The organism is Paraburkholderia sp. USG1 (assembly GCF_031570135.1).
Classification (GTDB): domain Bacteria; phylum Pseudomonadota; class Gammaproteobacteria; order Burkholderiales; family Burkholderiaceae; genus Paraburkholderia; species Paraburkholderia dioscoreae.
In genome coordinates this window covers 115076-172746 of record NZ_JAMWXW010000017.1, presented here as the reverse complement: position 1 = coordinate 172746, position 57671 = coordinate 115076, and the positions used below count along the sequence as shown (strand labels likewise).

Sequence of the window (57671 nt, the reverse complement as noted above, 5' to 3'; positions counted from 1 at the left end):
CCCGCCCTGCTCGCCGCGACGGGGATACTCGAGCCGCTGATTGATTATTTCCTGCATAGAAGCCACGATCGCAGTCTGGAATGGATGCGCAAGGTGACGCGATCGGTGCGGCTCTTTCTTGAGTACATCCAACTCAACCCCGCCGAACGCGACCCTCATCGACTGTTTCAGAATTTCGCGAAGCGCCTGTATACAGGAACGTTCAATCGCGAAACAGGAATCGACGCCACGGGCCTTTGCTGGCCGCCTCGCTCGCCGCACGACGCGGCACGCATCATCATCCATTTGAGCGACTTCTTCAATTGGTTGGGCGAAGTTCGTCCTGAAGCAGCCAGCGTCAATCCTCGGTACGTCGGCAGCACGTTCGATCGACAGATCGATGAAGCCGCTTACCAGTATCGTAGAAGCAAGGCCTTCCTTGGGCATACGTGGGCGTCGAATGCCACCGCGCGCGCCACAGGATATTGGCTTCGCTACCGGAGAATCCCGAAGGTCGCGCGAGGTGAGCCGCCAGCTTTTCCAGAACGTCACTTTGAAGCGTTGCTCTTCAAAGGCTTTCGCAACGGCGATCGTTACGACTATCGTGGCATCTTGATCACGCTACTGCTCCATGGCGCGGGATTTCGAGAGTCGGAGCCTTTTCACCTTTACGTTCAGGACGTATTTCCAGATCCACAGGACCCGCGTCAAGCCAAGGTCCTCATCCACCATCCGCACTACGGGGCCGCGCCTGCTGACTGGTGCGACGAGCGAGGACGACCACGTAAATCGAACCGAGCAGAATACCTCGGCCAGCGCTTCGGCCTTGTGCCGCGTACAGACTTGATGGACCGTCGGCATGCTGGCTGGAAAGGCGGCATGCACGACGGTCCGTACTACAAGCAGGCGTACTGGTTCGTGCCGGAGTACGGCGAGTGGTTTCTGGAACTTTGGCATCGCTATCTGAAGCAGCTTGCGCATTTCGATCGGGATCATCCGTTCGCTTTCGTGAACCTGCGGCGCGCACCCTATGGTGCGATATACACCCTCACGCAGTACAACAAGGCTCACGCGGCCGCGTGCAAACGCATTGGCCTCGAAGTTGGCAAGGCGCTTGGCACAACTCCGCACGGGCACCGACACGCCTACGGCCAGCGTTTGAAGCACGCGGGAATCGACAAGCCGATGATTCGCCGCTTCATGCATCACGCATCGATCGAGAGCCAGGAGATCTACACACAAGCAAGCTTTAGCGAAGCCCGAGAAGCACTTCAGCAAGCGGCGCACCGGCTGGATGGACTTCTTACGACGCCTCTGTCCGATTTGGTCCGTTCATCTGACTAGCCACATCTCCACGTGACCGAGCAAACACATGTACAAGACCTCTCCAACTAAACCCAAGGGGCGTCGCAAGGCGGCAAGGACCGAGCGCAGCATGCGACGCGATTCGGATGCAACCCTGACCTGGGTGGTGGAGTTCTATCCAGAACTTGCAGCCTGGAGAGGCTTCGCCTTGGAGTGGCTCGGTGGGGAAACGCATGGTCTACACCAAAGGCTGCAGGCCCTATCGACTTTCTTCGAGCGCTACCTCATTCTGCAGAGCCTGCCGCTGGACCCGAGTGTATTCCTGGCGCAAACGACACAGGTTCCAGAATTTCACCGAACGGCGTGTCCTGACTCTCCTTGGGGCATCAGCGCGAACAATCTTATCCACGCTTTTCTGCAGTTTGTGTTGCTTCGGCATTTCAGTCAGATTGGTAAAAACGATAACGCCGTATTAATGCAGGGCTATCACAACCCGGTACGTCGTATGTCGAAAGCGGGGTTGCCGAAGCGCGGCGAGAGCGTTTATTCACCACTGCCTTATGGCTACATCGACCAACTTCGGCAGATGCTGGCGGCGGGACCCCATTTTCGCGATTGGCAATGGGCACATGGTGCGCTCGGGAGCAAGATCGGCCATATGGGTGCGAGCGCGCCTGATTGGCTCGACGTGACTGAAGACGAGATTGATCGCGACGATCCGGATTGCGTCTGGCGCATACGTAAGCTGAGTCGAAACTATCGCGGTGGTCAAGTGTTGCAGATGTGGAGTCCAGTCCGATGGGTTGCACTGCTTGTGAAGCTTATCTTGCCCTTACGAACTAGCCAGGTCCGCGTACTTGACTCCGGAGAGGCAGACACCTGGCGCTATGCGGCAGGACGTTGGGAGCGAAACAGCAGCGAGATAGCAGAAGGAAGCGAATCTCGGCCGCTACAGCAGGGTGTGTTCCGGCGCGACTATGATCGCAACAACAACGAGAACGCACTGGCGATCCTCTATATCAACACGAACAAGACCGCCGACGTCTCTAAGTCAGGGCCAGAGAAGGGCTATTTACTGCCATGGACGCACGGCGGGGCGCTTCACCAGAATGTTTTCTACTGGATCGAGAAGCTGCGCAACTGGCAAGAGAAGTACAACCCCATCTCGCGTCGGACCTCATGGGCAGAACTTGATCGTCGACATATCATTGCCAAGACTGATTTTCAGTTGGCGCGCTATCCTGACGCGTGCTTTCTCTTCCGATTGCCAGAATATCCAACGGCACGAATGCGTAACTTTCCGCTTCAGGATCAGGCGCTCAATTCGTGCTGGTTCTATTTGCTGAAGGCATTCGAATCACGGCTCGCCGGGCGTTCCGAAACTCACCACAACGGAACACCGATTCGGCTGCTGCCGCCCCAGTCCAAGAAGAGAACGTTGTTCCCACTTCACAGTTTGCGAGTCTCCCTTGTCACTGCACTGGCCTTGGAAGGACAGGTGCCGTTCCCTGTGCTGCAGAAGCTTGTCGGTCATAGCCGGTTGGTCATGACCTTGTACTACACCAAGCCTGGAGCCACCCATATTCGCGACGTCCTCCTCGATGCGAAGGCTCGCCTGGATGCAAATAAGAATGCGAGCATTCAGAACTTTCTGCTCGATACCGCACACGACGAACTTGTCCGAAGTGCGATCTGCAATAGTGTGAGCAGTGTTTCAGATGCAATCCCTGAGCATCCAGCGGCAAGAAACGCGTTGGGCTGGATGCCAATGCACCACGGCCTTTGCCTCGCTGGAGGAAACGCCAGCGATTCGATGGAGAATCGTTCGATTGGCGGATGCCACAACGGAGGTCCGATGGTTTTGCCGGGGACTGCCGTTGGCAACGCAAAGCACGCTCCCGTTCCGGGAGGGAATCGCAACTGCGTTCGATGCCGCTGGTTCGTGACGGAGCCTCACTACCTTCCATCGCTCGCCGCGCACTTCAACACGATCGCCTACCATTTCGACGAGGCCCGCAATGCTTGCCTCGCGAATGAACGCGTGCTTCTTGACCTAAAGAAGCAGAAGGCTGACGCTGAAGACGCTGGCGAGGTCTTCCTTCATCTCGATGCCTTTCGGCAAGCTGAGCGCGTGTGGGAAGGATCGATGAAGCGATTTAACGACTTCGCGGAGGATCTCACCGCTTGTTGGCGGCTCATTGAGCGCTGCAAGGCTGCGCTCGACCGGGCCGTCGAAGACTCTACTCAACTAGTGGCGGTGGGCACCGCGAGCGATGTGCACATCGCGTTCGAAGAGACCGAATCGGAATTGCTTCAGCTCGCTGGAGTTTGCGACGATGTCGAGCTCTATCCGGATCTCGATGCAGGCAAGGCAGTATTCCGTCGTAGTCAGTTGCTCGATGCCGTGCTTTATCGCGATCACCTTGCGCCCGTCTTCATGACGCTGGGCGAAGAAGAACAACTCCGCGTTGGCAACGCATTCATGCGCCGTCTCGCGCGGCAGATGAACCCCGCTAATCCAGTGCTGGGAACGCGGCAGGTCATCAACCTGATGGACGCCGGCCGGAGTCTCAGCGAGCGATTTGGCATTGATTTCGCCACGTTTCTGCCGGAATGCAATGCCACCGGCATGCTCAAGCGCAAGCCTCAACGAATCGACGAGTCGCAAGCATGAACAGCGCGACATTCGACCACCCGAACGTGCTTCTCGGCACGCTGCTCGCCAAGGGTGGTCGTGCCCATCGGCTTGCTAGGCTAAAAGCGCTGCACGAGATTTGTCGCAGGCATCAGGAATCAGGCTCGCGCGATTTTTCTCTCTCAACCATTGGTCGCCTGGCCGAGGCGGAAGGCGTCCTAAAGGGACGCGTCCTCTACAACATGCAATCGGCAGACTACCGCGAGCTGATTTCGGCCTGGGCGACGTATGCCGGGCCACCGACACTTCGACCATCGAAACCGCTGGCAAGCCACGAATACCTCATGCGTATTCACGACCCCGCGATCCGCTCCATCATGCAAGCAATCATCGGGGAACGAGACAAGCTCCGGGCCGAGGTCAACCTTCTGAAATCCAACGCGCAAGTCGTCGTGGATCGACGCCCAATCGGTGTGCGCGCGTCAGGAGACGCCATCGCGTTGCCAACAACGACAAACGGCCACAACGCGCAGCTCACTCCTTCAGAACGTGAAGCGCTGGGGAAGGCGGTCTCTGCCGACTACCTCGAAAGACATGGCTTACACGAAGGCAGCCATGGCGAGATCGTGAACGAACACGGTCGGACAGTGTTCGATGTCGGCTTCGCGCGTGCAATACGAAAGATCCTCGGAGCCTGAACAGCCGATAACCGAAACGATGTATTTCGATGTATGCATACATCGAAACGGAGAGTCCTTGGCGACCCCACCGCAGAACGCTTTCACGCTTTTCGCCCTCAAACTATGTACTCCACGGGTATAGGTCCAAATCGCTGGGTGAATCGACTCGACGTGTTGGGGCAAGGCGGCCATATTGCAAAAATACTGTATGGATGTACAGTATCGTATATCAAAAACCTGCTTCGTGAAACGTCCCTTTTTGATTACGACGGAAGACGATGATGGATATGCCTGTGCGCAAGCATCCGATGCCGGAGATAGCGGCGTTCGTGGCCGAATTGCGTCGCGCGTTTGGGGATGCGACTATTGATGAAGCGGTCGCGCGCGGCAAGGCGGGCGAGCCGACGTTTTTCGCGAGCGAGAACGGTCTGACGGTAGGCACCAGGTCGGATGCGACAGTCAGGAGCTGGCGAGTCGACGGCAGCGTGCTCAACCGGCACTTCTGCCGTGGGTGCGCCGGGTCATGCATCGGGACCGACATACGATGCAGTCAACGCAGGTGATTGAGCGGGCAACCGCATCAACCAGTGGAGATGACGCATGTGCTACTCGGCTCAAATCTGGGCGGACTACCGCCGGTACGTACGGACCTTCGGTGCGCACATGGACATCGCCGAGTTCGCACGTCTCTATTTCCTGCAGGCCGAAGGGAGCGGCGCCAAGACACCGAAAGCGCTCGACGATGCTTTCCTCGACCCGCAGACGGATGGCGAACGCGAGATACGTCAACTCATCGAAAAGACGCGCGCGGAACAGAGGACGAAACTGGAGCAAGACCTCTTCAAGCAGCGAACGAGATTTACGGAAGCCGAGCGCAAGCTGGAGTCGAAGGTGACGAAGGCCGCGACCGAAAGTAGACGCATCGCTACCGACAAAATTGAGGCTGCGCTACGCCGCATCGAAGACATCAATCGCAGCGAATCAAAGCCGCGCGACTCGCGCATCTTCCCCGGCTACTACGCGCCGGTGCTGGTGATGGAAAACGGCGAGTACGTGCTCCGGCCGATGCGATACCAGTGCCGCATTGCGGGCACGCCGGCAAGCTTCGATGTGAAATATCCCGGCACATACAATGCCCGCAAAAATTCATTGGGAGGTTTCTGGAAATCGTGCTTCGGACAGACGCACGGTGTGTTGCTCGTCGAGGTCTTTTACGAGAACGTGAAGAAGGCGAAGATGGAAGGCACGGTGCTGGAATCACATGACAAGGACGAGAACGTCGTCCTCGAGTTTCGCCCAAGCAATAGACAGTTGATGCACGTGGCCTGCCTATGGTCGCGATGGACGAAACCGGGCGAGCCAGACCTTCTGTCGTTTGCTGCCATAACGGATGACCCGCCGCCGGAAGTTGAAGCGGCCGGCCATGACCGGTGCATCATCCCTATCAAGCCCGAGAACATCGAGGCGTGGTTGAATCCGGAAGCAACAAGCTTGGACGCGATGTACGCCATCCTCGATGACAAGGACCGGCCTTATTACGAGCACAAGTTCGCGGCATGAGGCGCTGGAGCTTGCGCGTTGATGTGGAGGGTCTTTCCGATTTGGGGGGAGGTTGGCCAAAATTTCGATTCATGAGCTAACATCGAATTCGGTTTATGTACTACGGTGAGGTTCTCTTTGGGCAGTGACTATCGTTTACACACATTGGGGTGGAAGGCATTCCAGGACCTGTGCCTCGCTGTTGCACAAGAATGCCTTCAACGGCCGGTTCAGCGATTTCTGCCATCTCATGACGGCGGACGGGACGGAGCCTTTGTGGGTACCATGCATAGCGGGAACAGTGCTGGGTCGTCCACAATTCAATGCAAATTCACGTCGCTCCCAAACAGTAATCTGACCTTGTCACAGCTCTCAGACGAGTTAGGGAAAATTCCTGCTTTGGCAGCGCAGAACTTGGTTGAAGACTACGTGTTGATGACCAACCATCCGGTCTCCGGGGTGGCGAGTGCGCAAATCGAAAAGGCGTTCATCGAAGCGGGAGCGAAGCGATGCCGTATCTTGGGCGCTGATTGGGTGGTCAGCCAGATTGATGAGTCTGCTCGCTTGCGAATGCTTGTCCCTCGATTGTATGGAGTCGGCGACTTGAGCAATATTCTTGATGAGCGCGCGTACGAGCAAGCAAAGATGATTCTGAGTTCGATGGGAGACGACATTCGCAAGCTTGTCGTCACAGATGCTCATCGGAAGAGTGTTCTCGCCATAAACCAACATGGGCTTGTTTTATTGCTGGGGCAGCCAGCCGCAGGCAAGTCGACAATTGGCGCAAGTCTGGCAGTCGGTGCGGCCGATATTTGGGGATGCCTTACGGTCAAGCCGACATCGCCGATGGAATTGCGCGAGAGAATCAACCCTCACGAAAAACAGTTCTTCTGGGTGGATGATGCTTGGGGTTCCACTCAATATCAGAAGGCCGTAACTGATACATGGAACCAAGTGCTTCCGCACATCGCAGCTGCCATCAAGAACGGAAGCAAGTTTCTGTTCACGTCACGGACCTATATCTGGCAGGCTGCGCTCCGCGACCTCAAGACAGGTGCGCTTCCACTCCTAACAAAAAGCAACGTCACCATCCAGGTCGAGAAGCTGACATCAAACGAAAAAGCTCAGATACTGTACAACCATCTTAAGTTTGGGGACCAGCCACAATCCTTCAGAACTCAGGTTAAACCATATTTGCCGGACGTGGTTGCTAGCGACTTTTTTTTGCCGGAATCCGCAAGACGTCTCGGTAGCCAGCTTTTGACTTCGCATCTGGCAAAAACTAGAGCTGGGTTGGTGAACTTCTTTGTCAATCCCTCGGACTTCCTCCAAGAGACAATACGAACTCTTACGGCGGACAGCCAAGCCGCGCTCGCGCTTTTGTTCATCAGCGGCGGTCGGGTCGCATCACCTATCCTCGATTGTCCTGAAGTAGCATTGGCGACGAAAGCGTTTGGTGTCACCTCCGCATCACTTAGAACAGCTGTTATAGACCTCGGTGAGACGCTCTCACTTCATGTACAGGACCAAACTGGACCCTACTGGAAGTTCAAGCACCCGACCATATCGGAGGCATTTGCCCGATATGTCGCGGACAATCCAGAACTTGTAGAACTCTACTTACGTGGAGCTGCGCCAAGTTTGCTAGTGAACGAAGTGGTGTGTCCGGGAATTCAACTGCAAGGTTCGTTTGTCGTTGTCCCGTCCACGTTTTACGGACTTCTAGCCGAACGGATGACTGCATGTACTGCGTCGTCGCTGACAGCGTTTCTTTCAACGCGCGCGAACGCTGACTTTGCTGCCATTCTACTCAAGCTCCGTCCCGAACTTCTTGAGTGCGATATTTACTTTCACTGGCGCGTATCTGAGTACCCGTCAGCGGACTTCATGGCTCGAATGCAGAAATTCGGACTGCTTCCTGAGCAAAAGCGTAAGGAGGTCGCGCAAGCGTTCGCGGAAGCAATCCTTGAACGAGCCGATGCAAGCGTACTGGAGGACGATGAACTGATGACCGTGTTCACGGAAGATGAGCGGGTTCAAATCTTCGATGCAATCGAGGACAAAATCCTGAACAACTTGGCTGCACACGTTGATAGAACACGTGAGCAATGGGAGCGCAGCACCGACCCTGATTCTCATTTCGAAGAGCTGTCGATGGACGTGCGCGACTTTGCGCGGCGTTTCGCGCCTAATCGCGAACTGGAAATAACATCACAGCTTAAAGGCCTCGTCCAGTCCGCAGTTTTTGATATGCAAGAAGACTATTCTGGTTCCGCGAGTTCAAATGCGCCTGTCGGAAGTGGGATGGCTTCTGACGGACCGTCGGCCGCGATATTCAGGGATGTCGATGATTAGGCCGTGAAGCGAGGCTCCAGCCAGTGCCCGTGCGGTAATCCAGCGATGACGTGTCGGCCGGAGCATTGCAAAGCGCCGCTTCCCCTTCCTACGTTAGTACAAGCTCGGCAGCAACACCGTAGTAGTGCCGCCCGCGGGGGCCCCGCCGGCGTGGCTGTGGACTGGCAGCGTAATCGTGCGCCATCTGGGTCCCTGCAAGCAGCGCGTCGGCGACTCCCGAGATGTGTAGCGTTTCAGCGCCCAACGCCGGACGGATTTCCGGTCGTGCTCGGCCAGTCACCGCCGGGGGAGCCACTCCCAGACCTGCTGCCGCTCCTCGTAGATATGGCCCCACTGGACGAACCTTTTGAGGCGCCGTTCAAATTGCCGCGCGCATTACGTTGGTTGCCGCCTGTTCTGACCGGGTTGTCCGGACGATGGACTCGATCGACGAATCGGCCACGAAAATGTCCGAGATCATCGGCGTCATCGAAGGGATCGCCTTTCTGACCAACATTCTTGCGCTGAACGCGGCAGTCGAGGCCGCGCGTGCTGGCGAACAGGGACGTGGTTTCGCCGTGGTGACCGGAGAGGTACGCACGCTCGCGCAACGTTCGGCGACCTCGGCGAGAGAAATCCGGACGCTGATCGAGGATTCGGCGGGCAAGGTCGACGCCGGCACGAAGCTCGTGGGCGAGGCCGGCGAAACGATGCACCGGGTCGTCGACAGCATCCGGCGCGTCGCTGGCATCATGGCGGAGATGACGGCAGCAACGCAGGATCAGGCGCAGGGCATCGAGCAGGTCCATCATGCAATCGCGCAGATGGATCAGGTGACGCAGCAGAACGCGGAGCTCGTTGGACAGGCAGCAGGCGCGGCGGCTTCGCTGCACGAGTCGGCAGGAAGCCTGCGGCAGGCGGTGCAGGTGTTTGTGCTCGCTGGCGATTCCGGATCCTGATCTGGCGCATCGACGGTTGAGGAACTCGCGGCGGCGCCAGGAAGTCGCACTCGCTGGCATTACGGTATTCCGGCCGCCGAGTGCCGGGGCAGGGAGATCTGCCCCCAGCCACCCCAACTGCCCAACTGCGTCCGCTGCGTTTTTCTTTATGGGCGGCGCAATCGGCTCCATGGCTGGAGCATGGTGCTTCGTTCGTGGGAATGGGAGCTGGCGTCCCGGACAGGTGCTGCACTGCCCGCCGCGTCGCTGGTTATGTATGTGGCGCAGCGGTGAGCGCTGGAATTCAAGGCCCGGTCAGGATGGAGCAGGTGCGACCCCGGGGCGTCGTCCGGAAAAGGCTGCGGCCTACGATGCGACCTCACCCGCTGCACTTTGCTGGTAGTTGTGGATCCCGACCTTGCGGATCAGGTCGATCTGGGTTTCAAGCCAGTCGATGTGCTCTTCCGTGCCATCAAGGATCTTCACGAAGATCTCACGCGAAACGAAGTCCCTTACCGACTCGCAGTACGCAATCGCTTCCTTGCACGTCGCCTGTGATATCTGCTCGAGCTTCAGGTCGGCCTGCAGGATTTCTTCCGTGGTCTCACCGATGAGCAGCTTGTGCAGATCCTGCAGGTTCGGCAGACCGTCGAGCATGAACACCCGCTGGATGAGCCAGTCCGCGTGGCGCATTTCCCCGATCGACTCGTCGTACTCGTGCTTGCCGAGGCTATTGAGGCCCCAGTGCCTGTACATGCGCGCGTGCAGGAAATACTGGTTGATGGCCGTCAGCTCATTCTTGAGCTGGGCATTCAGATATTCGATGACTTTCGGATCGCCTTTCATCTTGATTCTCCGGGTTGGAGCGAACGATACGCAATGGAGAATAAAAAATCCAGTTTTCAGAAAATTTTGATAATGAAAATCCCTATCATTCTCATGACATGAGTAAATCATCGCGTGCCGTCGCCAGCATGCCGCTCGCGTACAGCGTCGAGCGAGAAGGGTTAGCCGGCCAGGGACGGGAATGACTGCGGGGATAGTGGACGCAGCAGTGTATGGCGCAGATCCTTGTGTGCGCGTCGGACTATGGTCCGATTAACTGATCGCACTGACAAGCGATGATAGTGGAGGTTTATTGCCTGCCTCCGGGCAGGGCAGATCGTCTTTCTGAAGAGGAGTGCAGCATGATTTCGAGCCGGAACGAAGTGACCGAAATGATCGTTGCCGCGAAAGTGGCCAAAGGCATCAAGTGGGCTGATGTGGCAGCCAGGGTGGGCCTCAGCAAGGAGTGGACGACCGCGGCCTGTCTCGGACAGATGACGCTGGACGAGAAACAGGCCAGCGTCATCGGGGAAATCTTTGAACTGCCGGACGACGCGCTCCGGTGGCTGCAGGCGGTGCCGTACAAGGGGTCGCTTCCGACAGCCGTCCCGACTGATCCGCTGATCTATCGCTGGTACGAAATCGTCAACGTTTATGGTTCGACCATCAAGGAGCTCATCCACGAGGAATTCGGCGACGGCATCATGAGTGCGATCGACTTCTCGATGGACATCGAGCGGGAACAGGATCCGAAGGGCGATCGCGTGCGGGTTGTCCTCTCAGGAAAGTTCCTTCCCTACAAGACCTACTAGGACTCTGTGCCGGGCGTGTCCGGTCTCTCCCGCTTGTTGCTTCCGATCAGTCGGTCCAGTCGTTCGCTTGCGCGCACGATCGCCTGCAGGCGTGTCTCACGCAGTTGCCGGTCGTGTTCGTTAACAATGCGGGACAACAGATCGATAAGCGCAGGCGGAAAGTTCCAGTCGCCGCGGTCCTCGCCGTTATCGAGTGCGGTGGAGAGCATCTGTTCCGCTTCGTCCAGCAGGCCGAGGTCGAGGAGGCCGTGGCCCTCCTCGGTCAGATAGCGGGTCAGCAGAATGGTCGTGAAAAGCCGACGTGCCAGACCGGCGTCTGCATAGCCAGCTCGCACGGCTTCGAGCGCCGTCCGATGCTGCAGGATCACCCTGTCGGCGTCGGCGCGTGGCATGGGCAGGAAAAGCGCCTTGGCACGGCGCGCCTGGGTGGCCCCAAATGGTTTGCGTGACATGATATTTATTGCTGCGTGAATCAGTAGCGTCTCTTTCGAGTTTGCCCGGGTCGTAGTTATGATAAGCAGTAACGTCTGCCGGCGGGTGACGGATGAACGTCGGTATGACGTTTCGCATGCGATGTGGTTCATGGCACATACCGTTGACCTCGATACAAGGCTCAAAACGCTGTTTCTCCCCGGTAACGGATCATGCGATCTTCCGATCAGACAGGTGTTCCACTTTTCGTGAGCGCGACCCACTTTTATCCGGGTGCGATAGTGCGGGGCGAATTGCGGATTGACGTCGGGGAACAACCCGTGGTGATCGAGATGTCGGACGGTGCAGGAACCACGGGAGTAGCGAGTCAGAACATTCCGGGTGAGGCAATACTTGTTGTTGAAGCCTGGCGGACAATGAAGGGAACATCGATTCCCAGGAAAACCTGGCATATCCGGAAGCAGGCCGGTCCTGTAGAGGTATGGAAGGTCATGTCCCGCGCATAAGCCGGCTTGCCTACGTTGCGTGGCAGGGTGCTCGACCGATCTGCCTGGATTGATAGCCGTCCACTTCGGGCAACCAGATGCCGCCTTCCAGCTTGTACCGTTGACGTACGTTCATTTCGCACTGCGGCGAAAGTACCCGTCCGGTCACCAGCGCGTTCGCCCATCCTGCTTCTGCTGGGCGGTAGTCTCAGTCAAGCCGGCGAGCGGCGGCGGCGTGCTCGCCGGCCAGGGCGCGATTTTGCGAATTGTCTGACGATGCTGGCCGCGTCATGCGCCAGTCGTGCGTCGAGACGGGCAGCCAGTGCGTCGAGAAAGAAGGGCAGATCGTTGGCGTCATGCTCCCGGATGAAATCGTTGGCGGTTTCCAGGACATCAGGCTGGGCATGCCACGCGGACATCTTCCGGAGTTTGCTGGCAGTGTCGGCTTTCCGGAGTAATCGTAGCTTTCAGGCCGTAATATTTGCGCTGTCGCCGCCCGTCACCGCGACGCTTGTTCCTGACACGAGGGCGGCGGCGTCCGACGCGAGGAACACGACGGCGGGTGCGATACTCTCCGGCGGCAGCCAGGGCAGGCCAAGCGGCAGTTTGGCGGCAAATCCCTCTGCAGCCGCCGTTTCATCCTTGGCCGGGTCGTACGACGGCGCGTTGCCGCCCACCTGAATCATCTGCGCGTAACGATCTTCGTGCCGGGTGAGCGCCGTGTCGATCAGGCCGGGCACGAGCGCGTTAACCGTGATCCCGTGTTTGCCAAGCTCCAGTGCCGCGGACTTCATCAGACCGAGAATGCCCCACTTCGAGGCCGAGTAGGCGGCGCCGTTCAACGTGCCGTGCTGTCCCTGCGTCGAGGACGTGACGATGATGCGGCCGCCACCACGCTTGACCAGCAGCGGCGTAAAGGCACGGATCGCGTTGGCCGTGCCGTTGAGGTTGCAGTCGATCTGGTCGTACCAGTCGGCGTCGTCCATCTCCAGCAGTGGCTTGAACGCCTGGATGCCGGCATTTGCAAAGAGGATGTCGAGACCGCCCCAGGCGGCACGCACTTCCTCGGCCGCGCGCCGCAATGCGCCGATATCGCGCTGGTCGGCCACGATCGGGCGCCAGCGGCGGCCCACAGAAGTTACCATACGCCCCGTCTCGGCAAGGTCGGCGCGGGTCGCAGGCGCAAAGGTGTCGATGGATGAAACCGCGGAGCAAATGTCGAGGCCGGCCACATCGGCCCCCGCCTCCGCCAGAGCGACTGCGGCGGCGCGACCTATGCCGCGTGCGGCACCCGTCACCACGGCGATCTTGCCCTTGAGGGCATCCGAAGAGAAAGTTGGCATCACTCAGTCCTTGTCATGGTCTGGTTTGATGGGCCTGGCGCACTCAACATCACCGTAGCCCGTCGCGGCGCGCCTGCCCGTGCACATCACGGTTCCCAGTAACGCTCCCGGCTAAACATATCGGAATAAAAGTCGAGAAACGCCCGCACCTTGGAAGATACCGTTTTCTTGCGCGGATACACCCCCCATATCGCAGGCGGGCTACTCGTTGCCTGGCCCTGCCAGTCCGGCAGCAGCCGCACCAGCAGTCCGGTGCGCAGCGGTTCCCCGATCGCCCATAGCGGAAGCAACGCGGCGCCGCTGCCGGCGATCGCGAGGTCGAGGATCGCCTCGATGTTGTTCGCGCGCAGGCGACCGCGCAGTTTGACTTCGACGGCTTCTTCCTGCCCGTCGGCCCCGGATTGACGTGCGAGAAACCAGGAGTCGTCACCAGCGATCGCGAAGCGTATGGCCGGATGTGTGGAAAGCTCGGCCGGCGACGACGGCACGCCGTGAAGGCGCACGTGGTCAGGGCTCGCGCAGACCACGCTTGTATGGTTCGCCAGTCGGCGCGCCATGAGTTGCGAGTCGGGAAGCACGCCGACGCGGATCGCTACGTCGACCCCGGTCGCAACGAAATTCACGATCTCGTCGGTGATGACGACGTCCACGTCGATATGCGGATACCGCCTCATGAATTCCGGAATGTGGGCGACCACATGGCGTCGCCCAAACGCAGTGGGCATCGTCACGCGCAGCAGGCCCTGCGGGGACGCATTGAGCGACGAGGTTGCCACGCACGCCTCGTCGAGCATCCGGATGGCGGCCGCGCCCTGTTCGCGGAACACGTGTCCGCCCTCAGTCAATGCGAGTCCGCGCGTGGAGCGGTTGAAGAGCGCGATACCGAGATCGCGCTCCAGTTCGGCAATATGTCGCGAGACCGTTGAGGTCTTGACCTGGAGCTGGTCTGCGGCCTTGTTGAAGCTTCCAAGATCCGCGGCATAGAGGAATGCGCGCAGGGCGGCGAAGTAATCCATAAGCGGGAGTTCGGCGTCAGCTATTCTGTGTCCTGCATCTGCCACCCCACCCGATCCGCCCATGCAAAGCGATTGAATGTCATTGGCGGCGCGCAACGGTTGGTGCGTGCGTCTGCGCACGCACTTTCGCAACTTCGTCTGCATTGACGTCCGGCGCGTGGTTGCCCCAGCTCGTCCGGATAAACGTGACGACGTTGGCGACCTCGGCGTCGGTCAGGCGGTCGCCAAAGGGCGGCATCGTGAACTGCGTCGGCACGCGCGAAGTCCCGACCTCGGTGTTGCCGTTGAGCACGATGTTGATCAGCGACGTCGGATCTTTCGCGTTGACGACCGGATTGCCGGCGAGCGCGGGGAACGTGTCGCGGTAGCCCTTGCCTGACGATAGATGGCATGCCGCGCAGCTGTTCAGGTAATCGATTGCGCCACGCGCGCTCACGTCGCCCTTCGCGAGCGCGGCGCCGGCCGCGGCCGCATACGCGTAGTGCCCGGCCGGATGATTCCCCGGCAGCGACTTCAGGTACGTGGCGACCGCAAGCAGGTCGGTGTCGTTCAGAAACTGCGAGCTGTGCTGGACAACATCACGCATGCCACCGAACGCGGCCGTCTCTGGGTTGCGTCCGGTGCGCAGAAATTCGACGATATCGGCCTGGCTCCACCGGCCCAGCCCGGTCAGGTCGTCCCCGCGTAGACTGTTCGCAACGTAATGGTCGATAACGCCGCCGGACAGATAGTCGGAGCCATCCGCGTCCCCGAGTGCCTTCTCCTGCAGACCGACACCCCGCGGCGTGTGACAGCTGCCGCAGTGCATGAGCCCTTCGACGAGATAGCGCCCGCGCTCCAGCAGTGCCGCATCGTGCGCGGCCCCTGCAGCCGTCGCGCTGTCGATGTCCGTATGTGCGGCAGGCTGCACCTTCGGCGCGAAGGCCCAGCGCCAGTACGTAAGCGGCCAGCGCATGGACAGCGGCCACGGAATGCCGGACGCGCGGTTCGGCGAGTCGACGGGAGCGACGCCGTGCATGAAGTACGCGTAAAGCGCGCGCACGTCGTCGTCGCTGACGTGGGCGTACGATGGATAGGGCATGGCCGGATACATCGGGCTGCCGTCCCTGCGGATCCCGCGACGCACCGCGCGCTCGAAATCGCTTGGCGTGTAGTTGCCGATGCCGGTCGCCGGGTCCGGAGTGATGTTGGTGGTGTAGAGCGTGCCGATGGGCGTGGTAATCGGCAGGCCGCCAACAAAGGCCTTGCCGTCTTTGGCGACATGGCAGGCGGCGCAGTCGCCGAGAACGGCCAGGTAGGCGCCGCGGCGGATGAGCGCAGTGTCGTTCGCGTCGATCGGCGCTTCCGCTTCGAGTGCCGCGTCGTGAGCCCTACCGCCGCGGCCGCCGAATAGCGCCGCGACGATCCATGCGCACGCAACGATCACCACGGCGAGCGCGACGAGACCGGCGATGATGGTCCCCGGCCGGAGCGTAGTCTTCATGGCTGCGCTCCTCACGCCTGCACGAGCGCGCCGGGACGCTTGAGATACTGTGTCCGTATCGCGTCCGCGGCGAAGTAGGCGAGCGCGCCAACCAGGCCCGTGGGGTTGTATCCGATGCCTTGCGGAAACGCCGAGGCGCCCATCACGAACAGGTTCGGCACGTCCCAGCTCTGCAGATAGCGGTTCAGCGCGCTCGACTGCGGGTCGGCACCCGTGATGACGCCGCCGGCTGTGTGCGTGGTCTGATATTCGCGCACGTTGAAGTGGTCGCCGGGCTTGCGCATCAGCGTCGAATGCGACTTCGGATTCATCTTCGCGACGATCTCGAGCGCGCGGTCCGTGACGAAGCGGGTCATGCGGTACTCGTTGTCATGCCAGTCGAACGTCATGCGCAGCATCGGCAGACCGAGCGAATCGCGGTAGGTGGGGTCGAGGTCGAGATACGCATCGCGATACGCCATGACTGAGCCGTGCGCGACGACGTTTGTCGTATGGAGGTAATGGTCCTTGGCCGCGCGCTTCCATTGCGCGCCCCAGGCCGGTGTGCCGTGCGGCACGGCGAGCTGCTGGATCGGCCTGCCGCCCGTCTGTCCGCCGATGATGTACCCGCCGCCGAGGAAGCCATGCGGGCCGTGGTCGAAGTGGTCCGAGTTGAATTCGTCGACGATTTGCGAGCCGCCGGAGCCGGCTGCGATGAACGGATTGATCGGCACATCCTTGTCGTAGAAGACGGACGTCGAGCTCATCATCTGGTAGGCGAAGTTCTTGCCGATCACGCCCTTTCCGGTCACCGGATCATAGGGTCTGCCGATGCCTGAGAGCAGCATCAGCCGCACGTTGTTGATCTGGAACGATGACAGGATCACGAGGTCGGCTGGCTGGAATACCTCGTTGCCGGCGCCATCGATATAGGTGACGCCAGTGGCACGCTTGCCCGTCGAATCGACGTTGATCTTCACGACATGGCTCTGGGTACGCAGCTCGAAATTTGGCTTGCGCATCAGTGCAGGGAGGATCGTGGTTTGCGGCGCCCCCTTCGAGTAGAGAAAGCAGCCAAAGCGTTCGCAAAAGCCGCACAGGTTGCACGGTCCGAGGCGAACGCCGTAGAAGTTCGTGTAGGGCTCGGAACAGTTCGCGCTGGGCTGCGGGAACGGATGATAGCCAAGCTCGCGCGCGGCACTGGCGAACAGCTTCGCTGCGTACTGATCGGCAACGGGGGGCGTCGGGTAGGCACGCGAGCGCGGCCCCTCGAACGGATTGCCGCCCGACAGGACCTTGCCCCGCAGGTTACCGGCCTGACCCGATGTGCCGTTCAGATATTCGAAACGGTCGAAATACGGCTCCAGCTCATTCCAGGTGACGTCGTAGTCCTGGATCGTCATGTCGGCTGGCAGGAACCCGGCACCATAGCGCTCGACGTTGTGCGAGCGGAACTTCATGTCCTCAGGCGACGGCCGGTAGAGTTGCCCGTTCCAGTGGACACCAGCGCCCCCGACGTTGTCGGGCAGCAGGAACGCATTGTATTGCCGGTAGGGGACGGCCGTGTCGCCGACCTGGTGGCGCACCGTCACGGTTTCAAGCGACAGCCGGCGGAACAGCTCGCCGCGGATCCCGTATTTCAGTTCATCGACGGCCTTGGGATAGGTGTAGTCAGGTGACGTATCGCGATTGTGTCCGCGCTCGAGCGCGACCACCTCAAGGCCCTCGCTGGCCAGCTCCATGGAGAGGATCGAGCCGGTCCAGCCGAGCCCGATCACGACGACGTCAACGGGTTTCATGGATTTTGTCATGCAGTGTTTCCCAGCTTTTTTTCAGCCTGCGCCTTTCAGCCCGGTTTTTTAGCCTTTCTCGCCCAGGATCGACACCGGCGGCAACGGATAGACCGTGTCGTATTGGGTGGCCCAGTCCATGAAGTCGGCGCGCGCGCCCGGAAATCCGATCATCTTCCAGGCACCCATGCCGCGATTGCCGCCGTACATCGGATCGGCGAAATAGCCTTCCTTCGTGTTCGCGAGCAGCTGGATGAAGAACTCGTTCGTTTTCATGTCAGGCAGCACGATCTCGCCTTTTTCGAGCTGCCCCAGCACGCGCTCCTGAGTGGCCGCGTCCAGCTTCGCGAAGCTCTGGCCATGCTCGCGCCTGCACCACCCGTCGATGCCGGCAATCGCCACGCGATACATGTCACGCGGCGAATATTTCATCTGGTAGCCGAGCGTAAAGTCCGAGTCCGGGTGAAAAGGTCCCTGCAGATACCAGCGCGCGCCGTGCCCGTAGTCGGTATCCATCTGCCGGTCGATGAACTCGGGCACGTGCAGATCCAGTGCGCCGGGGCCATCGTCATTCGAGGGGATCAGGCGGTCCACCGCTGCCTGAATGAAAGCCCATTCCGCAGCGGTGAAATAGCGAGGTTCGTAGGCGGGAGCAGCCGGATTTTCGGCCGCCGAGGCGTCGGCGACAGGAACGGTGGGGGAAGCCTTGAGAAGCACGACCGACGAGGCGGCCGTGAGCGAACTCTTGATGAAACCGCGGCGCGAAAATACCGTGCCTTCTTTTTTCATGTGGCATCTCCGTCTACAGACGGCTCGGGTGTTCAATACGGCTTGCTGAGGCTGGGAGCGCTGATTGCGATCCGCCCCGCCTTGTATTGTGTGGGAACCCATACACCCGTATCGAGTGGCCGCCTATAGCGATTAAAGGTTCGAGGATAGGGGCTCGGCTATTGGAGTGGAACACCCACATAAGGAATTCAGTTTTGCAGAAATGGGACCCCCCACTTCGTTGTGCACGATCGCAAATCAGAATTGCGACAAGGGGTTTGCCAGGCATAGACGAAGCTGCCATGATCTCCGCCGCCATCTATGGCTGTGGAATTGTTTCGAAAATTCGGCTTACGTAGCGGTGTTCACGCTGCAGCGTCGACATATGGGCGAGGAACGCAACGCGAGTCTGCAACGAGGGAAAGATCGATGAACTACTATGCAGCGGTCCGGGCTTTTCTCACGACATCAGAAGCAGGAAGTTTCAGCGTGGCGGCGAAGAGGCTTTCGGTCAAGGCGTCCACCGTGTCACATTACGTTTCAGACCTTGAGGAAAAACTTGGTGGGCCGCTCTTCAGCCGCTCGACACGCGGAGTGATTCTGACGGAGCGGGGTGCAAAATTCAGAGGATTCGCGCAACGAGCAGTTAATGCGCTCGATGAAGCGCTGGCCACTGCGTCCTCCTTCAGAAGTGAACACGTCGACGTAAAGCGTCCCATTCCGCGTAGACGGAAACGCAAAGTGTGCTGAATTGTGTCCGGGCGTTCGAGTTCGTCCAGCGGATCGCAAAAGCGCCATGCATACTCAGATATTGCCCGAGCAAAGCCTTGAATGTCTGGGGCACCTTGATCGCTGAATTGGTACGACAGTGGCGACAGGCGGAAAAGAGCCGCGGTGTCGTCGTACTGACTTTAAAGACATGCAGCGCGGTAACTGTATATGTCCGCTCCGGACGACGCAAGGATAACGGCAGTTGCTCTGGCAACCATTGGTTATCACTTGCGGAAGCTTAAAAACACTCCGCAGAATCTAACCAAGCTCGTCGATCACTCAGTGGCGACGCGAGGATAAATTTCATCTCAAGGGCATGAGCCTATCTGTCGATATCAGGAGCAAATAATGTTCTTTATATCTGGACTCCGAAGCGCGGGAAGCGCTTATTCAACCCAACGAAGGCATTAGCGTGCAGGCTCTCAAAAACTTGAAGGTGGTCACCCAGCTGATCCTGGGATTTTCTTTTGTTATCGTTTTGCTGGTTGGATTGGGCGCGTTTTCTCTATTAGAGTTGCGTGGTGAAAACGCCCGCGTCGTGGAATTGCGTGACAACTGGTTGCCAAGCGTGCGCAGCAGTCTGCAGATGCAGGCCGGGCTTCGCGAGATCCGCATCAATGAATACCGAGTGGCCGCTGCGGCGACGGCCGCCGATGCCGCGGCGCTGGAACCACTCATCGAGTCAGCGCTGGCGGACTATCGTCACGCCGAAACCGAATACCAGAATCTCATGACCGAGCCGGAGGAGAGAGCCGCATACGCTGACATCCAGACGCTTATGCCGCAGTATCTGGAGGTCGACCAGCAGGTCAGGGCACTGGCGAAAGCAGGCAAGCCAGTGGAAGCGTTGGCTCTCGTGAGCGGTCAGTCAGCCACTATTCGCAAATCCATCGAGAAAGACATCAAGACAATCGTCGAGGTCAACGTGACGGGTGCGGCCCGCGAGGGGGAACTGGCCAGTAAGGCATATTCGCACGCGATCGCGCTGGTGATCGGAGTGAACGTCGGGGCGGCGGTCATTGCGCTGGGTGTGGCGCTGATGATTGCGCGAGTCCTGGCAAAACAGCTTGGTGGCGAACCCCGCGAGGCGGTGGCGCTCGCTGGAGATATCGCGGCCGGCAATCTACGTGTCATGGTGCGCCTGTAGACAGGGGATCATTCCAGCCTGATGCACTCGCTCGGCGCAATGAAAGACCAGTTGACGAGCATCGTGGAGGGCATCAAGGCTTCCAGTGAGTCGATCTCCGTCGCTGCCGGCCAGATTGCGCAAGGCAATACTGACTTGTCCCAGCGCACCGAAGAGCAGGCGGCGTCACTCGAGGAAACAGCGTCGAGCATGGAAGAGCTGACCAGCACAGTCCGTCAGAATGCGGACAATGCCAGGCAGGCCACTACACTGGCCGTCACCGCGTCGACCATCGCGCAGCGCGGCGGGGAGGTGGTCGGCCGCGTGGTGGAGACGATGAACGGGATCTCCGACAGTTCCGCCAAAGTCGCCGATATCATTGGCGTGATCGAAGGCATCGCATTCCAGACGAATATCCTCGCGCTTAACGCAGCAGTCGAGGCAGCTCGCGCTGGCGAACAGGGGCGAGGGTTTGCCGTCGTGGCCGGCGAGGTACGCACGCTTGCCCAGCGCAGTGCAGCAGCAGCCAGGGAAATCAAGGATCTGATCGGCGAGTCGGTGACTCGCGTCGATACCGGCTCGAAACTCGTTGAGGAAGCCGGGAGCACCATCAACGAAATCGTCCAGGCGGTGAAGCGCGTGACCGACATCATGAGCGAAATCGCGGCGGCTTCGGAAGAACAGAGCGCCGGTATCGGGCAGGTTAATACGGCGGTTACCCAGATGGACGAGGTGACCCAGCAGAATGCCGCCCTGGTCGAAGAAGCGTCGGCAGCAGCGCAGTCGATGGCCCAGCAGGCCCAGGCGCTACGTCAGGCGGTGGCCGTCTTCAGGATCGCCGATACGCGGCCAGCCGGGTCACGCATAGTCGCCCCAGCGAGTGATCCGCGTCTGTCGTCGCAGACCGTTCGCATGCCTTCCCCTGCAACGTCAACCAGGACGACGCCATTCGCGACCGCCGGCGGAGACACCATGATCGCGACGACCTCCCGTGCCGTGGATTGGCAGGAATTCTGATCAAGTCTGGGAACTGGACGCTGCCGCAGCGAGGCGCTGGGCAAGATGGTTGCACCGCGAGCGCCGACACGGCGTTCCTGTCTGCGTCGAGGCTGGGGTGCCGCTTCAGATTTTGGACGCGCCGGGCCGGTGCCGCAAAACCTATCAACCGGTTTTCCTGTTTGCACCAGAACAAGTCGAAGTGGGCTTTCGGACCTCTTTACGCGGGCGTCAGCGTGACGCAGCCTGAGCAAACGCACGACGCGCGACAGACCTTGCACCTGCTTGTTTAGCGTCGCGAAGGCTGCGGTCGACTGCTCCCCATGGGCGCGAGCCCTCTCAGCGGTGGATCCCGGTCGAGATTCGTCGGAAAGGAAAAGCCTTTGGCACAGGCGGCAATGACTGCATCGACCTCAGCTGCATTCAGCCTTCCGCTTCACAGGTAGTCCAAGAGTACCGGATAGACGGCCTTGCACAGCAGACGAACTTTCACACACTGTTGCCGTTCGTTGCGTCGTTCTCCATCGCGATCACTTGTGCTTCACATTCGCAGCCTCTTTTCGCTTTTAGTGTAAAGGGTTTCAAGAGATCGGTACCCCACAGGCGGCTTTTGATCGCGTGGTATCGTCGCATTTCCAGTTGAACGACGAAGCCAATGATCACAATTGACCCCCGCACTGTCATATTGCTGACGTCTGTCATGTCAGCAATCATGTCATCCGTGTTGTTTTCGGTGTATCGGGATTTACATTCGAATATCAACGGTATTGGCCGGTGGGCATTGGGGTCTCTGATACTTGCCGTAACGGCGGTCCTGTTCGGATTACGTGAGGTGATACCTGACTGGCTGTCAGTGATCGTGGCAAATGCCGGTCTGCTGTGTGGTGTCGGTTTGTGGCTAGTCGGCACCCAGTTGTTTTACGGACGCAAGCCCTCCTGGGCCAGCGTGAGTGCGGCAACGATCCTGACAATGGCGTGCGTCAGCTGGTGGCTGCTTGTGGAACCCGCCTATACGCTCAGGCTCACGTCGATCACAGGCTGTTTGCTGGGTCTCTATGGTGTTCAGCTCCTGCTCGTAGTTCGCTACGGCGTGAGGCATTCCAGTACATATTTTCTGGCATTCGTGCTGCTGCTTCAGATTGTCGTGCTGCTGATTCGCGGCGTGACCAGCCTGTTACCCACTCTCGTCCAGAGCAACTTCCTTTCGCCGGATCTGATTCAGGCCATTTATTTCGCAACCTACAGTTTCGTGACTTTGCTGCTCGCGCTGGGGTTTGTCATGGTGGCAACTCACAGATTGAATATGGAATTGAAGTGGTATGCAACCCGGGATCCACTCACCGGCGTTTTTAACCGACGTGCATTCGCCGAGATTTACCAACGCGAATATCAGGTGGCACAGCGAACGGGCGGCACATTAGCATTGTTGATTGTGGATCTGGATCACTTCAAGGCAATCAACGATAAATATGGTCATGACGTTGGCGACAAGGTGCTGGTTGATTTTTGCCGGCGCGCAAATGCCGTCCTGGTCAACGGTACTTCCATGGCCCGTCTGGGTGGGGAGGAGTTCGCGGTCCTGCTTCGCGGGGTGAGTCTGGAAGATGCGTCTGCCCAGGCTGAAAGAATTCGCTTGTCCCTGTTGCAGGATGGAGATAACGAACTACCTGGCTATACATGCAGTGTGGGTGTTGCTACTACAGCGAAAGACGGGAGTGCGCTGGAGCAATTGCTTCGGGTGGCCGACGACGCGTTATATCATGCCAAGCGCGAAGGGCGAAACCGCGTGGAATCCATGAAGACTTCGTTTGAGATCAGATCAGCACCGGAATGAACGGGATCTGCCCGGCTGCCGTCGATTGACAGTTGCCAGTCCGACGACAACGGGGTGCTGCGCGCGTCGCCGTTTGTCGTATCGCCCGGATGCACATTGCGTTTGCCGGGAAACACGAGCGTTCCCTTCGATTCCCGATTGTGCGACCCATGAAAAAACCCGACCCGGAAAGGTCGTCTTGGGCCATCCGTTCCAGCTATCCGTTCAGGTTGTTCCGGAAAATGCACCGTACTTCCGGCCCGGTGCAGGCGAGTGCATCAAGACAGCAATGTATGAAATGCCTTCGTCAGGCCAGAGAACGTTGCGCTGTATTTCTCATATGGCCTGTTTTTGCAAGTAGGGCGAGCACCGCCCTCGCCACCGCGATCTCGAATGTCAACGTATCCGACCTGATTGGTAACGCGGCAGACGGGCTGTTTATCGACGATGGATCAAGCTCATATCCGCGGGCTGGTTACCGCATTTCATCTTTCCGTCACGGGGCTACCTCGCTCTTAACCACGGAGATCACGCAGTCGCGTGCTCACAAAAAAATCTCGAGGATTCCCCTCATCGCGCCCGATGCCGCGTTACCGATCAGGTGGAAGTTAAAGGTTTTGCGATAGCGGCTCCTGTCTAAAATCTCCGGGCAAGATTTAACGGCGTGCTCAGGCTGGCTGCAGTCGTGTCCCGATGTCCCAGATGAAGCCACATAGTTCGCGCGCGATTGCCGCACACGTCTTGTTCTGGTGAAGACCTCGTGAGCGAAGCCGGCGAAATCTGTGGCAGAGCCGAACCTGCGCTTTCCAGGCGATGTCGATGATATGTCGAGGTTGTCCTTCCAGTCGGGGCTGTAGTGACTCACCGATTCTCGCCGGCAACCGATAGTTCCACGCCGCCTCGACAAGTATCCTGCGCACGTGCCTGTTGCCCGTCCTGGTCAGACGGCCTCGTTGCTTTGAATTCCCGCTGGAGTGTTCCGACGGCACAAGTCCCAGGTAGCCCATGAATTCGCGTGGATGCGGGAAACGCCGTAAGTCGCCAAGTTCCGCGACAATGGTCAACGCGGAGATGATGTCAATGCTGCGCAGGGTCATCAGGCCTTTGACCACTGGCAACCATCGCCAGGTTTCGGCATGGGCGCGCAGCGACTGCGTGAGGCGCTCGACGAGTTCGGTGGCGAACCGCACCGCCATCCGGTACTCGGTGAAGACGATATGCTGGGCGGGCTCTTCGAATTTTATCTTCGAGAGGAAGAGTTCATGCTTCGGTCCCCACCGCGTGCCGGTGTAGGCATGACCATGACGAAGCAGAAAGGATTTGAGCCTCTGTCGCATTCTGCGCTGGTCATTCACAGCATCCTCCCGAGCGCGCACCAGGTCGCGGATGGCCTCGTCCGCCGGCTCGGGAATTGCAACTGGCACCAGCTCGCCGGCCCGATGGAGTCTTGCCAGCAGTAATGCGTCGCGACGGTCCGTCTTGATTCTGTCGGCAGGCCGCCGGGCGACGCGCGATGGCGCAACCACTTCACAGCGATAGCCCTGTTCGCGCAGCGCCCGCACGAGCCCATACCCGCAGGGGCCCGCTTCGTGACAGACACTGAGCTCGGCTGGCTTGCCCAGCTTCGAGAGTGCCTTCGTCAGGGAAATCACGCTGTAGCGGGTCGTCCCGACAAATTGAGGATCGTCCCGCAAGTGCGCCCGGGCGAATGCGATTGCGATGGAGTCTTTATGCACATCGAGCCCAACGTAAAACTTGACCTCATCCATGACTGTCTCCGCCGTTCAGTGAAGGTCGTCCGATTATCGAACGAACGCCAACACAGCGTTTATCTGAAGGCCATCATGTCTTAAAGCAGACTTAAATTGCCGCTCCTGCCAGGCCGCCCGGTTCAGCGGCACCAAACGGCTGTCCTATACGTGCCAGCCCGCATTACGCCGATGTGCAGGAAACACGGGATTCGTGGATGGGTCCGGGGATGTCCGGCGTAACACGATAACTGCCGCACGACGTTGCCGAGGTCAGCGTGTCAAGTCGCGCTTATGCTTTCGCGATCTGTGATTCAACCGGGTGGGGGCGGCAGCGGTGAGGGTGTAGTGCTACCAATGAAGCGCATCAGTTCATCCTCTGCTGTGATGATGACGTGTGCGGGGGCATCGGCCAGTTGCCGGTCGTGCAAGGTCAGGAGTTCCGCGAAGCGAGGATAGGCGGCGTCATCGAGGCGCCACGTACCGGTTTCCAGGCCTCGCCTGTTTACACACTCCATCGCGTCTTCGGCTTCGTGGAAGCGTTCGACGGGCTGCGTACCATACCCTTTGTGTTGCAGGAGGTACGCGATATACATGACGCTTGCCAGTTCGACCAGGTGTTCGGCGTTGCCAAACCCGACACGCACGATGGTGAGACACGCGTGAAACTTCAGCGAGCACATGCTGGTTGCGCTGGCAGGCAACGGGAGCAGCGTGGCACGCGAATGGCGCGGCTTCCGCGATTGACGGGAGGACGGATGGCGAGAGCGGGACATGCGGAGCTACGTACGGGATGTGCGACAGATAGTGCAAAAAGGGGCGGCACGGATCCAGATTGCTGCTGCGAAGACGGTAAAATTCACGGCGGGCAAGGCGTTCAGGGATGCGGTCAACGCCAGCAAGTGGTAGATCACCTGTCCCACAACTCGACCTCAAGCTGAATCTACCGCGACACGCTCTACGCACCGCCTCGAAACCCGCCGCGGCCGAACGCGGCGTCCTCACTCGCCGGAAAAATGCGCACACCGCATACCCCTGTCATGGCGGGCTGCGATGCAAGCGCCGAAGAGGTAACGGCGCTTCGCGTCGCATTCGTCGGTTGCCTGTTTCCGGGCCGGGCCCGGCATAGCATTGTGCGTTATTGCGCGCATGGCGCCCAAAACCGGCGGTAGCCTATCCTGCAATACCGTGTTTTCCGTGCGTTTTTTGTCGCGCGGCGTAAACGTTTTGCGCAGAGGTTTCCGTCACGGCGTAAACCTCTGTTCAGGCCCCGAAGTATCGCGTGCGAACCGTGTGCGAAGGCCATGCGAAACCGCTGCGCAGAGGTCTCCCTTCAGGCGCAAACGAAATGCGTATGCCGGTGCGCAAACGGATGCGCTTCCCGTGCGCAGTACTTTCGCGTTTATCGGTCCATTCCGTGCGCATGGCATGCCCACGATTGTGCGTATGTCGTCTTGCTAAACGCACGTGTGACGTGTGCAGAAGTGGCGCGATACCGGGTGCAGGTCTGGCGTTGCTGCGTCGCACGCCGTGCACAGCTCGGGTGTTATCGATGTCCAATGCGTGGCGTTGCCACATTCGCTGCTCTTGCGCTGTCGATGATCATCCGCTGCGTAGCGATGATCAAGGTCCGTGCGTAACGTGAGGCGGCAACGTGCGAACCCGGTGCGTGGCGCGAGTGAATATCAATGCGTAACCGCGCGTCAACGGCGGATATGTCGCGTGTGTACGACAGGCGTTAAAAAGTGCGTTGTGCTCATCGCTTCCCATCGCATCCCATGCGTTCCCGTACGCGTTTGCCGTGCGAAAACAGGTGGTTGACGGTTGCGTTTGCTGTGCGCAGGATGGTGACAGGTCCGTGCGTTAACGGCGCGCAGGAAGGTGTGCACGGGAGGGTGACAATGCCTGTCGCGAGGGTCTATGCGAAGTCGCAATGGGAAGCGTTTGCCCGTGCGCTTGATGCGCTGCCCGAGAGGCCGGATGCGGAACGCGGCGTCACGGTGCGCGATGCGATGAAAGACATGCGCGCGCGTGTACGCGCGGCGCAGGCAAAAGGCTATACGCTGGAGCAGATCGCGGAACAGGCGAAGTCGCACGGGATCGACATCACGGCGGGTGCGATCCGCTACGGGTTGCGCGCAGCCGGGAAGGGCGGCGGCGCGAGCGGTGCGCGCGCGGCGTCAGGCGCGAGAGTAGCGGCACAGCCGGACAGAGCGGAAACGCGTGCGCCAGACAGTTCGCCGCGCCAGAAACAGGTCCGCAAGGATGGGGGAAAGACCGTAACCGGACAACTCATGCCGGTGCAGGGCACGCTCGGATTTGCAATCCGGCCCGACACCGAGGACCTGTAGGGAGTCGCAATGGACAGGACAGTCGACACGGCAGTCAATCCCATCTATCTCGTCGGCGGTGGCAAGGGCGGCGTCGGCAAGAGCGTGGTCGCACTCGCGCTGGTGGATCACCTGCAACGCCGGGGCGTGAATACCGTCCTCGTGGAAAACGACACGTCGAACCCGGACGTGATGCGCGCAGTACACGACGAGATTGCGTGCGCATCGTTCGATCTGGACACGGCGGGCGGCTGGATCGACATGGTGAACTACTGCGACGGGCATCGCGATGCGGTCGTGGTGGTCAGCACGGCGGCGCGCAACCAGGATGGCGTCACGCGCTACGGCGCGACACTGGGCAGCACGCTTGATGAACTGGGACGGCGGCTCGTCGTGTTCTGGGTCATCAACCGGCAGCGCGACAGTCTCGAACTGCTGCGACAGTTCAGCGACACGTTCCCGGACGCGACGGTGCATGTCGTGCGCAATGGTTACTACGGTACGCCTGAACGGTTCGTGCTGTATCAGGATTCGAAGCTGCGCAAAAGCATCGAGGCGAAAGGCCGGTCGCTGGATTTTCCCGAACTCGCGGACCGCGTGGCCGATGATCTGCGCAGCCAGCGGCTGTCGGTACGCAAGGCGGTCGAAACCCTGCCCATCGGACAGCGCGCTGAATTGCTGCGCTGGCGGGCATGCTACGACGCGATGTTCGCGCAGGTGACAGGCGATGCGTGAGCGGCGTTCGCGTCGTGCGCGCCCGGCGGATCCGCTCGCCCGGCTTTTCCTCGAAGTGAGCGGCACACCGCCGGATGACGCAAGCCTGCTGCGCATGCGCCGCGTGTCGGCGGCGCTGAACCTGCGGGACAACGATGCCCTGTGGTCGGTGCTGGCGGTGCTCGAATACTACGTGCGTCTCTACGAGGCGATGCCGGAGCGCATCCGTCAGGCGGGTGCAGGCGGCGTCGATGCCGCGCGAGCCGAAGCGTACGCGGCAACGCAGGCATTGATGGTGCAGCACCGCGAGGCGCTGGCACGCTGCAAGGAAACAATCACGCTGGCGGAGAGGATGACCGCCGAGCACGAGGCGCGCTATCAGGCGGCGCTGGCAGTCATGAACGACGAGGCGCTCGCCGTGCTCACGCAGCGCGCGGCGAACCGGATCGCGCGCGTTGCCGGAAACCGGATCGTGGGCGCAGCGACAGTTTCGGCTCGTGAGCAGCGGCAACGGCTCGACGCGGCACTCGCGTCATTCGAGCGGGTCGCCATGCGACGCTTCGTCAGGGCGTGCTACGGTCTGGTGGCGGGCGGTCTGGTCGTCGTACTGCTGGCGACGGGCGCGGGCGGCGTGGGTGGCTGGTGGGCTGGCATTCATTGGGCTCAGGCAGACGGGTCGCCGCCTGCGCGGGCGGGCGACACCTCGCCGGTGCCGCGCGCCACCAGGCGGTAATGATTCACGAAGCCCGGACAGTGCAGGCCGTACGGGACACCCGTTGGCGCGAGTCCATCGCCTGCCTGTCGCGCGACAGATGCCCCGACCCGAACCGGCAGGCTGCGGTTGGGTTCATGCTGCACCGTCTTGCCGTGCCGCCTCTTTCCCGGCGGCGGCCCCGGCCAGCCAGACCGCTTCGAGTGCGGCCTTGATGGACCAGACGGCGGTGTCATGGAAGTCGAGCCGGTCTGCGTAGCGGGTTTCGAGGGTTTCGATGCCGAGCGTGGTCCTGGCGATTTCAGCGATCTGCCGTCTTGCGGCGGCTGGCAGGTCGGGCATGCTCACGATGATCTCCCGGTTGCGTTTGAAAGACGGTTGCGACGACATCATTCACGCGCGGTTGCGCGGGAACATCAAGCGTTTTTGTCCGTGCGGCGAGCCGTCAGGCCGTTGGGAAGCCGAAGGCCGCGCCTGTGGGCGGCAGGCGCGCGGCGGGCTGCGAAAGGCAGACGGCTCGCCGTCAGCCCGCGCGGCTCAGACTTCGTCGGTTTCACCCTGCATGAAAGCGAGGGCATGGCGAAGCGCCCCTGCGGCCGCGTCATTGTGGTCAAACGCAATCATCGGAGCGCGATAGCCTTCGTCCTCTGCGCGTGCGATTGCCATGTCGTAATGCCGACCGTGTCCGTATTGCAGGTCAGTGGCGTGAACGAAGGTCAGATAAAGATCGGGCGAGCCTTGAGCATTGGTCGCGACCACGGTCATGCGGATGCGGTTGAACATGATATTGCTCCTGTTGAGGTCAGGTGCGCAGGTAGCAGGCCGTGACTCGGGGACATGATCCGGGGAGATGACCCAGGGCCGTACCGCCTGTCCTGCCCCATTGCCGGGGCAACGGGGCAGGGTTCGCAGGTAATTGACGTCAGGCGACGCGCGAGCCGGACTGCCCGATGCTCACGCCGTCAGCGGTCGGGAAGGGCCACGGCGAGTGCGGGCTGGTTGGGGCATTCACGGCGGCCATATCGGGGAGCGTGTCGTTGATGTGCTCCACTCCAGTGCCGGTATCGGGTTCCGTATCGGCATCGTCGCCGTCCTGTGCGGCGGTGCCTTCTGCGCCGTCGTCGTCCGCGTCACCCTCGTTGTCCCCGTCATCCTCGTCCCCCTCGTCATCCCGGACACCCCACGCGGGGGCGGCGGGAATTTCCCGGTCGGTGAAGACTTCCGGCACCCAGGCGACTTTCGCGAGGCGCAGTTCGGCGGCGGCTGCCGCGTCGGCCTTCTTCATCTTTTCGAGGTCCGCTGCGGCCTTCGGTGACACGGCTGTGGCGACGACCTCGGCGATGCGCGCCTTGCTGACGTGGTCGAAATACGTGGCGCGGGTCGGCGTCCAGTACCGCGTCATGTCGAGGTTCAACGCTCCCGCGAGCGCGTTGATCGCATGGGGTCGTTCTTCGCCCGTGATCCCGTCGAGCAGGGTGCCGGTGCAGAAGGCGAGCAGATCGAGCAGGGTCGTGCCAGGGTCCTGCTGGACAAGCCAGGGCAGCAGGTCGATGCGCTTCGCGGGCAATTCTGCAATCCATCGCGTGCGTTGCGCCTCGACGGCGCTCCACGCGGGGCTGGTGCCCAGGTCGTCTGCGGCCCGCAACAGGCTGTCCTGGTTATTGGTGCCGGTGAGCGCGAGGAAGTCGGGCGTGGACGCGCGCCCGAAGTGCTCGGGCAGTGCCTTCGGCACCAGGTAGTGCAGCAGGGCAGCGAGCGCCACGGTGGGCTGCGCGACCAGTTCTGCATGGATGGCAGCAGTGCGGTGCGCGGTGAGGCGCTGGCAGAGCTTCGCGCTGTGAATGGGTCGGACCTTCGGTGCCTGTGCGGATACCGGATCGTGCGCCTGTGCCTCCGGCGTGCCGGTCACGTCTGCGCCCGCCGCTTCGAGGACGCTGGCGTCCTCGCGCCGCACGAGGCCGCGCTCGATGACCAGTTCACCCTGCGGTCCGACGATGACGAATGCGCCCGCCCCGGCCATCTGCGTTTCGTCCCATACCAGTGCGACGCTTTCGAGGGCGACAAGCGCCGCATTGACGCGTTCGATTTCCTCGTTGAGGCGGTCGGCTTCCTCGTAGGCGCTCTCGTCGTCCTCCGAAAGGGCTTCGAGTTTTTCAGCCAGTTCGTCCTGCTGTGCGGTGAGGGCATCCATCTGCTGCTGCTCGTTGCCGGTGTATGGGCGCTGCACCGGGCGCAGCCTGCCGTAGCGGTTCAGTTCGAGGAAGTCGCGCTCGACACGTGTCTCGATCCAGCCCCAGCCTTCGGCGCGGACTTCTTCCGCAGCGGCATCGAGCTTCTGCGCGGCGAGCTTCTGCAGCAGTTCGGCGTCTGCGATGTAACCGGCGTTCTCATCATCGCTGAAGAGGTCACGCCTCACGTACCCGCCCGCTGCTTCATAGGCGGCGAGGCCCACGAAGCGCACGAGGCGGCTGCGGCTCGCATCGATTTCGGCGCGCGTGATCGCCTGACGCAGATAGTTCGGCTGGCGCTGCCATTCGTTCGCATCGAACCAGATGTGTTCCTGCGTTTCATGGTCATCCGCGAGGGCGAGGGCGGCAAGCTGGTCGAGCGTGATCGCATCCTCGCGCAGCAGGCCGAGCAGCCTTGGTGACACGTTGGCGAGCTTCATGCGGCGCTTCACGGTAAGCGGCGACGCGGAGAAAAGCGCAGCGATGTAATCGACGCTGCGCCCTTCCTCGGCCAGCATCCGGTAGGCGCGCAGCACGTCGAACGGATCGAGTCCTTCGCGTTCGCTGTTCTCGATCAGCGAAATGGCGAGGGCTTCGCCATCGCTGACGATGCGCACCGGCACCGGGTAGTCGGCGGCGATGTGTTTCTGCGCATACAGGAGGTCGAGCGCGGCTTCGCGGCGCTGGCCCGCGCAGACGCCGTATTTTCGCTGCTTGCCGCGCCCGCCCTTCATTTCGTGAACGACGAGATTCTGTAACAGGCCCTTCGCGCGGATGTTGTCCTAATGGCAAGCTCGCCATTACGCCGATTATGAGAAGGAAACCGTAATGCAAAGGAGCGACGTCAAGTGCCTGATTCAGCACGCTGGCGTGTACCGACACTTAACATTATCTGCTCAGCGCTGCCATGATTCTCTGGTCTCTAACCCAAGGAGATCATCGTGTCGCAATCAGATTACAGTTTCTGGCTTGATCGGCTGAAGCAGTATCTCCAGGATGAGCGGTACGGAAAATCGGTCGTGAGAAAGTACCCGCATGCTGTGCGCCGCTTTCTTCGCGACGTGGCTCAGCATGGACAGGCTCTCGAAGCCATATCTCCAACTGACGTTGGACAGTATCTTGACCGCCTTCGTACACGCGACCAGCATGCGCTCTCAACGTTTTCGCGAAACGAAAACCGGATGGCGATCCACATGTTGTTACGCCTGGTTCACAATGGAGATTGGCCGACGCAGACGATGCGCGATAGCGCTGAGGATGTCGCCATACACCAAGTGGTGGCCGAATACGACGCGTGGATGACGGAGGTTCGCGGGCTGTCCGCAGGCACGCGCCAGCACAATAGATTCGAAGCACGTTCGCTCTTACGATGGCTGGACGATCATGGCAAGAACCTCACCACTGTAAACGTTGCTGATCTCGATGCATACATCGCATCGAGAGTCGCCTCCATGCGGCGCCGGACCAAGGGGACGATGGTAGGCACGCTGCGCGGCGTATTGCGATATCTGCATAGTAGTGGCCGGATGTCCATCGATCTCTCGGTGGCGATCGAAGCGACGTCTGCATATGCGATGGAGGACATTCCATCAACGATCCGCCCGGAAGATATCGACTGGGTCCTCGACATTGTTCGACGTGATTGCTCACCGCTGGGTCGTCGCGACTATGCCCTGCTGACGCTGCTAACGACCTACGGCCTGCGCGCAGGGGAAGTCCTGGGTATGTGTCTGTCGGACGTCGATTGGCATCGTGAGAGGCTTCGTATCCAGCACACGAAAACTGGGAGCTGTTCAGAATTGCCCCTGATGCGCCTTCCGGCTGATGCGCTATTGGACTACCTTTGCCATGGGCGCCCCGTAACAACGCAGCGCCTCATCTTTTTGAGGGGACGCGCACCATACCAGCCGCTATCGGGGAGTGCTGCCCTTCATAGCATGATAAGTCGTCGGTTCAGGGCCGCCGGAGTTTCGCTACCGGGCAAACGCGGACCACATGTGCTGAGACACAGCCGTGCCGCGTCACTTCTCAGCGGTGGTGTATCAATTAAGGTGATCGGCGATGTCCTCGGACATCGCAGCGAACGGTCGACGGCCGTCTACCTCAAACTGGCGACCGATGATTTGATGGCGATCTCGTTGGATCTTCCACAGGGAGCGGCGTCATGAATACCAGAGAGAACGTCAGCCGGTTCCTTGACACGCAGTCGATCGGACCCGAATCATGCAGACATTACCGTAGCATCTTGCTGGAGTTCGAAGAATCACTGTATGGAAGGATGTCCGTCACCGATCAGGCTGGGACAGTACCGTTACGCGAGTGGTTGAAGCAGGAAACCCAGCGGCTGTCATTGAGAAATGTGATCTGCCGAATTCGCGTGATTGCCCGTTACCTCAAGTGGCGCACGGCGGAAGGGGGATGTTCCCATCCCTTGCTGGAACTGCGCGCACAGTATGGTGGGCACTTGGGGCCGATCGTCTGTGCCTTACTGGAAAGCGACTACGAAAGTGCTTTGCAGCGACTGAAACCATTGTCCGAATGGGGCAGCGTGCTTGGTCCGATGATGTGCGAGCACGTTGCACGGATGCAGTCACTGGGCTACCGATACGAGGCCCGTATGGGCGATCTACGATACTTCGACCGGTTTCTGCAACAGCATCCTGATCTGGCAACTGCCAAACTTCCCCAGCTACTTGATGCCTGGAGTAAAGAAAGCAACCGCATACGCCATCAGTTCCGAGTACAGCAGTGCGGGCTCATACTATCAAGGGCACTACGTCGGAAGGACCCGGCAGTCTCGATCATGCCAGTCGCGGCGGGACTATATAGCCGAACAGTCGAGCAAGAACGGCGTCCCTATGTGTTCACCGAAGCTGAGATCCGAGCGTTGCTCGATGCCGCCCGAGCGTTCCCGTCCCCGAGATCTCCTCTGCGACCAATTGCTTTGCATGCGATGATCACTTTGGCGTATTGCGCGGGCTTGCGTGTGGGTGAGATCGCCGCCCTGAGGTTGCGGGACCTGGATCTGAAGTCCGGACTACTCGAAGTTCGAGAGACGAAATTCTTCAAATCGCGCCGTTTGCCACTGGCACCCAGTGCGCTTAACGTATTGCGCGCCTATGTAGCTGACCGCGCCGCTTCGGGCGCACCGGTCGAGGAGGACGCCCCGATGTGGTGGGCGTCGCTATTACGATGCGGATACAGTCGAAAGACCATAAAGGAGCTTCTGCGCTGCGTGATGCGTCGTGCCGGGTTAAAGACTGAACATGGACGCCAGGGGCCGAGGCTTCACGATATCAGACATACATTCGTCGCGCATCGGATGACGCAATGGTATCGGGATGGCGTGAATCCACAAGCCCATCTGCCGTATCTCGCTACCTACCTTGGCCACAAGGACATCGGCTCGACACTCGCTTACTTACATAGCACCCCGGAGTTGCTTCGGCAGGCGAGCGAACGGTATCGGCAACACAGCGTCGACGTGCTGCGTGCGCAGGGGGATGCATCATGAACAGGGAGTCTCTCGCGTACTGGCTGCATGCCTTCTTCCATGAGTGGCTTGCGGAGCAACGCAACTGTTCGCGGCACACGGTCTTGTCTTATCGCGATGCCTGGAAACTCTATTTGCAATTCGTGGCCAGACGACACCACCGTCCAGTGAGCGCGCTCAAGCTGGATGAACTGACGGCCGACGAAGTTCTAGCGTTCTTGAAACACAGCGAGTCGGAGCGGCGTACCTCGATCGGCACGCGCAATTGCCGGCTAGCGGCGATTCGGTCATTCTTCCGATTCGTTGCGGATCGTGAGCCGTTGTCGGCCATGCAATGCGCCGCGGTATTGTCCATCCCAACCAAGAAGGGTCCCAAACCTGAACCCGATTACCTCGACGGCGATGAAGTAGCTGCGATTCTGCGCCGGCCGGACCGCTCGACGCCCGAAGGGCAACGCGATCATGCTCTCCTGGCCTTGTTATACAACACTGGAGCACGTATCCAGGAGGCGCTGGATGTCTGTCCCAGCAACATCCGGTTGACGGCGCCGGCTCAGGTCAAGCTATACGGCAAAGGGCGCAAGGCGCGAATATGTCCGCTCTGGCCGGAAACAGCGGCATTGCTCAAAGCCCTTCTCGAACGGCAGCCTAGACCCTATAACGAACCGCTGTTTGTCAATCGATATGGCGGACCACTCAGCGCGGCTGGTGCGCGATTTAAGCTCGCACAGTACGTGCGAGCCGCCGCGTACGATTCGCCGTCGCTGCGAAAGAAACGCGTACATCCGCATACGTTCCGCCATACCGCTGGTGTCCAAATGATAGCCGCCGGAGTCGACGTTACGGTGATCAGGAACTGGTTTGGGCACGTCAGTCTCGACACGACGAACCACTATGCTCGAGCCAACATCGAGACCAAGCGGCTCGCCCTTGAGCAGGTAGATCGCTCGACTCGACCTGGTAGCCCACCGCGATGGCGGCGTAACCCAAACTTGCTTGCCTGGCTCGACGCCCTGTGATCTTGCCGTAATGCGAAGCAATGTGCCCTTTGATACCCACCAAACATACTTCCTGAGGCCAGGTTCGCATTACGGCATGCTTCTCATAATTCGCGGCGAGTCCCTCAATGCCTGAGAGCGGTCGGGTGCGGGCGTTCAGCGGCGAAGGGTGCAGGCTCGAATACGGCACGGCGATGACGGGTTGTTCATTGCCGAAACTGGTTTCAAGCGGCGTGGCCGGTTCGGCGGGGTCAACGACAGGGGTTTCGACTTGGGCTTGCATGACTGACTCCAGAAAGTTGGAAAGATGATTCCGGGTCGGTGTTGCAGAAGTGATCAGGACTTGACCCGGAAAGGAGTCCTGATCAATGAATGGTGGGTGGCGCGGTACGCCGCCCGGTGGTCGCTACGACTTCATCTGCCGCATGGCGTCAGCGAGCATCCACAGCGCGCGATTGAGCTTCACGTTCTGGTCGATGCCGGTGATGGGGCGCGTGGACATGGAGCGTCCGCTGCGCGAGCGTCCATGCAGGCCGCCCTTGGTGAGGTTTTCCTGCGTTCTCTGGAATACGGTCCAGAGGTCGTCCCGGCGGTCCTCGAAGCGACGCGGGGCGAGCAACTGGCTTTCGGTGACGGGGGCGGGTGCTTCGGTGTCGGACGGGTCGTAGCGCAGCGCGAGGGCGGAGCGCGCGAACGCGTACTGTTCGTCGCGGTCGAGCGTGACGGCTTTCATGCCGTCCTTCTGTTCGCGGATCAGGTCGAAGCCGTCGAGCACATCGAACGCGCCGTTGATGACGTTCTGCACGATGTTGCCCCTGTGCGGGACGCGGACCTCGCCGATGGTTTCGCCCGCAACCATCCCGTTCTGGCAGACGAAGCGATAGACGCCACCGAGTAACTGGAATCCGCTGGACCCATCGTGCGAATTGAGGAGGATGACTTCGTTGACATCCTCGCCGGTAATTTCGCTCGCAGGACGCATGCGGATCAGATGCTTGGTGAATTCGCGCTTGTCCTGGGCGCGCACGCGGGTCTGGCACACCATGAACGGCTGGAAGCCTTCGTTGCGCAGACCGCGCAGCACGTCGATGGTGGGAATGTAGGTGTAGCGGTCGGAGCGGCTTTCGTGCTTGCCATCCGCGAAAATCGAGGGAGCAACACGGCGGATCTGGTCGTCCGACAGCGGCGAGTCGGAACGGAGCATCGGGGAACCGTAACGGAAGGAAGAAGCGAGTTGCATGACACTCTCCACAGCAAAAAGGTTGAGGGGTGTTGCGCTGACCGGGCCCCAAGATTCCGCCCGCCTCGTAGGGGTTGGGCTCGTCCCGGTGGAACCCGGGGTTTGGCAGTGGTGCCGCCAGTCCCCTGAGTTCGCGCCCGTGCGACTCAAGGAGCCGATGGCCGCCCGGTGTCAAGGAAAAAGGCGAGGGAGGGGTGCGGGCAACACGGTCCCTCGCCCCTTGACGCCGGGCGGCCATCGGCTACGGTCGCGGGTGTCGGGCGGGAACTCAGGGGGCAGGCGGCTGCGAAGCTCCGGGTTTGACCGGGATGAGCCGCCTCGCGGCGAGCGGGATCGTGGTGGCCGCCTGTGCGGCCACCACCTGATCAGGCTTTTCAGGGGTTGAGGTGTTGCGTCAGGGATTGAAGCCCGGCAGGGCCGGGACGCCGCAGGCGGCCCGGTGCGAATGCACGAAAGCCCGGCCCGAAACGTGAGTGAAGGGAGACGTCCGGCTGGCCGTCATGTGCAATACGATCGCCCGTCAGTCGGGTCGTTGTGGGCGATACGGTCCGCCACGCGCAACCAGAAGCCGGTGCCGCGTATGTCGCCAGACGCAAGGCCCGAAATGCCGGGCACGTCACATCGTTCAGGAGAACGAGTCTGGTCGGCCCCCGTGTGCAGCACGACATCCGCACGGCTGCGATCCAGGCGCTTGCTACAATGGCGGCCCCGGTCAAGCAACGACATAGTCATGCCTGTGCAGCCTGAGACTGAATCAACGGACGATGTCGATGTGGCGGACAAACCCCGTCGCCTGACACTTGCGGGCGCGCTCGCGCAACGGGAGCGAACGAGTGCGTTCACCGGCTCACGCATCCAGGTGGACGGCCTGGCGCTTGAGGTCGTGGAGATCGGGCCTTATACGGAAGAGGATGGCCGCATGGTGACGTTCCGCGCCCGTGCGGTTGGAAACGTCCGGCTGCAGGCGGGGGAGATCCTCACGACACCCTGGGGTGTCTGCCGGATCGTGAACTGATCTTGTACAGCGACGGGTGCCAGGCCGGTCGCAGGATTGCGGTACGGCATACGGGATATGAAGGTCAGATGCTGCCTTCGTGTTCGATGTCGAGAACTGCGCTTCGCCCGGGGGACGCACGACATGTTCGCATCCCACCCCGGCACGGAAAACGTCACTGGCGTGCAGTCTGCACCCTATGCGCCTGTTCCGCCTCGCGTTGATGCATGTCGACCGTCCCGTCGAGAACGGCGAATCCCTCCTCCCTATCGTTCACGTGCCACTTATATGGATGATCAGTCCCGTGCAGACGCACGCTGATGTCCAGCATCGTCGCGATGTCCAGTGCGCCCCATGCACGGCTAGCCCGGACGCCAGCGACTGTGCTTGAAGCGGCCGCGCGACACGACGGGTGGTGAGATAGCACAAAGGAGCTTCGGGGACGGTTCAGCGCCGCCGCGTGGCTGCCGTGCCTGTGAGCTGCGAGGGTGGAAAGCCAAGGGCATGCCGGAACATGGTGGAGAAGGCCGGCGCATTCGCATAGCCGAGTTCGGCGGCGACCACATGCAGCGGAACGCCCCGGCCGATGAGGTCGATGGCACGTGAGAGTCTCAACTGACGACGCCAGATTGCGAAGCTCGTATTCAGTTCGCTCTGGAAAAGCCGGGCCAACGTCCTGTCGCTTGCGCCGACCACGCGGGCCCACTCCTGGAGCGTGCGCTGCGAGCCCGGCTCTTCCATCATCGCCGCGCACAGCGTGCGCAGCCGCCGTTCCGTGGGCAACGGCAGGCCCAGGGGCAGCGTCGGTGCACCGCGAATTTCCTCGAGCAGCAACTGCATGGCGAGTTGCCGGTGGCGGGGCGAAGCCTGCGTGCTGGCGGCAAGTGACCCGGTCAGCACGCGCATCAGGTCTGAGACCTCGATGACCGAGCACGCATCAGAGGGTAGCGGGGACGCCCCCGGTTCGATGTAGAGGGCATGAAACTCGACGTGTCCGAGCATCACCACCTGATGATCAATGCCGGGCGGAATCCACACCGCACGCCAGAGCGGCACGATCCACATCATGCCGGGTGCGCTCACCCGGATGCTCCCCACGCGAGGGCAGGCGATCTGTCCCCATGTATGCCGGTGCCATTCGATGATGCCGTCCGACGGTGGCAGGCGCAGGTGCGCCATGACCGGCTCCCTGCGTGTCGGCACCAGTTTGGGCTGCGGGTCCCAGGCATCACGGCTTGGCATATTTTCGTAAGAAGATGTCTGTCAGTCGAATCATCGCCATTGTACGACTGCCTATGATGAAAGCAGTTCAGGAGCGAGACTTCAGACGGCGAGGGAGGAACGGGAATGGGTGATCTGAAGGCTGTCAGGGTCGACGCGGAAGGACCTTCGCACAGTCCGGCGCGCCGGTCACTGCATGCGCGTTACGGTGAGCTGATCGGCTCCGGCCTGCTGATCCTGTGGGTGGTCGCGGCACTTGTCCTGACGCGGTATGTGCCGCTCATCCGCGGTTATCCGGTGGCCATGTCCCAGGCGGCGATCCTTGTGTTCTTCACGGTCTGTTCATGGGCGCTGGGCCTGCTGAAGGAGCCTGTGACGACACTGCTGTTTTTTCTCCTGGCGATGCTGTTCAGTGTTGCGCCCGCACAGACCGTCTTCGCGGGGTTTTCGTCCCCCGCCTGGTGGCTGGTGTTCGGCGGCGCGATCACGGGCGTGGCGGTACGCGTGACGGGGCTCGCGGGCCGTTTCAGCAATTTCCTGCTGGCCGCGCGTATCGAGACGTACGGTCACTATGTTGCGGCGCTCGCGCTCGGCGCCGTCGCACTGGCATTCGTAATGCCATCGACGACGGGGCGGGTCCTGCTGCTCACCCCGCTCGCGCTGACCCTGGCCGACCGTCTGGGTTTTGAGGCCGGACGTCGCGGGCGCACGGGCCTGGTGATGGCGGTCGCGGCCGGAAGCTATATGCCACCGACGACGATCCTGCCAGCGAACATCCCGAACTCGGTGCTGCTCGGCGCGGCGCAGTCACTCTATGGCGTCCACCTGCATTATGGTCCGTACTTCCTGCTGCATTTTCCCGTGCTCGGCGCGCTGAAGACCGTCATCCTCGTCTGGCTGATCTGCCGGCTGTTTCCCGACCGTATCGAGCGCAGCTGCCGGCCGCAGCAGAACGGCGAGCGTCTGTCCCGACGCGAGTGGGCGCTCGCGGTCATCCTTGGCCTGTCGCTGCTGTGCTATGCGACGGACTTCTGGCACGGCATTTCGCCGGCGTGGGTGAGTCTCGCGGCCGGCGTGGCCTGCCTGCTCCCACAGACGGGCATCGTCCCAGTGAAGGACTTCACTGACCAGGTCCACCTTACCCCGCTCGTGTACGTCGCCGGGTTTCTGGGACTGGGCGCGCTGATCTCGGAATCGGGCCTCGGGGGCTGGGCCGCCGGTCTGTTACTGCAGTGGCTGCATATGACGCCGGGCCATGCACTCGCGAACACGATCTGGCTTGAGCTGATCGGAGGATTCATCGGACTACTGACGACGCTGCCGGGGCTGCCTGCGGTCCTGACACCGGTGGCGGGACAGTTCGCGCATGCGAGCGGTCTGCCGCTGTACACCGTGCTGATGCTCCAGGTACCGGTGTTCTCCACGGTCTTTCTGCCGTACCAGTCTCCGCCCATGATGATTGCGATGCATATGGGCGGGGTTTCCCTGCGGGACGGGACCAGGTTGTGCGTCTCGCTTGGCGCAATCACGGTGGTTGCCCTGCTGCCACTGGACTGGACATGGTGGAGGCTGCTGGGGGTGCTGTAGATGCACGGTGTGAGATGTTCCCCGCGGTGAGCGCGTCTGTTGCGTCAGATGTCCGGGCCGGAAAGGCCCGGGACCGGCGAGGGGCGAGCGTGCCTGCTCATGCACGCCGCGGCGCACCGCATGAGCAGGTGATGATCGCGTGGGCAGAACGCTATGCTGGATCTGAGACGATTGCGCTATTTCGTAGCTCTGGCAGACGAGTTGCATTTCGGGCGTGCGGCGCAGAGACTGCATGTCGCACAGCCGCCTCTGACTCGCCAGATCGGGCTGCTGGAGGCCGAACTGGAATTCCCGTTGTTCCAGAGAACGAGCAGGACCGTCCAGTTGACGACGGCCGGCAAGAGATTTCTGCCGTTCGCGCGAGCAATCGTAGAGGACTGTGTGAGGGCTGAAGACTACGCGAGGAAGCTCTCGCGGGGCGCCGCAGGACCGGTCACGATTGGGTATTCTGCCTCCGTATCCCTGAATGCCGGATTCGGCGCTGCACTGAGATCTGCCGCGTTACAGTTTCCCGATATCGAATGGACTCTGGTGGAGATGCCATCAGGCATCCTGAATGAGCGGGTTAGGGGCGGGCAGGTCGATATCGGCATATCGCGTCTCGCCCCACCGGCTGACCTGGGAGGCGTGCGCATCGAGCGGCACCTGCGGGAGCAGGTCGTCGCCGCCATCGCGCTGGATGATCCGCTGTCGATGCACGACACGCTGCGGCTTGAGTCGCTGGCGGACCGTCACATCGTGCTGTCGTCGGCGGGCCAGGCTTCCGGTTTGAATGCCCAGGTTCACCGTCTGTTCGAACGTCACGGATTGATGTTGAAGCCTGGCCCGGCTGCACCGCAACTGTCGTCGATGATGACACTGGTATCGGCGGGCCTTGGCATCGCCCTGCTGCCGGCATCGGCTGCCATGCCGTTGCGCGCGGGCGTGCGGTACATGGCTGTCTCGGGGGACGAGGCTCACATCGACGGATTTGTGATTTGCCGCGAGGAGCAGTTGCCACCCCCGCAAGCTACCCTCCTGCGATTCTTCTTCAATCACACAGCGCTGGACAATCTGCCTTCGGCGGAAGTGGTAGCGGCGGAACAACAGGGTTCCCGCCCGGCCTGCTGCGATCAATCGTGACTGCATTAACAGATGCCCGCATGCCAACGGGCTGTTAAAGCAGTCACAGAAAAAGTATCGATCCCGACGAAATCTGTATTGGTCGTGACTCTACCCGTCCTGCTATAAAGATCTTGCCTGCTTTCAGTGCGTTTTATGCGGCATCACTGAGCATGAAAACCGCGACATTCGTTTTGAATGAGAGTTGGGATGAGACAGGCATGCGGGTCAATGACCACGCCATGGACCGTTCCGAGGCAATCATTGCTGGTCCCGAATGAGAAAGGGGTATTGTCATGAATGCGCGTGTGAGAGAGCGCGACCTTCGCGCGCCAGCGCTTACAGAGAGCGATTGGACGCAGGTGTTCCATGCTCTGCTGGCAGACGCGGAATCGCCTATGGTGCGTGCAAAGGCGAGGGAAGCGGTCAGCCGGGAAATCGCAACGGTCGGGTTGTCGTGGACAGGAGGTGATGCAAAGCGCAGCCTGAAGCCGGGTTCCCTTGAGGACATGCTTGAGGTGAGCAGCGCTGTGTGCAATCAACGCGCGGCCGGCGTCAGTGGATGGGTGGACAAACTTGATGATCGAGGCTGGCGGTTGCTGCTTCGCCAGTATGCCCCCATTGCCGTGACCGAAGGGAGCTGGATCCAGTATGCCTTTGGGCCGTTGCGATCCCATACTGCGTCGAGTGCAGCCTTGCTGCGTGCTCATTCGCTTTATGCCGGCTATGGTAGCTGCTCGGCCAATAACGGGCATCGATATCTGGAGTCGCTGTACGGACTGGGCATCGCACTTCCGCCCGTAACGACATGGGCATTTGCGAACGACGACCAGATAGCGACTGCGGTCTGGCGCGAACCCGCCATTACACTTGCATTGTCGGAATTTCCCGAAACGTTTTTGCCAGAAATACTCGGCTATAACCTGTTTCGCGCAGTGTATGGGCTATGCCCGCTTATCCGTGCCGCCGAAGGTTTTGTCCGGGGACAGGGCGCTGCCATTGCCTACTGGCAGTTTCACAGTTCGGAAGCGATGAGGATGCAACTGGTTGAGGCCGCAACGGTGGCGATCCAGGCATACCTCGAAACGGGTACCGCAGTGAGCGGACTGGACGAAATGAACCGGTCTGCCATCGAACGCATCGGGACCGGTCTCGCGCTCGCAGAGTTGTTGACGGGACACTGGCTGGACACGGTGGCGGGCTTGGTTGATCGGGGTGGGCTCTCGCCGCGTGCACAGATGTTGGCACTTGTCAGACGCAAGGCGTCGCACGCGTTTGGCTACCATCGTCATCCCCGTCTTCGAGGACACACCATTGACGACTATCTGGACCCGCAGCATACCGATGCTGCAGCGTTGCTCGATGAACTGGCCAGGTCTCCCTATGTGAGGCCAGGTGAGTCGGGAAGAAGCCCGCTACTGACGAAGCTGGTGCAGTTCGGCGGTCCGATGTTCAGGATATTTACCCCGGCGGAGCTCGACACGATAGCGGTCTGGATCGACAGCCTGTCGAACGCAGATGCGTCTGCGGCCCAGGTGCGACGCGAAGCGGCTGGTGACATGCCGCGCAGCGTGCCTACACCCGCTGCCGGGATCACGCCGGCGCACAGCAGCAGTGCGCGCTACACAACCGCTTCCCCGGTCGACCGGGCCGATGGGCGTCGATACAACGTGCGGGAACTCTATCACCGCCTGCTCAATGTCGAGGCCTACCCGCAGGCACTCGAGGCGGGGGGGCAGTTTGCGTCCGAATGGCTCATCCGGACGGGCCTCGGGTTGGGCAGTGATGACCGCGGGCTGCCTTTCGAATCGTACAGTGCGAAGGCGCTAAAGACTTGGCTGGATGCGAAGCATCGGGAGCAGGTCGATTCGTATCAGGCTGACGCGGGCGCCATTACGCAGTCACGCGAGGAGGTCATCCACCAGTCGGTTCAGCTCTGTCCGATGGTGTTCATCGACGGAGGCTGGCTGCAACGGTTTTCGTCTGTGGTGTCCTGCGGGAGTGCGATCGGTTCATTGCTGTATCACATCTATGCAGACGAACTCGGCAATGGATCGGTCACGGAAAATCACCCGAATGTGTACCGTGAGCTCATGCGTCAGATGGGCGTCGAACTGCCCGGATTCGGCACACGTGAATTCGCGTTCTGGCGCGGCTTCGACGACGAGGCGTTCGATGTGCCCGTGTTCTGGCTGTCGATATCGAGATTCCCGCGGCGCTTCTTTCCTGAGTTGCTGGGCCTGAATCTGGCGATGGAATTGTCGGGCGTCGGAGGAAGCTACCGGCAGGGGCGCGATCTGCTCAGAAAGTACGGGTACAGCTCGGCGTTTGTCGACCTTCACAACACGATCGACAATGTGTCGACTGGCCACACGGCAATGGCTCTGCAGGCGATCACCCTGCACCTCGACGGTGTCGCGTCGCACAGTGAGGGGCGAGTGATTGACCGCGAGTGGCATCGCATATGGACAGGTTATCGCGCGTTGAAGCCCCCGGAAGGGGTTCGCGGCTGGGTACGTCTTGCTAGACACCGGGCAGCCGCATTACTCACGCGACAGCCGTAGCCAGAGCGAGTGCAGGCCACGAAGATATTTCACCGACCATATGGTGACTGCCATGACGGGAAAAGCGATCCTGGGTATCTCTGCCTACTATCACGATAGTGCCGCGGCCCTTGTCGTCGACGGGCGTATCGTCGCGGCAGCCCAGGAGGAGAGATTTACGAGGAAGAAGCAGGACAGCCGCTTCCCGACACACGCGGTCGAATATTGTCTTCGTGAGGGTGGAATCGGTCTTGGCGAGGTGCAGTCGGTGGTCTTCTACGACAAACCGCTGGCGAAATTCAGCAGGCTCATGCAGACGTACCTCGCGTTTGCACCACGCGGCTTCCCGTCGTTCTCTCAGGCACTACCGGTCTGGATGAAGGACAAGCTGCATGTGCGCTCGTCGCTGGCAAGGGGGCTCGCCGCGGTGTCCGGGTTGCCCGAAGCGGAACTGCCGCAGGTGCTGTTTTCGGAGCACCATCTTTCGCATGCGGCATCGGCGTTCTATCCGGGACCGTTCAGCCGTGCGCTCGTCCTCTGTCTGGATGGGGTGGGAGAGTGGGCGACGACATCCGCGTGGCTGGGTGACGGGACATCGCTCACGCCACTCTGGCAGGTCAATTTTCCGCATTCCCTCGGCCTGTTGTACTCGGCATTCACCTATTACTGCGGCTTCAAGGTGGATTCCGGCGAGTACAAGCTCATGGGGCTTGCGCCTTATGGTGTGCCGCGTTACCGCGATGTGATCCTTTCGAAGCTCATCGATCTCAAGGACGACGGCACATTCCGGCTCGACATGGCGTATTTCAACTTCGCCACGGGCCTGACGATGACGAATGACCGCTTTGCCCGACTGTTCGGTGGACCGCGCCGTGAGCCGGAGAGTCCGCTGACCCAGCGTGAAATGGACCTCGCGGCGTCGATCCAGCTTGTGACCGAGGAGGTCGTACTTCGCCTTGGCCGGACCCTGCACCGGGAGACCGGGGAGCGCTATCTGTGTCTGGCCGGCGGAGTCGCACTCAACTGTGTGGCAAACGGCCGGCTGCTGCGCGAAGGACCGTTTGAGGACATCTGGGTCCAGCCGGCGGCAGGCGACGCTGGCGGCGCGCTCGGCGCCGCGCTCGTAGCGCATTACGAGACGCCGGGTGTGACGAGAGCTGTGTCCGGGACGGCGGACGCCATGCAGGGCAGCTATCTGGGACCGGCCTATACCGATGAAGAGATCATGCGCTACCTGCAGTCAGTCGATGCGCCGTATTACCGGCTTGATGAAAGCGATCTGCTGGAATACGTGGCCGAGCTGCTGGCTGAAGGCAAGGTCATCGGCTGGTTTCAGGGGCGCATGGAATTCGGGCCGCGGGCGCTGGGGAGTCGCTCGATCATCGGAGACCCGAGAAGCCGGAGCATGCAGACGACGATGAACCTGAAAATCAAGTTCAGGGAGTCGTTCCGGCCATTCGCGCCGTCGGTGCTTGCCGAACATGTATCCGACTGGTTCGGGCTGGACCGGCCGAGCCCCTACATGCTCATCGTGGCGCCCGTTGCAGATCAGCGGCGCCTGCCGGTCGACCATGGTTACGAGAATCTTTTCGGGATCGCGAAGCTCAACGTTGCGCGCTCCACCATTCCGGCAATCACGCACGTCGATTATTCCGCCAGGATCCAGACGGTGCACCGCGAAACGAATCCCAGGTTTCACGGCCTGCTCACGAAGTTTTTTGAACGCACCGGTTGCCCGATGGTGGTCAACAGCTCCTTCAACGTGCGGGGAGAGCCGATCGTCGAGTCTCCGTCGGACGCCTATCGCTGCTTCATGAGGACGGAGATGGACTGCCTCGTGATGGGGAACTGTGTGCTACTGAAAGACCAGCAGCCGGTCCGCGAGACGGATACGGCATGGAAAGAAGAATTTGCATTGGACTGACCAGATCGCGGAGGCCGTGATATGCATGCATCCATTTCGATATCCGGGCGCCTGCTCGCGGGCGTCGTGTTTTTTCTGCTGCTGTCTCCGCTGGCGATCGTGTGTCGGCTCTGGTCCGATCCGCTGGCGAGGAAGTGGGAGCCGGCGATGGACAGTTATCGTGTGCTTCCCGACCGGCTGCGCCGGCTGGACATGTCGAGTATGTCGTAGCGGGAAATATCGCTCGAGGACAGAGGAGCATCATGACAGACGCTGCGGACGACATGGAGCGCATACGGTACGGGCTGACACCGCAGATGCGGGAGTATGACCGGCTGCTCGCGCGCGCGGCATTGCGCTGGTCTCCGCATATCATGTTCTTTCATCCGGCGCGTTATGTCTCCCACGTCGTGAATACGGATGAATTCGGATTTCGCCTTGGCATGGGCCCGGCAGGCGAGGCGAATTTCTCCCCTTCAAATCTCGCGGGTGCGCCCGAGGTAAACCTGCTGATCGGCGGCTCCGTCGTGATGGGGCTGGGCTGCTCGGGTGACCTCTCGACGATCCCCTCGATCCTGACACGCTCGGGTGTGGGCGAGGCACCGTGGATCAACATGGGAGGACGGGGCTTCACGTCGGCGCAGGAACTCATCCTCTTTCTGCTGATGCGCGATCGGCTTCCGGCGATCCGCCATATCGTCGTTCTCAGCGGCCTGAACAATCTCGTACTCGCGGATCCACGGAGTGAATTCGCAACGTCTCTGGGTGACTTCTTTTTCTCGCACGACTTCGCCACGGCGATGGCCGATATGAATGCCCGCTATCTGCCCCGCCGCCCGTTCTGGAAGCGGACGCGCAGACATGAGGTTGCGCTTCAGCGTGACGATGCGTGCCCCGGCGAAGAGTCCGATCCAGGCGAGCGCCTTGCGCTGGCCGTCCGGCAAATCGGGCGAGACCTGGGTCACTGGAGCTCGCTTGCCGCCGGGCTTGACTGCACGCTCACCTACGTGATGCAGCCCTTTGCCACGTGGATGGCGCGTGAGCCTCATGAACATGAGCGGGTGATCTTTGATTCGCTGGACCGCCATACGGGCGAGTCGGGCACCCTGGCTGGGATCCGCGGTGCGGCGACAGGAAAGCAGTTCAGGCGTGCAGTTGAGGTGCTGTGCAACAGCCACCGCGTGTCGTTCATCGACATGAATACCCGTTTGACGGCCGATCCGTACCGCGATCGCTGGCTGTTCGTCGATCGGGCGCACCTCACCGATACGGGATGTGAAGCGGTGGCGGAAACGGTTCACGAAGCGCTTCTGCAACTTCATCACCGTGCGTATTCATCGACGTAAAGCTCACTCCACAGGAGGGTATATGAACAGCTCAGGCCAGAAGTCCCAGGTAGCGCAACTCAGGTCAGCAAAGGACAATACGCCCCCCAGGCGGTCCGTGCTGCAGACGCTTCTTGACCGTATCCTGCGTCGCCGGCGGAAGAACGACAAGACGATCTATCCGCTGTTCTGATCTGCTACCCACGTCCGCTGCATGGAGTCGCCAATGAACGCTCTCAAACTCGAACGGGGGTTTGCACTCGCATACGCGAAAATGCGCGAGGAGGCTGCCCAGTGGTGGGTCGTGGTCGGGGAGCATGCCGTTGCGCTGCGGGATCTGGCCGGTGACGGCCTTCTCGAACTTCCGTCGCAAGGTACGGCCACTGTCGACAGCATTTACCCGCGCCTGGAAGCACTGATCGGGGAGTTGTCCGCTCTGCACAGCCAGGCGTTCAGCCACGTTCCGCGCGGTGCATGGCTCGCCGTCGGGCAGTTGCACTTCCTTGCTCCGGTCTCGCCTGCGGCGAGTATCTACTGCTCGGCGGCCAATTACAGGAAACAGCTCGTCGAGCTGATCGTCACGCGGGGCGGTGATCCGGAGATCGATCGGCTGCCGGTTGGCGAGCGACGCCCGGTTGCGCAGCGGATGGTTGAGAAGCGGTCCAGACAGGGTGAGCCTTATTTCTTCCAGCGGCCGAATTCGTGCATCGCACCGCCGGACGGAGAGATCCATGCAGAAAGCGGCACTGAGGAGCTGGACTGGGAACTGGAGCTCGGCATTGTCATTGGTCGTCGTGGACGACATGTCGCACGCGAGGACGCGCCAAATTTTGTGGCCGCCTGTCTCATCCTGAACGACGTTACCGATCGCGCTCTCATATACCGTCAGGATTTTCCGGGTGCCGACTGGCTGAGGGGCAAGGGGATGCCGGCCTCAATGCCCGCCGGGCCATATCTCGTACCGGCGAGCGTGATTGGCGAGATCGACGCGCTGCGACTGCGCCTGTCGGTCAATGGGGAAGTAATGCAGGACGAGCTCGCGGGCGACATGATCCTTGATGTGCCACGCCTGATCGAATATCTATCGTCCCGGGTCGAGCTGCGTCCCGGAGACGTGATTGCAACCGGAACCCCGGCTGGCACCGGAGCCGAGCGCGGGCGTTTCCTGCAGGACGGCGACGTGATACGGGCAGAGATCGACGGACTCGGGTGTCAGATGAACAAGGTTGTGTTCGGACCGGGAGCTGGACCGGGCGACCGGTCCTGAAGACGATCTTCGGGGGCACGCATATGCAGATCAACACGCAGGGAGCGCCACATGCAGTGGCGTGGGTGATACGGGATGCAGAGTACTTCGACTCGAAGTCGCATCAGTTCACGAGGGCCGACATCGAGATCGAGGGCGCATACATCGGGGATATCAAACCGGCACGGACCTCAAGGCTGCAGGATGGTGTCAGCGCCGCCGGGTACGTCTGCACGCCGGGCGTGATTCATCCGTGGGTTGATCCCAGAATGGCCTGTCTCCCTGGCGCCTCGCTTGCCGGGTATGGTGTTACCGGCCTCGGGACGATCTGCGAAAACGTCAGCGATTGCCTGCTGGTGATGTCCGCATTGCGGGGCATGCCGATGACCGTGCACGTGCGGCTCAATGACCGCGGGCGGCGCGATACCGCGATGGGCGGCGCACCGGACAATGAGGTGTTGCTGAGAATAGCGCACCGCGGCAGCCTTTCCGGCGTCATGCTTCGTCCGCTGATTGACGCCTCGAAGGTTGTATCGGCCCAGGAGCTTGTCGATGCCGCCACCATTGCTGCGAGACTCGGCGCGGATCTCGGCGTCGCACTGGGCGACACGTATGAGAAGGCAAGGGACTTCCGGGAGCGGTTCTACTGCAGCGAGATCGAGCTCCTGTCGTTTCTCGGCCTGCTTGATGCGACTGCATGTCTGTTTGTCTCTGCTGCCCTGGGTAGACGGGATCTGGATCTCGTGGAAAAGTCCGGCGCATTGCTCGTCTGTCCGTATGGGTTGCCGGGTCACCCTCGCGGAGCGCGCGCGAGGCGCGCACACGTGGCGCTTGAATGCGGACTCGGACCTTCGTACGTGGGGCAATGCGCGCCGCGGTGGCTGGCAATGCTCGATCAGGACGACGGCGGTGCCGATGCCAACCAGCAGGTCGACGGGATGACGGTCGATGCGGCGCGCGCGCTTGGCATGACAGGTCGGGGAATGATCGCCCCCGGGATGCACGCGGACATATGCCTGTTCTCCCGGCGGCAGGCCCACCTTTCGCAATTGGGTAGCCGCGGGTTCCTGGGGCTGCTTGCGCGTCAACGCCCTGATGCTGTGCTGCTCCAGGGAATATGGAGGACAGGCCTGGGCCGGCTGCGGGATGGACAAAGCGAACGGCATCGCCGGTCCGACACTGCAGCGCCGGGCGGATCGCATCGCCTCGCCCGTGATCCTTGCGCACAGCCGGTATCGCTGTAGGGGTTGCCAGTGTCCGGTAGGCCGGGTGGCTGGAATGGACATATCCGGCTGCGTCAGCGCGTGCGCATGTACGCCCTGTAGACGGCGGGTGACAATTCCTGCAGTTCCCGTCGGCGTGCGAGCAATTCCCGTTGCCGGCCGTCCCTTTCGAGGATCAGAAGATCAAGGACCAGCCGCATCGCACGTTCGGGTGCGAGCTGGCGCGACGGCTGGGCGTGGGCGAGCCATCGCGCAAGGCCGGTTTTCTCGATCAATGCCCATACGGGAAACCATGCAAGGTCAGAGCCGTCGCCATTAGCTTCGAAGTTCGCGTTGAAAGCAAGAAGCAGCGCGTCGAGGGAGGAATCCGCGAGGCGGCCGGCGAGTGTGTCAAAGCGGGAGGGCGAGAGCCACGCGAGTTCGGCCAGCATGGGCCATGCGGCCTCCATCCCTTCGATGTGCCAGGTCGCCTCGGTCATCCATGCAAGGGGAGCCGGGAGGCGTCGCCACGATGCGGTCGCGCTGACTTTCCGCCTTGCGGCGTCCCAGTCGCCAGCCTCCAGCAAGAATGCTGCGGAGTGGCAATCGGCATACCGGGGGCTGTACGCCAGCATTGCACACCGGTGCGCAAGCCGTCTCCATAACACCGGCAGCCACGCCTTGGCATCGCGATGGCCAAGTAGTTGAATTGCAGCAGCCCGGACGTGTACCGTCAGCAGCGTGGCAGTCTCCATGGCGGCGACGTAGCTGCAAATGGGTGCAGTACCGGCATCGTCACCGATTGCGTTCACAAGAAGCTCGAGGACCGGCAGGTGGTGGTCACAGGGAAATTCGGCGGCCAGTACCTGCATCACCCGACGTGTACCGGCATCGTCATATCGCTGCAGGGCGATGAGTGCATCGTTGAGCAGTGCGACGTCCCGGCTGTTGGCAAAGATGTCCAGTTGATCCACGCAGGGTCTCCGTTATGTCGTCCGGCGACAATGCTTTCCCGACCGACGACCACACACGACGTTAAGGCTGCCTGAAGATGGAGGCGATGGCCGCGCGTTGACCGCATGGCGTCGCTGCGGGGTGCGGCAGCACACGGGGTGAACTTGCCGGAAGCGGGACCGATTGATGTCGCGGTGCGTAGCGGTCCGGAATGCGGCCACGAACCGGTTTGACGCGCATGTGCCAGGTGCGGGGGTATCGACCGGCGCCAGCGGCAATGCGACAGTTGCGCCTACGCCTGAATCAGAAACCGCTCGCGATTCTTGCCCTTGACCCACAAGGGCGCGCGACCGCGGCCGCTCCACGTCTGGCCTGTCTTCGGGTTCTGGTATTTCGGGGTCGGTATCTGCGCGGCGCTGCCGTTCAGCGGGGTGCGCTTTCGCCCAAAGATCTGTTCGGGCGTCAGTCCATATTCCTGGACAAGGGCCTGCACCTGCTCGAGGACCGTATGCAGTTCGGCAAGCCGGGCTTCTTCGGCTTGGGCCAGCAGTTTTTCAGCCTTTGCCTTGAGTTCTCGATAAGTCGCCATTCGTTGCTCCTTTGTGGATTTTTCCCACCGGGCTGAATCATGCGTATCGGTTCACCGGAGTAAGTCGCGCCAGAATGCGCCTCTGACGTGCGGTTTCAGCGTTTCCCGGTCGCACAATTTTACCAATATGTTGACAACGCAACGCGGTCCTGCGGCGCCTTTTGCCCTCCTAACTTTAGGAGGTGGATCGCGTCTGGAGCGGACACCATAAACGGAAAGCAGGTCAATGACGAGAAGAGTGGCCTGCCGGGCTGTGCGATAAAAGCAGGTCAACGTTAAGTAATCGAACCGCCATTCGAAGCCGATTGTATAATTAGGAATCCATATTAATAACTGGATCCCGGGGGATGTAGACGGAGGACACCGTGAACCCTCAGAAAGTATCTTCCCGATATTTCGTGCACCTGAAGCGGGCCTGGTATGCCGAAGTCACGCTTCGGGAGACGCCGTTTGTGGACGAGGTGTGCTTTGGGACCGTACCGGCCTCGGGCGCCGGTACGTATGGCGAAATGGCGGTGCGCTGGTACCGGCTCGACCATGTGCTGGCTCCAAGGCTGGAAGTGTTCGACGACGGGTGGCGGCTACTGGCCGACTTTGGCGAGATTCTGCAGGCAATGGCGCAGGTGCGCACGGGCCGCAACGTGGCCATCGCGCCCGCAGCCTTCTGCTTGCTGCTGCAAGAATGTGGGTTTGTCGATCGCACGCCGGTCGAGTGCCCGCCGCTACTGCGATCCCGGCGGCCGACGGATGCCCTCCGGCCGGATCGCGATCGCACCGATGGACCCACCAGGTAGCCGTGGTCGAAGGCGTCCGCGCTGTGCTGCGGGCGCATGTGGTTGCTGGCGCACCCGTCTCCGGGTGGAGTACGACCTGGCACATTCCCGGCTCTGAGAGGAATCAATCGGGGAACTCGCGCTCAAGACATCGCTTGCGCAGGAGTTCGAGATTGACGAGGCTGTATTTCCCGATCGACACGGTCGGAATGTAACCGCGGTTAGCAAAACCGATGACCACGCCGATGGGCAGGCCCACCAGCTCGGCGAAACGTTCGCGGGTGACCAGCGGCGAGGCGTAGACCGGCAATGCCGCCACGGCGGGTAGGGAAGACTGGTCCATAATACTCTCCGGAGTACATCAGTCCCCCAAAGGACTTTTATCCCCAAAAAGGATAAATGGTCGTTTTGGGATGTTATACTGGAGAGAATGGAATCGTGTCAACTACCTTGGAAGACCGTGTGATCCTGCTGCTTCGGGAGCAGTCTGGTGACGATGCGCGTGTCAGTTACGACGAGGAGGAGCCGGGGCGGCCCCTGTTGGGCGGTCATGGATTCTGGGAGCGGCTTGCCGAGCGCACGGGCGTCCTGTCGCGACGATGGCGCAAGGTCTATGCACGCGAGCAGAAGGTGACATCGGACATGCTGCAGGCGCTGGCGAGGCTGTTCCCGTCATACGCGTTCTGGCTCGCGACGGGCATCACGGACGCCACCAATGGGCATACTGCACCCGCCACCGCGCAGACCTTCCCCGAACGCCTGCACGTGGATTCGCCTGAGTCGTCAGCGTATTTTCACGCGTCGATCGAGCTGGCGGACCGGCTGTTCCGCGAAGGGCGGGTCAATGCGGAGGACGACGCGGAGCGCCTGTATGCGGCAGAGAGAACCCGGCCGCTCGCGCACTGGCACGACAGCCCGCTCGCGGAAGTCGCGTACCGGCTGGCGGGCACGCCGGAATATGCCGGACTGCAGCAGCTATGGGAGCGTCGGGAAGGGGAGCGCGCGGTGCGAGGCCGGCGGATCGCCGGAAAGGACCGCCCGGGCGGCAGACGACGCACCGAAGCGGTTGCGCCAGGAGCACAAAGCGCAGTACTGGGGGTGGATGCCCGAACCGCTCACCAGGACGTGTGGGATCTCTTTTATGTGCCTGCAGGCCGGATGCCAGGCAATCGAAAGCGATAGTCCCTGAGCCTAGGGGCATCGTCATCCGGCCGGTGAGGGAATGGGAGTGTCGAGATGACGATCAAACAGGTCAAATCCGGCTGGCAGGTCAATGTGCAGCCTGGGGGACGGGGCGCAAAGCGGCTGAAAAAGACGTTTGCGAAGAAGGCTGACGCAGAGGCCTGGAAGCGGCACGTGCAGGCCAAGGTCCAGGAGACACCCGAGTGGGTGCCGGCACGCAAGGACGCACGCCTGCTGTCGGAACTCGTCGAGCTATGGTACCGGCTGCACGGATCAGGTCTGAACTCCGGCGAAGACACGAAGCGGCGGCTGCTCGCGATGTGCGAGGCAATGGGCAATCCGCGCGCCGACCGGTTCACCGCAGACATGTTTGCGGAGTATCGGGCTCAGCGACTCGCCGCCGGGATTACAGCGAACAACATGAACCGCGAACAGGCGTACATGCGCGCCGTGTTCAATGAGCTGAAGCGGCTCAAGCAATGGAAGCGTGCGAACCCGCTGGAGGATCTGCGGGCGTTCAAGATTCAGGAAAACGAGCTCACTTTCCTCACACTGCCGCAGGTGCGGACCCTGCTCGACGAGTTGCCCAGGGGCCGGAACGTGCATGTCACGCTGGTCTCCATGGTGTGCCTCGCCACCGGGGCGAGGTGGGGCGAGGCCGAGGGACTGCGTATCTCCCAGGTACGCAACGGCGTGATCCAGTTCGTCAAGACCAAGTCAAGCAAGGCGCGTGCAGTCCCGATCAGCAAGTCACTCGCGAAAGGCCTTCACGCGCACTTCAGGACCCACGGTGAAGGCGAGCGCATATTCGGCACGGCATGGTCAGCGTTCCGCGAGGGGCTGCAGCGCGCGAAGATTGTGCTGCCGAAGGGGCAGCTCACGCACGTGCTGCGGCATACCTTCGCGAGCCATTTCATGATGAACGGCGGCAATATCCTCTCCCTGCAGCGCGCGCTGGGACATCATAGCCTCACGATGACGATGCGGTATGCACATCTGTCTCCTGATCACCTTGCGGAAACCCGGCATCTCAATCCGCTTGCCCACGTGGAGCTCTCCGATCGGCGTGCGACCGGGCAGCGCGGCCGCCGCAGGGATGTGATGGCTACGCGGGAGCGGCTTCCTGGGAGGCTCACGGGTCACCCCGAACAGCGGCGTGGCGCCGGAACAGCAGGGGGACGTCGCCCGCTGTCCGCCTTTCTCGCGCGCATCAGTGCAACGCCGACGCAACCGATACGGGCCGTGGCGGGTCGCACGAGCGCCCCGGCATAGGCCGTCGTGCCTCGTGCAGAAGCCGGGCACAAGGGGGAACGGTTGCTTTCCTGGTGGCGCGCCGCGCTATAGCGGAGGCAGTCGTCTGTCCAGCGGGGCAGTCTTCACGATGGAAGTATGCGTGTCGGCTTTTCCATGCAGACGTTTGAGAACCTCGTCGAGATGGGCAACCGAGCGCAGATAGAGGTGGCAGACAAAATCGTCGTCGCCGGTGACCTTGTAGCAGGTCACACATTCGGGGATTTCCTTGATCAGTCTTTCAACCAGGGTGAACTGGCCTGTGAGGGACTTCACCCGCACGATCGCCTGGATCGTATAGCCCAACGGCGCGGCGTCAAAGTCGATGGTGAACCGCCGGATGACGCCGCAGTCTTCGAGTCGCTTCAGGCGTTCGCTGCAGCTCGGAGCCGAGAGTCCGACCTCCGCTGCCAGCGTTCGTATGGAAGTGCGTGAGTCGTTGTGAAGCCTGCTGATCAGATGACGATCGATATCGTCGAAGAGCAGCCTGGCGGATCGAAGGATTTTCACACGACGGGCCTTACATGATGAGCGATTTTTCAATATATCACTTTACAAACGCTATGGAGCGGTCCCGGTCTCGCCAGATACCATCTCTTTGCCCACACGATAAAGGCGGGCATACGAGTCCCCAGAATTAGACGCTTCCCGAACGCGAAAGGATCTGCAATGGCCACCTCATTTGGCGAATCGAAACTCAAGAATCACCTTGACCAAGTCGTGCAGGAACCCGTGCGTCCGGTGGACATATCGGCAGGGACAACCGGTTTTTCGCCGGTATGCGGTTCATCGACGAACTGGAGTCGCTATGCGTCGAACTTCTCAAGAAGGCGTTTCGCGTGCGCTATGCTGACCACCGGTTGATGGGTGGCATGGCGGCCACGCTTGTCGCCTACACCGCATTGACTCAACCTGGAGATAGGGTGATGACCGCACCACTGCAGATGGGCGGCGACACCAGCAATCGGACCAACGGTCCGCCGGGCGTGCGCGGGACGAGAGTGATCGACATTCCTTATTCGGTGAAGGATGGGAGCATCAACCTCGACGAGTTTGCGACGATAGCGCGTAAGGAGCGACCCGCGGTAACCGGGCTCGGGATGACGCTCACGCTGTTTCCACTGCCGATCCGGGAGATCAAGGCCATCGTATCTGAATGGGGCGGGCTCGTATATTTCGACGGCGCGCACCAGCTCGGCCTGATCTCGGCTGGGCTGTTCCAGGATCCACTCGGCGAAGGTGCCGATGTCATGACGGGTTCATCGGGCAAGACGTTTAGTGGTCCCCAGGGTGGCATCATCTGCTGGAATACCGACCGCCTCGCTGACACGATTGCCGAAACGATTTTTCCTGTTCTTACGGGTAGCCACCAGATCAATCGCGTCGCTGCCCTCGCTGTGGCGGCGTCGGAAATGCTCGAGTACGGACCAGTTTACATGCGTCAGGTTGTCGCGAACGCCCAGGCGCTGGCGGAGTTCCTTCACGACCGGGGTATTAACGTTCTCTATGCGGAGCGCGGTTATACGCAGACACACCAGATCGTTGTCGATTCCAGACCTGCTGGGAGCGGCCGCACGGCCGTACGCCGACTTGAGGCTGCAAACATTATCTGTAACGAAATGCCTTTGCCCTGGGACTCCGTCGAGACGGGCGGGGTTGAGACCGGGATCAGGCTGGGCACCGTGGAAGTCACCCGTCGGGGGATGGGGGTAGCCGAGATGGAATGGATAGCCGAACGGATCGCGAAGGTGCTGCATGGTAGCGAGGCAACAGCAATCGCACCGGAGGTCGCCGATTTCCTGGGTCGGTTTGACACGATCTACTACTGCCACGAACATGGACTGCCGCCCCGTTGATGTGTCGTGTACTGGTTATTTGAATATATCGAGGTGATATGTTGTTGACGGCCGCCACGGACCTGAAGCCGGTCCTTTCCTTTTCGCTCGCTTCCATCGCTCTGCTTGCAAGCCCTGGCCCCGCTACGGTCGCGCTCGCTGCCAGTGGAGCGTCATTTGGGTTACGGCGTTCGTTGAAGTTCTATTTCGGAATCGTGGTGGGCCTGATTCCAGCCATCGCGCTGGTCGCAGGTGGGGTCTTTGTGGCGCTGCGCGCTGTTCCGGTCGTTTCGTCGGTTCTGTTTGCCGTGTCGGTAGCTTACATCCTGTACCTCGCGGTAAAGATCGCGTCAGCACCACCGCACTCAGACCCCGAGGAAGTTGCTTCGCCGGGTTTTCTGTCTGGGTTCATTCTTGGGATTACCAATGTCAAGGCTTACGCGGTATTTGCCGCGCTCTTCGGCGGGTTTGCGCTAGGGATTTCGGACCAGTGGGACGTGTTGATCAAAGCCGCAATCTGCATGGCCGTGATCGTGGTCTTTGATTTTCTCTGGCTTGCAACCGGGAGTAACCTGCGTCATTTTTTTACGAATCCTGTATTGAGCCGGATCGTAAACACTGGCCTGGCTGCATTGATGCTCGTGATGGTGGTGTGGTCAGTGTGGAGGTCGTGAACTTGCTACCCGCATGACGTACGGGTCCTGTCTGTTTGAACCATTTGTGGTGACTGTGACGATGAACACTGGAAATACCGTCAGGCTCTACTATGGAGGGCCACTTTGGGAAGTGCTTAGAAGCTCTCCGGGAGGTACGGGTTCCGCGTGTGTTCTATGCGTGCGCAAGCGGGGCCGCCGAGAGATGGCAATCTACCGTGTGTGTGACCTCGTGTCCATCAATGGGGGGGAACCTTCCGCGCTCGCACGATGCGCTGAACACGCCACAAACAGACTGCGCCCTGGTATGCGGAGAGATATTCCTGATAAAAATTCGGCGTTACTTTAAGGGTGCCCCTCAGGCATGATCGAGTGCGGCCCTTTCGAATTGTCCAGACCGGGTATCTATGGAGTTCACCGAATGCACAGTCGCAGGTACTGCCTGCATTGCGTTGTTGCTCGTAGCGACGCTGCATGCGCCAACACATAGGCCTTCGCCCGGGACGACTCACAGGAATCACCATGCTCATGGTACACGTTTCTGGATTTTTTCCGTCGTCGTAGGCGACCGTGACGTGATGCCAGATCCATGCGAGTATGCAGTATCAGGTGTTGAGCAGGACGTTGTGTACGAGTTCCAGTGCATACCGCTGCCGTGCGTCCGGTGGCGTCTCCCCCGGTGCGTCGTTCGCGTGGCAACCATCCTCGGGTGGTGCTGCGGTCTGGAGCCAAGCCTGATAGCTCACGGCCTCGAGCGACCA

At 60.8% G+C, this 57671-nt stretch carries 50 protein-coding genes and 3 pseudogenes (1 of these 53 cut by a window edge); 33 read left to right on the top strand and 20 right to left on the bottom strand.

The window, feature by feature from the left end; genetic code table 11:
- The 7 genes from gmtY to NE850_RS22885 all read left to right on the top strand — a co-directional run.
- Window positions 1–1323 carry the 3' portion of a gamma-mobile-trio recombinase GmtY gene (gene gmtY, locus NE850_RS22915; RefSeq protein WP_012431291.1) on the top strand. Its footprint begins 60 nt before the window's first position, so only the last 1323 of its 1383 coding nucleotides appear in the window; the start codon falls outside the window, past its left edge; its stop codon occupies window positions 1321–1323.
- Window positions 1324–1351: 28 nt separating this feature from the next.
- Window positions 1352–3958: an integrase family protein gene (locus tag NE850_RS22910; RefSeq protein ID WP_012431292.1), complete on the top strand. Its 2607-nt coding sequence runs from the start codon at window positions 1352–1354 to the stop codon at window positions 3956–3958.
- Window positions 3955–4617: a gamma-mobile-trio protein GmtX gene (gmtX, locus tag NE850_RS22905; protein ID WP_012431293.1), complete on the top strand. Its 663-nt coding sequence runs from the start codon at window positions 3955–3957 to the stop codon at window positions 4615–4617. The genes NE850_RS22910 and gmtX overlap by 4 nt, the downstream gene beginning before the upstream one ends.
- Before the next feature lie 263 nt (window positions 4618–4880).
- Entirely contained in the window at window positions 4881–5162 is a 282-nt protein-coding gene (locus tag NE850_RS22900) for a hypothetical protein (RefSeq protein ID WP_039364595.1), read from the top strand.
- A gap of 37 nt (window positions 5163–5199) precedes the next feature.
- Complete coding sequence (locus tag NE850_RS22895; RefSeq protein ID WP_012431295.1) at window positions 5200–6159, top strand: SOS response-associated peptidase family protein; 960 nt, start codon at window positions 5200–5202, stop codon at window positions 6157–6159.
- Between the two features lie 339 nt (window positions 6160–6498).
- Window positions 6499–8493 (top strand): hypothetical protein, encoded by a 1995-nt coding sequence (locus tag NE850_RS22890; protein WP_113976526.1) that lies wholly within the window; start codon window positions 6499–6501, stop codon window positions 8491–8493.
- Window positions 8494–8909: 416 nt separating this feature from the next.
- Window positions 8910–9431, top strand: coding sequence for a methyl-accepting chemotaxis protein (locus tag NE850_RS22885; RefSeq protein ID WP_012431297.1), 522 nt, complete (start codon window positions 8910–8912; stop codon window positions 9429–9431).
- A gap of 345 nt (window positions 9432–9776) precedes the next feature.
- On the opposite strand, the gene bfr is transcribed toward NE850_RS22885, so the two are convergent.
- On the bottom strand, window positions 9777–10256 hold the full coding sequence (gene bfr / locus NE850_RS22880; protein WP_012431298.1) for a bacterioferritin: 480 nt from the start codon (window positions 10254–10256) through the stop codon (window positions 9777–9779).
- 341 nt (window positions 10257–10597) lie between these two features.
- Here bfr and cynS point away from each other — a divergent pair, with 341 nt between their 5' ends.
- Window positions 10598–11047 carry a cyanase gene (cynS, locus tag NE850_RS22875; RefSeq protein WP_012431299.1) on the top strand — a complete coding sequence of 150 codons (450 nt, stop codon included), beginning with the start codon at window positions 10598–10600 and terminating at the stop codon, window positions 11045–11047.
- On the opposite strand, the gene NE850_RS22870 is transcribed toward cynS, so the two are convergent.
- Window positions 11044–11631 carry a Fis family transcriptional regulator gene (locus NE850_RS22870; RefSeq protein WP_310699428.1) on the bottom strand — a complete coding sequence of 196 codons (588 nt, stop codon included), beginning with the start codon at window positions 11629–11631 and terminating at the stop codon, window positions 11044–11046. The genes cynS and NE850_RS22870 overlap by 4 nt on opposite strands.
- 599 nt (window positions 11632–12230) lie before the next feature.
- On the opposite strand from NE850_RS22870, the gene NE850_RS22865 reads away from it, so the two are divergent.
- Window positions 12231–12422 carry a hypothetical protein gene (locus NE850_RS22865; RefSeq protein ID WP_175933329.1) on the top strand — a complete coding sequence of 64 codons (192 nt, stop codon included), beginning with the start codon at window positions 12231–12233 and terminating at the stop codon, window positions 12420–12422.
- Window positions 12423–12431: 9 nt separating this feature from the next.
- On the opposite strand, the gene NE850_RS22860 is transcribed toward NE850_RS22865, so the two are convergent.
- From NE850_RS22860 to NE850_RS22840, 5 genes are all read right to left on the bottom strand, one after another.
- Window positions 12432–13307 carry an SDR family NAD(P)-dependent oxidoreductase gene (locus tag NE850_RS22860; RefSeq protein WP_012431303.1) on the bottom strand — a complete coding sequence of 292 codons (876 nt, stop codon included), beginning with the start codon at window positions 13305–13307 and terminating at the stop codon, window positions 12432–12434.
- 86 nt (window positions 13308–13393) lie between these two features.
- Entirely contained in the window at window positions 13394–14323 is a 930-nt protein-coding gene (locus NE850_RS22855) for a LysR family transcriptional regulator (protein WP_012431304.1), read from the bottom strand.
- Window positions 14324–14402: 79 nt separating this feature from the next.
- Window positions 14403–15806, bottom strand: a complete 1404-nt coding sequence (locus NE850_RS22850) for a cytochrome c (RefSeq protein ID WP_012431305.1) — start codon at window positions 15804–15806, stop codon at window positions 14403–14405.
- Between the two features lie 11 nt (window positions 15807–15817).
- Complete coding sequence (locus tag NE850_RS22845; RefSeq protein WP_012431306.1) at window positions 15818–17596, bottom strand: GMC family oxidoreductase; 1779 nt, start codon at window positions 17594–17596, stop codon at window positions 15818–15820.
- A gap of 48 nt (window positions 17597–17644) precedes the next feature.
- On the bottom strand, window positions 17645–18364 hold the full coding sequence (locus tag NE850_RS22840; RefSeq protein ID WP_012431307.1) for a gluconate 2-dehydrogenase subunit 3 family protein: 720 nt from the start codon (window positions 18362–18364) through the stop codon (window positions 17645–17647).
- Window positions 18365–18772: 408 nt separating this feature from the next.
- Here NE850_RS22840 and NE850_RS22835 point away from each other — a divergent pair, with 408 nt between their 5' ends.
- Both NE850_RS22835 and NE850_RS39530 read left to right on the top strand, forming a co-directional pair.
- Window positions 18773–19093: a LysR family transcriptional regulator gene (locus NE850_RS22835; RefSeq protein ID WP_012431308.1), complete on the top strand. Its 321-nt coding sequence runs from the start codon at window positions 18773–18775 to the stop codon at window positions 19091–19093.
- Between the two features lie 433 nt (window positions 19094–19526).
- Window positions 19527–21257, top strand: a pseudogene (locus NE850_RS39530) (methyl-accepting chemotaxis protein).
- Window positions 21258–21725: 468 nt separating this feature from the next.
- Here NE850_RS39530 and NE850_RS22820 read toward each other — a convergent pair.
- The gene (locus NE850_RS22820) at window positions 21726–21938 is read right to left on the bottom strand and encodes a hypothetical protein (RefSeq protein WP_049868861.1); all 213 of its coding nucleotides are present in this window, start codon (window positions 21936–21938) and stop codon (window positions 21726–21728) included.
- Between NE850_RS22820 and NE850_RS22815 the strand changes: the two genes are divergently transcribed.
- A complete protein-coding gene (locus NE850_RS22815; protein WP_049868863.1) occupies window positions 21937–23070 on the top strand; it encodes a GGDEF domain-containing protein in 1134 nt (377 codons plus the stop codon). The genes NE850_RS22820 and NE850_RS22815 overlap by 2 nt on opposite strands.
- 647 nt (window positions 23071–23717) lie before the next feature.
- Here the strand turns inward: NE850_RS22815 and NE850_RS22810 are convergent.
- On the bottom strand, window positions 23718–24818 hold the full coding sequence (locus tag NE850_RS22810; protein ID WP_012431312.1) for an IS110 family transposase: 1101 nt from the start codon (window positions 24816–24818) through the stop codon (window positions 23718–23720).
- Window positions 24819–25111: 293 nt separating this feature from the next.
- The gene (locus tag NE850_RS22805; protein ID WP_021162791.1) at window positions 25112–25480 is read right to left on the bottom strand and encodes a hypothetical protein; all 369 of its coding nucleotides are present in this window, start codon (window positions 25478–25480) and stop codon (window positions 25112–25114) included.
- Between the two features lie 139 nt (window positions 25481–25619).
- Between NE850_RS22805 and NE850_RS22800 the strand changes: the two are divergent.
- The 4 genes and pseudogenes from NE850_RS22800 to NE850_RS22785 all read left to right on the top strand — a co-directional run.
- Window positions 25620–25706: pseudogene (locus NE850_RS22800) on the top strand (DNA-binding protein); the annotation flags it as partial.
- A 992-nt stretch (window positions 25707–26698) separates the two neighbouring features.
- Window positions 26699–27148, top strand: a complete 450-nt coding sequence (locus NE850_RS22795; protein WP_012431314.1) for a hypothetical protein — start codon at window positions 26699–26701, stop codon at window positions 27146–27148.
- A gap of 9 nt (window positions 27149–27157) precedes the next feature.
- Entirely contained in the window at window positions 27158–27862 is a 705-nt protein-coding gene (locus NE850_RS22790; protein WP_012431315.1) for a P-loop NTPase, read from the top strand.
- A complete protein-coding gene (locus NE850_RS22785; RefSeq protein ID WP_012431316.1) occupies window positions 27855–28574 on the top strand; it encodes a hypothetical protein in 720 nt (239 codons plus the stop codon). The genes NE850_RS22790 and NE850_RS22785 overlap by 8 nt, the downstream gene beginning before the upstream one ends.
- Before the next feature lie 114 nt (window positions 28575–28688).
- Here NE850_RS22785 and NE850_RS22780 read toward each other — a convergent pair whose 3' ends face one another.
- The 3 genes from NE850_RS22780 to NE850_RS22770 form a co-directional block, all read right to left on the bottom strand.
- On the bottom strand, window positions 28689–28895 hold the full coding sequence (locus NE850_RS22780; RefSeq protein ID WP_039364591.1) for a DUF6900 domain-containing protein: 207 nt from the start codon (window positions 28893–28895) through the stop codon (window positions 28689–28691).
- A gap of 195 nt (window positions 28896–29090) precedes the next feature.
- On the bottom strand, window positions 29091–29336 hold the full coding sequence (locus NE850_RS22775) for a hypothetical protein (protein WP_012431318.1): 246 nt from the start codon (window positions 29334–29336) through the stop codon (window positions 29091–29093).
- A gap of 139 nt (window positions 29337–29475) precedes the next feature.
- Window positions 29476–31515, bottom strand: a complete 2040-nt coding sequence (locus NE850_RS22770; RefSeq protein WP_238535611.1) for a ParB/Srx family N-terminal domain-containing protein — start codon at window positions 31513–31515, stop codon at window positions 29476–29478.
- 207 nt (window positions 31516–31722) lie between these two features.
- Here NE850_RS22770 and NE850_RS22765 point away from each other — a divergent pair, with 207 nt between their 5' ends.
- Genes NE850_RS22765 through NE850_RS22755 form a run of 3 tightly spaced genes read left to right on the top strand, consistent with a single transcriptional unit; the run spans window position 31723 to window position 35293 of the window.
- Window positions 31723–32949 carry a tyrosine-type recombinase/integrase gene (locus NE850_RS22765; protein ID WP_012431319.1) on the top strand — a complete coding sequence of 409 codons (1227 nt, stop codon included), beginning with the start codon at window positions 31723–31725 and terminating at the stop codon, window positions 32947–32949.
- Entirely contained in the window at window positions 32946–34295 is a 1350-nt protein-coding gene (locus tag NE850_RS22760; RefSeq protein ID WP_012431320.1) for a tyrosine-type recombinase/integrase, read from the top strand. Before NE850_RS22765 ends, NE850_RS22760 begins: the two co-directional genes overlap by 4 nt.
- Window positions 34292–35293 carry a tyrosine-type recombinase/integrase gene (locus NE850_RS22755; protein ID WP_012431321.1) on the top strand — a complete coding sequence of 334 codons (1002 nt, stop codon included), beginning with the start codon at window positions 34292–34294 and terminating at the stop codon, window positions 35291–35293. The genes NE850_RS22760 and NE850_RS22755 overlap by 4 nt, the downstream gene beginning before the upstream one ends.
- 385 nt (window positions 35294–35678) lie before the next feature.
- Here NE850_RS22755 and NE850_RS22750 read toward each other — a convergent pair whose 3' ends face one another.
- Entirely contained in the window at window positions 35679–36512 is an 834-nt protein-coding gene (locus NE850_RS22750) for a DUF932 domain-containing protein (RefSeq protein ID WP_011493638.1), read from the bottom strand.
- 730 nt (window positions 36513–37242) lie between these two features.
- On the opposite strand from NE850_RS22750, the gene NE850_RS22745 reads away from it, so the two are divergent.
- Window positions 37243–37527 (top strand): hypothetical protein, encoded by a 285-nt coding sequence (locus tag NE850_RS22745; protein WP_012431324.1) that lies wholly within the window; start codon window positions 37243–37245, stop codon window positions 37525–37527.
- Between the two features lie 64 nt (window positions 37528–37591).
- Here the strand turns inward: NE850_RS22745 and NE850_RS22740 are convergent.
- Together NE850_RS22740 and NE850_RS22735 are read right to left on the bottom strand one after the other, a co-directional pair.
- A pseudogene (locus NE850_RS22740) lies at window positions 37592–37933 on the bottom strand (cupin).
- A 20-nt stretch (window positions 37934–37953) separates the two neighbouring features.
- Window positions 37954–38685, bottom strand: a complete 732-nt coding sequence (locus NE850_RS22735; protein WP_223274389.1) for a helix-turn-helix domain-containing protein — start codon at window positions 38683–38685, stop codon at window positions 37954–37956.
- A gap of 168 nt (window positions 38686–38853) precedes the next feature.
- Between NE850_RS22735 and NE850_RS22730 the strand changes: the two genes are divergently transcribed.
- The 8 genes from NE850_RS22730 (at window position 38854) to NE850_RS22695 (ending at window position 49676) form a co-directional block, all read left to right on the top strand.
- Window positions 38854–40314 carry an SLC13 family permease gene (locus tag NE850_RS22730; RefSeq protein WP_012431327.1) on the top strand — a complete coding sequence of 487 codons (1461 nt, stop codon included), beginning with the start codon at window positions 38854–38856 and terminating at the stop codon, window positions 40312–40314.
- Window positions 40315–40467: 153 nt separating this feature from the next.
- Window positions 40468–41436 carry a LysR substrate-binding domain-containing protein gene (locus tag NE850_RS22725; protein ID WP_012431328.1) on the top strand — a complete coding sequence of 323 codons (969 nt, stop codon included), beginning with the start codon at window positions 40468–40470 and terminating at the stop codon, window positions 41434–41436.
- A gap of 275 nt (window positions 41437–41711) precedes the next feature.
- Window positions 41712–43979: an iron-containing redox enzyme family protein gene (locus NE850_RS22720; RefSeq protein ID WP_012431329.1), complete on the top strand. Its 2268-nt coding sequence runs from the start codon at window positions 41712–41714 to the stop codon at window positions 43977–43979.
- Between the two features lie 52 nt (window positions 43980–44031).
- Window positions 44032–45882, top strand: coding sequence for a carbamoyltransferase (locus NE850_RS22715; RefSeq protein WP_039364586.1), 1851 nt, complete (start codon window positions 44032–44034; stop codon window positions 45880–45882).
- Between the two features lie 21 nt (window positions 45883–45903).
- Window positions 45904–46092, top strand: coding sequence for a hypothetical protein (locus NE850_RS22710; RefSeq protein WP_012431331.1), 189 nt, complete (start codon window positions 45904–45906; stop codon window positions 46090–46092).
- 143 nt (window positions 46093–46235) lie between these two features.
- On the top strand, window positions 46236–47207 hold the full coding sequence (locus NE850_RS22705) for a hypothetical protein (protein ID WP_310699425.1): 972 nt from the start codon (window positions 46236–46238) through the stop codon (window positions 47205–47207).
- A gap of 205 nt (window positions 47208–47412) precedes the next feature.
- Window positions 47413–48453 (top strand): fumarylacetoacetate hydrolase family protein, encoded by a 1041-nt coding sequence (locus tag NE850_RS22700; RefSeq protein ID WP_012431334.1) that lies wholly within the window; start codon window positions 47413–47415, stop codon window positions 48451–48453.
- Between the two features lie 23 nt (window positions 48454–48476).
- Window positions 48477–49676: a hypothetical protein gene (locus NE850_RS22695; protein ID WP_012431335.1), complete on the top strand. Its 1200-nt coding sequence runs from the start codon at window positions 48477–48479 to the stop codon at window positions 49674–49676.
- Between the two features lie 53 nt (window positions 49677–49729).
- On the opposite strand, the gene NE850_RS22690 is transcribed toward NE850_RS22695, so the two are convergent.
- Both NE850_RS22690 and NE850_RS22685 read right to left on the bottom strand, forming a co-directional pair.
- A complete protein-coding gene (locus NE850_RS22690; protein ID WP_012431336.1) occupies window positions 49730–50608 on the bottom strand; it encodes a hypothetical protein in 879 nt (292 codons plus the stop codon).
- A gap of 272 nt (window positions 50609–50880) precedes the next feature.
- Window positions 50881–51177 (bottom strand): H-NS family nucleoid-associated regulatory protein, encoded by a 297-nt coding sequence (locus NE850_RS22685; RefSeq protein WP_012431337.1) that lies wholly within the window; start codon window positions 51175–51177, stop codon window positions 50881–50883.
- A 365-nt stretch (window positions 51178–51542) separates the two neighbouring features.
- Between NE850_RS22685 and NE850_RS22680 the strand changes: the two genes are divergently transcribed.
- The gene (locus NE850_RS22680; protein ID WP_012431338.1) at window positions 51543–51971 is read left to right on the top strand and encodes a hypothetical protein; all 429 of its coding nucleotides are present in this window, start codon (window positions 51543–51545) and stop codon (window positions 51969–51971) included.
- A gap of 103 nt (window positions 51972–52074) precedes the next feature.
- Here the strand turns inward: NE850_RS22680 and NE850_RS22675 are convergent, their stop codons facing one another.
- Window positions 52075–52293, bottom strand: coding sequence for a hypothetical protein (locus NE850_RS22675; RefSeq protein WP_012431339.1), 219 nt, complete (start codon window positions 52291–52293; stop codon window positions 52075–52077).
- Window positions 52294–52388: 95 nt separating this feature from the next.
- Between NE850_RS22675 and NE850_RS22670 the strand changes: the two genes are divergently transcribed.
- Together NE850_RS22670 and NE850_RS22665 are read left to right on the top strand one after the other, a co-directional pair.
- Entirely contained in the window at window positions 52389–53132 is a 744-nt protein-coding gene (locus NE850_RS22670) for a hypothetical protein (protein WP_039364547.1), read from the top strand.
- Between the two features lie 54 nt (window positions 53133–53186).
- The gene (locus NE850_RS22665) at window positions 53187–54404 is read left to right on the top strand and encodes a tyrosine-type recombinase/integrase (protein WP_012431341.1); all 1218 of its coding nucleotides are present in this window, start codon (window positions 53187–53189) and stop codon (window positions 54402–54404) included.
- Between the two features lie 66 nt (window positions 54405–54470).
- On the opposite strand, the gene NE850_RS22660 is transcribed toward NE850_RS22665, so the two are convergent.
- Entirely contained in the window at window positions 54471–54932 is a 462-nt protein-coding gene (locus NE850_RS22660; protein WP_012431342.1) for an Lrp/AsnC family transcriptional regulator, read from the bottom strand.
- 239 nt (window positions 54933–55171) lie between these two features.
- Here NE850_RS22660 and glyA point away from each other — a divergent pair, with 239 nt between their 5' ends.
- Window positions 55172–56278: a serine hydroxymethyltransferase gene (glyA, locus tag NE850_RS22655; RefSeq protein WP_223274391.1), complete on the top strand. Its 1107-nt coding sequence runs from the start codon at window positions 55172–55174 to the stop codon at window positions 56276–56278.
- A 38-nt stretch (window positions 56279–56316) separates the two neighbouring features.
- Window positions 56317–56931: a LysE family translocator gene (locus NE850_RS22650; protein WP_012431344.1), complete on the top strand. Its 615-nt coding sequence runs from the start codon at window positions 56317–56319 to the stop codon at window positions 56929–56931.
- Window positions 56932–57671: the final 740 nt, after the last annotated feature.

What these genes read in the sequence shown, in the direction of transcription:
- NE850_RS22785 (WP_012431316.1), top strand. Translation starts at nt 27,855, where the DNA reads ATGCGTGAGCGGCGTTCGCGTCGTGCGCGCCCGGCGGATCCGCTCGCC.
- NE850_RS22650 (WP_012431344.1), top strand. Translation starts at nt 56,317, where the DNA reads ATGTTGTTGACGGCCGCCACGGACCTGAAGCCGGTCCTTTCCTTTTCG.
- NE850_RS22860 (WP_012431303.1), bottom strand. Translation starts at nt 13,307, where the DNA reads ATGCCAACTTTCTCTTCGGATGCCCTCAAGGGCAAGATCGCCGTGGTG.
- bfr (WP_012431298.1), bottom strand. Translation starts at nt 10,256, where the DNA reads ATGAAAGGCGATCCGAAAGTCATCGAATATCTGAATGCCCAGCTCAAG.
- NE850_RS22730 (WP_012431327.1), top strand. Translation starts at nt 38,854, where the DNA reads ATGGGTGATCTGAAGGCTGTCAGGGTCGACGCGGAAGGACCTTCGCAC.
- NE850_RS22715 (WP_039364586.1), top strand. Translation starts at nt 44,032, where the DNA reads ATGACGGGAAAAGCGATCCTGGGTATCTCTGCCTACTATCACGATAGT.
- NE850_RS22745 (WP_012431324.1), top strand. Translation starts at nt 37,243, where the DNA reads ATGCCTGTGCAGCCTGAGACTGAATCAACGGACGATGTCGATGTGGCG.
- NE850_RS22720 (WP_012431329.1), top strand. Translation starts at nt 41,712, where the DNA reads ATGAATGCGCGTGTGAGAGAGCGCGACCTTCGCGCGCCAGCGCTTACA.
- NE850_RS22840 (WP_012431307.1), bottom strand. Translation starts at nt 18,364, where the DNA reads ATGAAAAAAGAAGGCACGGTATTTTCGCGCCGCGGTTTCATCAAGAGT.
- NE850_RS22810 (WP_012431312.1), bottom strand. Translation starts at nt 24,818, where the DNA reads ATGGATGAGGTCAAGTTTTACGTTGGGCTCGATGTGCATAAAGACTCC.
- NE850_RS22735 (WP_223274389.1), bottom strand. Translation starts at nt 38,685, where the DNA reads ATGGCGCACCTGCGCCTGCCACCGTCGGACGGCATCATCGAATGGCAC.
- NE850_RS22770 (WP_238535611.1), bottom strand. Translation starts at nt 31,515, where the DNA reads ATGAAGGGCGGGCGCGGCAAGCAGCGAAAATACGGCGTCTGCGCGGGC.
- NE850_RS22850 (WP_012431305.1), bottom strand. Translation starts at nt 15,806, where the DNA reads ATGAAGACTACGCTCCGGCCGGGGACCATCATCGCCGGTCTCGTCGCG.
- NE850_RS22725 (WP_012431328.1), top strand. Translation starts at nt 40,468, where the DNA reads ATGCTGGATCTGAGACGATTGCGCTATTTCGTAGCTCTGGCAGACGAG.
- NE850_RS22820 (WP_049868861.1), bottom strand. Translation starts at nt 21,938, where the DNA reads ATGACAGACGTCAGCAATATGACAGTGCGGGGGTCAATTGTGATCATT.
- NE850_RS22780 (WP_039364591.1), bottom strand. Translation starts at nt 28,895, where the DNA reads ATGCCCGACCTGCCAGCCGCCGCAAGACGGCAGATCGCTGAAATCGCC.
- NE850_RS22760 (WP_012431320.1), top strand. Translation starts at nt 32,946, where the DNA reads ATGAATACCAGAGAGAACGTCAGCCGGTTCCTTGACACGCAGTCGATC.
- gmtX (WP_012431293.1), top strand. Translation starts at nt 3,955, where the DNA reads ATGAACAGCGCGACATTCGACCACCCGAACGTGCTTCTCGGCACGCTG.
- NE850_RS22750 (WP_011493638.1), bottom strand. Translation starts at nt 36,512, where the DNA reads ATGCAACTCGCTTCTTCCTTCCGTTACGGTTCCCCGATGCTCCGTTCC.
- NE850_RS22885 (WP_012431297.1), top strand. Translation starts at nt 8,910, where the DNA reads ATGGACTCGATCGACGAATCGGCCACGAAAATGTCCGAGATCATCGGC.
- NE850_RS22700 (WP_012431334.1), top strand. Translation starts at nt 47,413, where the DNA reads ATGAACGCTCTCAAACTCGAACGGGGGTTTGCACTCGCATACGCGAAA.
- NE850_RS22705 (WP_310699425.1), top strand. Translation starts at nt 46,236, where the DNA reads ATGTTCTTTCATCCGGCGCGTTATGTCTCCCACGTCGTGAATACGGAT.
- NE850_RS22895 (WP_012431295.1), top strand. Translation starts at nt 5,200, where the DNA reads ATGTGCTACTCGGCTCAAATCTGGGCGGACTACCGCCGGTACGTACGG.
- NE850_RS22775 (WP_012431318.1), bottom strand. Translation starts at nt 29,336, where the DNA reads ATGTTCAACCGCATCCGCATGACCGTGGTCGCGACCAATGCTCAAGGC.
- NE850_RS22675 (WP_012431339.1), bottom strand. Translation starts at nt 52,293, where the DNA reads ATGGACCAGTCTTCCCTACCCGCCGTGGCGGCATTGCCGGTCTACGCC.
- NE850_RS22815 (WP_049868863.1), top strand. Translation starts at nt 21,937, where the DNA reads ATGTCAGCAATCATGTCATCCGTGTTGTTTTCGGTGTATCGGGATTTA.
- NE850_RS22835 (WP_012431308.1), top strand. Translation starts at nt 18,773, where the DNA reads ATGAACTACTATGCAGCGGTCCGGGCTTTTCTCACGACATCAGAAGCA.
- NE850_RS22795 (WP_012431314.1), top strand. Translation starts at nt 26,699, where the DNA reads ATGCCTGTCGCGAGGGTCTATGCGAAGTCGCAATGGGAAGCGTTTGCC.
- NE850_RS22845 (WP_012431306.1), bottom strand. Translation starts at nt 17,596, where the DNA reads ATGACAAAATCCATGAAACCCGTTGACGTCGTCGTGATCGGGCTCGGC.
- NE850_RS22910 (WP_012431292.1), top strand. Translation starts at nt 1,352, where the DNA reads ATGTACAAGACCTCTCCAACTAAACCCAAGGGGCGTCGCAAGGCGGCA.
- NE850_RS22710 (WP_012431331.1), top strand. Translation starts at nt 45,904, where the DNA reads ATGCATGCATCCATTTCGATATCCGGGCGCCTGCTCGCGGGCGTCGTG.
- NE850_RS22685 (WP_012431337.1), bottom strand. Translation starts at nt 51,177, where the DNA reads ATGGCGACTTATCGAGAACTCAAGGCAAAGGCTGAAAAACTGCTGGCC.
- NE850_RS22855 (WP_012431304.1), bottom strand. Translation starts at nt 14,323, where the DNA reads ATGGATTACTTCGCCGCCCTGCGCGCATTCCTCTATGCCGCGGATCTT.
- NE850_RS22755 (WP_012431321.1), top strand. Translation starts at nt 34,292, where the DNA reads ATGAACAGGGAGTCTCTCGCGTACTGGCTGCATGCCTTCTTCCATGAG.
- cynS (WP_012431299.1), top strand. Translation starts at nt 10,598, where the DNA reads ATGATTTCGAGCCGGAACGAAGTGACCGAAATGATCGTTGCCGCGAAA.
- NE850_RS22665 (WP_012431341.1), top strand. Translation starts at nt 53,187, where the DNA reads ATGACGATCAAACAGGTCAAATCCGGCTGGCAGGTCAATGTGCAGCCT.
- NE850_RS22805 (WP_021162791.1), bottom strand. Translation starts at nt 25,480, where the DNA reads ATGTGCTCGCTGAAGTTTCACGCGTGTCTCACCATCGTGCGTGTCGGG.
- NE850_RS22870 (WP_310699428.1), bottom strand. Translation starts at nt 11,631, where the DNA reads ATGAACCACATCGCATGCGAAACGTCATACCGACGTTCATCCGTCACC.
- NE850_RS22900 (WP_039364595.1), top strand. Translation starts at nt 4,881, where the DNA reads ATGGATATGCCTGTGCGCAAGCATCCGATGCCGGAGATAGCGGCGTTC.
- NE850_RS22695 (WP_012431335.1), top strand. Translation starts at nt 48,477, where the DNA reads ATGCAGATCAACACGCAGGGAGCGCCACATGCAGTGGCGTGGGTGATA.
- NE850_RS22790 (WP_012431315.1), top strand. Translation starts at nt 27,158, where the DNA reads ATGGACAGGACAGTCGACACGGCAGTCAATCCCATCTATCTCGTCGGC.